We start from the raw sequence: 45,528 nt of genomic DNA on the forward strand, positions 1-45,528 counted from the left end.
TCTCCTGGTTTTGCTGTTATATCTTTTAATTCAATGTTTGTATAGTTATATACAACTTTAGCAACTTCTAAATCTTCCATGTAAAGTGATATATCATCATGTTTAGCAGGAAGTTTACTAATATCAATTACAGCTGTGTAGTTATTTTCAGGTGAAAGAACAATACCTGTTGTATTAATTAAATTATTAGATGAGGTAATTTTAAAAGATTTATTTAAGCCAAGAGAAATATTAGAAAGTGGATGTGCATAGTATTCTTCAAATTTATATAATTGAATTGTAACATTACTATCTTTTTGATTAACTATGTTAAAATTATATTTATCATTAACAGAAACAATAATATCTCTTGTTTTTGAAATACTTGAAGGAATATAACAATTATAACCTAAATAATATGGATCATAACTATAATAATAAATAGATCCTTTTGAGTTAAATACACATCTTTCTAATGAGATATTATTTCTTGAATTATCAACATATATAATTCCACGATTTGCTTCATTATTTATAAATTCACAATTTGTAATGTCTCCAATTACATTTTTTGTTGTACTTAAAGCTCCACCATAACCATAACTACCTATCATAGTGTTATTTTCAAATAATGAATAAGCTATTGTGAAATTATTTTCAAGTTTTATAGCACCACCATAACATCTAGTACTACTTTTACTTGGTATTACTGTATTGTTTATAAATTTAGAATTATTAATACTAGTAACAGCTTTGGAGTATATTGATCCTCCAGTATTGTTATTAAATCCATTAGCAAATGTTATGTTATTAAAGTTTACTTTTAATGTTGTTGTGTTAAGGTTAAAATGTCTTGTTATGTTTTGTCCGTTAAATATTGTTTTATCTGTGTTTTCCCCATTTATTGTTATTGATTTTATGTTTGATGTTGTATTGATTTGTAGTTCTTCTGTGAATTTGTATTCTCCGTTTTTTACATTTATTATGTAGTCTGTTGTGTTGTCGCCTTCATTTTTTATGTTGTTCCATGATTGTTTTAGTGTTTCATAGTCAGTAGCTGTTTGTGTTTTTTCTACTGCTTTTTTTGGTTGTTTTTCTGTTTTTATTTGTTTTTGTGTTTTATTCTTATTTAGTGGATTTTCTTCTTTTATTTTCTCAGAAGTAGTAGTTTTTATTTCTGATTTTTCTTTTATCATATCATGTTGAACATTCATTGTTGCATCATCTGATACTGTTGTGGTTGTCGTTGTATCATTTGTTGCACTTATGCTTCCGACAGATATGAATAATATGAGAAGTGTTAATCCTAAAAATAAGATTTTACTATTTTTATTCATAAAAAAATCATTTTTCCTCCCAATTTTGTTAAAAAAAAAACTATTAAGATTTATAATAGAATTATTTACTAAAATCTTAATTAAACTAAACATAAATTGAATAGTTAATTTAAAATTCTACTTTAAAATAATATATAAAACTAATAAACATTAAAAATCCTTAAAAACAAGTATAACAAATTATATAACATTAATTTACCCCCCCCCCCCCGTTTATGGAGGTCATATCTTAAATAATTAATTTTATGGAAAGTAAATAGTTATATATTATATATATTAGAATTTTTCTAAAAAAAAATATAAAAAATGAGGAAGGAGTAAGTTTTATAGATGATCTTATAGCTTGTATGTTCCATTTAATATTGCATCTTTTTAGTTATTTTGCCATTTGTAGTGCTCATTTTTCATCTGATTATCTGTAAGTTACTAGAATGATTTTTTTGTTTATCATCAACAGTTAGTGCTATTTTATTTCATACCCTATTTTTTCATACTTCTAAAGAAAAAAAATAGTTGTTAATATTATTGTGAAACTTTTATTTTTCTTATACTTAAGTTCTAAAATTTCTTTTCTCATTATTATAAGTAAACTTTAAAAATTAAAATAAAAATAAATATGTATTATATAAAAAACATATTCAAAGGGGAGGAGAGTAATATATCAAAACAACCATCAAAATATATGACCGTCATTTCATTAATAGCATTGTTACCTCTTATTATACTACTTATACTTAACAATATTCCACAATACATCATAATACCACTATTTACACTAGAATTTCTACTTATTGGAATTACAGCAACATGCCTAATATATCCACTACTAACATTTCGTCAAATTATCAGAAAAGCACTACTTATTATAGCATTTGGTATTATTTTCTCATTAATAAGTCTTATAACAACAATTTATCTACTTAAAACAAGAATAGTAAATATAGCACTTGTAATATCTACAATGACAATAGTACTCTCAGCACTAGCAGTATATAGACAAGATAGAGCAATAAGACAAGCACATGGAGAAACACTTGATATTATACAAAGAAGTATTTATACAATTATCATTCTAAGTATTATCTCAATAGTTGGAATATTCATACCACCATTTAACAAATTACCACTATGGGCAGGACTATGTTTACCATTTGTAGTATTCCTACCAGGATACTATGTGATAAACTCAATCATACCACAAATGGATGAATTAACATTCCTAGAACGTGCAGTATGTGCAATAATAATAAGTACAACACTCACATCAATAATTGGAATTATAATAATGCAAGTAGAAGGAACACTAAATACTATCCATTTAACACTTGCAATAATAATACTAACAATAATAATACTAATATACTATGTATCAAAAATTAAAAAAGTTGACGATGATAATAGATTCTACTACAAAAAAGCAAACACAGCACTAATAATAGTAACTATTATAGCATTATTTGGAGTAATAATAAGTGGAGTATATGTACAAGATCAAATAATAAACCAAGGAAACACTACATTTGAAGTAAATGGAATTAACAAAACTGCAGGTGATAATGGATATGTAAACTTCACATCAGATGAAGAAGTAAAAATAACATTAAACCTAACAAACCATCAATATGAAAACAAAAACTACACAGTACAAGTACAAATAATAAATGACACAACAAACCGGACATTTGCACAAGAAAATATAACAATAAAAGATGGAGAATCAAAGATAATTCCAGTAGATCTTACAATGAGTGCAGGTCAAAAGGATATACAATTCATATTATATGAAAATAACAAACCATACATCATACGACACTTATATGCAAATGTAACAGATAACTCAGTAGATGAAACATCAACCTATACAGATGAAACATATACAGAAGAATAAAAAAAAAAGGAGAGGATTAACCTATTTGAAAAAATAGTACTTTTTTTCTAAATAAATTCCTTTTCTATTTTTTTTTTATTTAAAAAAAAATCACCACCAGTATTTATAAAAAAAAATAGCACTACTTTTAATAAAAAAATTTTTAAATTAGAATATTATAGTCTAAAATTAAGTTCTTTTAATTAATTGTGATTATAAATAAATTTTCAATGTTAAAAAGAAAAAGAGAAGTGGAAATTTGGGAGATTAAATTGTAAATTTAATATTTTTTTTTTTATTTTCCTACAGCATGATACTCAAAACCATTTTTTTCAAGGAAGTTTGTATTATACTGATTTCGTCCATCAAATATAAGATTGTTATTTAATAATTCTTTCATGTAGTTGAAGTTTGGACTTCTAAATTCCTTCCATTCTGTTACTAGAACCATTGCATCAGCACCATCTAATGCTTCATACTTATTATCACAATAATTTATATCCATATCTTTAAGATAAAATTCACGTGCTGATGTCATAGCTTTAGGATCATATACATTTACTTTAGCACCTGCATTAAGTAGTTCTCTTATTATTATAATTGATGATGCTTCTCTCATATCATCAGTTTCAGGTTTAAATGCAAGTCCCCATATTGCAAATGTTTTTCCTGATAAATCATCACCTAGTATGTTTTTTATCTTATTTACCAGGTAGTATTTTTGTTCATTATTAACTGCTTCTACACTTTTAAGTAGTTTTGCATCATAGCCATGATCTGTTGCTGTTTTTATTAGTGCTGTAACATCTTTTGGGAAACAACTTCCACCATATCCACATCCAGGATATAAGAAGCTATGTCCTATTCTTGAATCACTACCCATTCCTTTTCGTACTTGATCTACATCAGCTCCTACTTCATCACAGATATTTGCTATTTCATTCATAAATGATATACGATTTGCAAGCATTGAATTTGATGCATACTTGGTCATCTCAGCACTATGTACATCCATTAGTATCATTCTTTCATGATTTTTTGTAAATGGTTCATATAAGTTTTTCATGTATTCTATTGTATCAGCATCATCTGTTCCAACAATTACACGTTCTGGTCTCATAAAGTCCATTACTGCTGTTCCTTCTTTTAAAAATTCTGGATTTGATACTACCACAACTTTATAGTCTTCTCCACGTTTTTTAAGTTCTTCATTGATTATTTTATCAACTTTATCAGCAGTTCCAACAGGTACTGTGGATTTATCCACAACTATCATATCATGTGTTATTGATTCACCAATTTCACATGCTACAGCTTCTACATATTGTAAGTCTGCACTTCCATCTTCACCCATTGGTGTTCCTACTGCAATAAAGCATATTTCTGAGTTATCTAGTGCTTCTTTGAGGTTTGTTGTAAAATGAAGATTTCCATTTTGATAGTTTGTTTTTACTAGTTCTTCAAGTCCTGGTTCATATATTGGTATTATTCCCTGTTTTAATGATTCTATTTTTTCATCAATCACATCTACACAGTATACTTCATTTCCCATTTCAGAGAAGCATGCTCCTGTTACAAGTCCAACGTATCCTGATCCAATTATTGTAATGTTCATTTTGTTTTTATTCCTCCCTCTTTTTCTTTTGATTTCATCTTTTTGTAAATAAAAGTTGGGTTTCAATTTTTTTTATATTATTATTATTTATATAAAAATACTTTAATTATTTTCTATGTTATTTTACATATGATAAATCTATCATTTTCGAAAACTTTCTCTGAGTATGGTAGTTGTATTTCATTGAAATTTTGATTGTTTATTTGTTGTGTGAAGTAGTATGTTGGATAGAAACTTCCATTTACAGCCACTACACTAAGATCATCATATTTTGTTGTATTGTTCATTATAAGTGATTTATCATAAAGAACATATCCTATTTTTTCTTTATCTATGAGTTTTTTTGATGTGTTTTCTGGGTTTGCTATAAATTTGTTGAATTTATAATGTATTGGCATTTCATCTGCACTTGATATTATGGTTGCAAAAAACATGTTGTTTGATAGTATTGAATCATCCTTGTTTTCTACATTTTTAAACCAGTCAATTACTTCTTGTTCACTTGATGTAGGTGGAGCAGTCTGATATGTTGAAACTTCTGTTGTTGAATATGAATGTGTAACAGAAGGATCTTCTAAATTACTAATTCCACTAAAACATGTTACAATTATAATAGCTAATATTAATATTACACTGTATACTTTATTTTTAGTATTGAGTTTTTGAATAATTTTAGAAATACCATATCCACCAATAATAACAGCTGGAATTAAAACATAAATCAACATCCGATAAGTATAAACTGGAATTCCAAACCAGTGAAGATTACTAATAATAAATGCAACTAAAGCCCATGCAGATACAAATAACATCTCCCGATACTTAAATGAATAATATAACCCAATAACACCAAATATTAAAGGGAAAATTCCAAGACATTTAATATAACGTTCAAGACCCATAGCCTTTTGTCCCATAAACAATGACATTGGCTCATTAAAAATTGTTAAAATACCAGATATAATATCAGATGTATGAGTAGGACTAATCATATACAATGCAAATATACTACAAACACCAATAAGAATCAACATCCCAAGCATATAAATATAGCTTTTAAGAGCATTTAAGTTCTTCTGAAGATATAATTGAACAACCATTAAAATTGTAATTAATATCATGAAATAAACAAATGTTGAAAAATGAAGTGCTATAATAAGCATACTTACAATTGCAGTTAAACATGCATATGATTCTTTATCATATAATGTTGCCTCATAAAACAGATATATTCCAATAATAAATAATACAATAGATACAGACTCTGGAATTGGAAGATACATTCTGGTAAAAATAAAACTTGAAATCAGAAGTAATCCTGCCATAAAAGCTGTTAATTCATCATAAAACTTATTTGCAATATACATTATAACCCCAGTAGTACATAGTGGAACTATAATCTGAAACAATTTTGCTGTATCAAAAAGATTTAAAAATGTAATCTTTGAAACAATTATTAAAAGTATATGAAAAAGTGGCACATAACCAATTGCCTTTCCATTAGGTGCATTAAGAAGTGGATCAATAGTTGTAATTCCATGATTCATATATGTTAATGCATAATTAATATGAATATAAACATCCCAGCTAAGAGGCCACTGATAGTTTACATATAATGATAAGGTTAAAACAAAGACCATAATAATTGGAATAAGCCATAAAACCTTCTTATTTATATGTATATTTTCAAATGAAATAATGCTAAATCATCCTCCTTTACATATTTTTTTTAGTATAATAAATTATTTTTTTTTAAAGTATTGAAATTCTATTAATCTTTTTTTTCCTAGTAAGCATTTTTATCAGTTAATAATAATCCTAGTGTTTTAATAAATATTTTAACATCTATCATAACAGACCAGTTTTCAACATAGTAGATATCATGTTGTATTCGTTTAACAATCGATGTATTTCCACGATATCCATGAATTTGAGCCCATCCTGTCATTCCTGGACGTACATGATGTTTTATCATGTATTTTGGTACTGATTCACGGAATTTATTTACAAGATATGGTCGTTCAGGTCTTGGACCAATAAGACTCATATCACCTTTTAGTATATTATAAAACTGTGGAAGTTCATCAATACTGAATTTTCTGATAATACGTCCAATTGGTGTGATACGTGGATCATCTTTACGAGTCCAGTGAATGTTTTCATGAGTAGTCTCCTCATCATTTACATACATACTACGGAATTTATACATCTCAAATACTTCACCATCACGTCCTACACGTTCTTGTTTATAAATTATAGGACCTGGAGATGTAAGTTTTATTCCTACAGCTACAAGTATTAAAATTGGTGATATTATAATTGATACCACAGTTACAAATACAATATCAAATATTCTTTTAATATAATTATTATATGATATATCAAGAGGAAGATATCGTACACTAATAAGTGGAATATTATCTATTAACTCAATACTTGGATGAGATGTAATATACCGGTAATAATCTGGTATTATATCAACTCGAACTCCCATCTTTTCACATATAAATGTAACTTCTCCAAATTTCTTATAATGATGTGGTGCAATACTTACAACTACACGATCAACAATATGAGATTCAAGAATATCCTCTAAATCATTAAGTTTTCCAAGTACTTTTATTTCTGAAACTGTTCCTTCTACATTATCATCTAGAAATCCTATTACTTTATATCCAAGATATGGATTTTTCTTTATAGTTTCAACAAAATGACGTCCATACTGACCTGCTCCTACAACAAGAATATATTTTATATTAAAGTTATGAGAACGCATATAACGTAAAATAAGACGTACTAATGCTCTTTCTATTGTTGCTAGAATACTGTTTATTATTAGAAATAGTATTAGAAAATCTGCTGAAATATCTATTATTCCAAAAGTGCTTAAAACTGATAAAAATAGATATTCTATAAAGTTTACTTCTAAAATCTTTGATGATTCTGAAAAAATACTTTTATTTGTTCGTTGAGGTCTGTAAAGTTTCAATTCATAATATAAAAATAAATAACTTGGTATTAAGTAAATAAAAAACTCTAATGGTATTTTATTTGATAAGTTAAATGAATGAAAACTAAGACTTGGTATTGAAAAAGAACATATAATGGAAACTGAAATTAGCAATACAACAACATCAAATACTATATTTAAAAGATTAAATAATTGCTGATTTTCACGAATCATAAATAAGTCCTCTTCTTTATTATAAAAAAATAACTATATTGAAAAAAATGTTTTAAAAAAGAAAAAAAAGATTTTATTATTAAATTTTTTCCAACTTTTTTTTATATGTTAATATATTTATATGTTTTTTATACTATAATAAATTTAAGCAAAGAAAAAGTAAAATGTTTTAATAAACTAGTTTTTTTTATCTTAGATAGCTTAAAAGCAGTTTAAGATAATATGAAGCATAAATTCCCATGTAGATGAAGTTATTTGTAATGAAGTTATATTCATCTTTGTAATGTTTATCATAAAATATCCTCATTGAATTATGAAACTCATATAACAAACGTCTATTTTTTCCACTTGCACCTTTAAAGTGTGTTATCGTGGTTTTTCCATAGTAAATTATTTTATATCCTTCTTGTTTTATTTTATAACATAAGTCAATATCCTCACCATACATGAAATAATCCTCATCAAGACCGCCTGTAGATTCATATACACATCTAGGCATTAACATATATGCACCAACAAGACAATCAACAGGATATATTTCATGTTCATCCATGTATGATAGATTATATTTGTTAAAACGAGGACTATTTGGAAATATCTTAGATAATCCTGTCATTTTATAAAATGATACAATTGGTGTTGGAAATGATCGTCTGCATGCTTTATCAAGTGATCCATCAGGTAGTCTTACATGAGGACCTACAGCTCCTACATCTTTGTGTGTTTTTAGGTAATTTAATGTTTCATTAATTGTACCTTTATCTACTATTACATCACTATTTAAAAGAAGAATATATTTTCCTTTAGAGTTTTTAAATGCAATATTATTAGCTTTTGCAAATCCATCATTTGCAGAATTATGAATAAATTTTATATTACTATAATCTTTAAAATCATAAATTAATTGTTCTAAACTTCCATCTTCTGAGTTGTTATCAACTATAATTACTTCATAGTCAATATTTTCAACTGTATCTATTACAGATTGTATAGTTTGATGTGTAAGTTCATATGTTTTATAATTTATGATTAAAATTGATAGATCCATCCTCTTTTTAACTCCTTATACTTTTTTTATGATAGATATCTGAATGTGTTTTTTATCATGTCTAATTCAACTTTAAAATAATTTTTAATACTCCTATCTTCGAGTTTTTCTAGTTTTCTACATGTTTTTATTCCCTTAAATACTCCATCTTTATAGTAGTTATGTAAGTTTTTATTGTAGAAAAATATGTATTTTATAATTATTCCAACTGCTATAAATAGACTGTTTATTATTATCATCCATGTTGGCATATTTTTATATATAAGATAAATATTGTTTCGTGCTGATATTTCTACTTTAAATGAGTTATATTGTGATCCTGTTGATGCACTTCCAATGTGATATACAATTGAATGTGCTGCATAATATATTTTATAGCCATATAGATGTGCTCTGAAACTTAAATCCATATCTTCAACATAGCTTCCAAAGTTTTCATCAAAAAATCCTATTTTATCAAATACATCACACCTATAAAGAGCTGCTCCTGCACATGCACTAAATACTTCACCATCCTGTGAGTATCTACTTTGTGGTTTGTTATATCCTCTTTTTTTACTCCATGATAGTATTGTATATTCATCACCTGCATCTTCTATTAGATCATGATTATTAAGTTGTAGCATCTTAGATGATATTGCAAATATCTCATCATCAGATTCCATTATTTTAAGTGGATCAACTAAAAAGTCTGGATCTACTGTTGTATCATTATTAAGTAGATACACATAATCTGTTTTTGCATTTTTTATTCCACGATTTACTGTATATGCAAAACCATGATTTATGTCATTAACAAGTAGTTTTATTTCAGGATAATGTTTTTTTAAGTATTCTACACTATTATCTTCTGATTTATCATCAACAATAATAAGTTCATATGGTATGGTAGTTGCCTTTTTTAGTGATTCTATAAGGTTTATGAGTAATTTTATATTATTATAGTTCGGTATTATTATAGTTATTTTAGCTGTCATGAGGAATTTATACCACCATTTTTTCTTTTAGGAAATAAAAAAAAGTAAATTATTCTTAGTATATGTTTGTTAATTATAAGATAAAAAATAATATTATAATATTTTCCTATTTTAAAAATAAGTATTCTATATAAAAAATATCTTAGGTAGTATAATACTAAAAAAAAGAATAAGAAAAAAAGATAATGTGTAAAAAAAGGGAGGATAAGAAGAGTTCTTTTTATCTAAATCTATTTTCGATGTACAAACTCTAAATATTGATCACAAATTTCGTTAACTTCTCCTGTATTTACAATATTTCCATGATCAAGCCATATTGCTTTATCACAAAGATCACGTACCTGTTCTACTGAGTGTGATACAAATAGTAGTGATGTGTCACCACGCATAATATTACGCATTCTTTCTTTTGATTTTTGTTGGAATGATGCATCTCCTACTGATAATACTTCATCAAGAATAAGTATATCAGGATCTACTGATGTTGCTATTGAAAATGCAAGACGTGATTTCATACCTGATGAATAATTCTTAACAGGCACATCTATAAATTCTCCAATTTCTGAAAATTCAACAATTTCATCAAACTTCTTATTCATGTATGATTTTGAATGTCCTAGTAAAGATCCATTAAGAAAGATATTTTCAGCACCAGTATAGTTTAAATCAAAACCTGCACCAAGTGCAAGAAGTGGTGCAAGACTACCTTTAACTTTAACAGAACCCTTTGTTGGCTTCATAACTTGTGCTATTATTTTAAGTAGTGTACTTTTACCAGCACCATTTAATCCTATGAATCCAATCTTTTCACCTTTCTTAACTTGGAAGGAAATATCTTTTAAAGCCCAGAATGACTGAAAACGTAATTCTTTTTTAATAGCTTTAATAATATATTCTTTTAAATTGTCTGTTTTTTCTTGGTTAAGATTAAACTCCATACCTACATGTTGTACATCAATTACTACCTCATCATCCATAATAAATAATCTCCCAAATTTACTATTTAATTAAATATAATTTCTTCTTTTATTCATTCTTTTTATTTTTCATTCATTCTTTTATACGTATAATACAAATCTATCTTGGTATTTGTAGAGTAATAATATACCAATAATAAGAAGTATAATAGCACTAATAAATCCAAATAGAAGAGTTGATAAGCTATACATTTGTCCATATAAGAAACAATCCCTTAAACATACAATAAGTTGGTATAATGGATTGTACTGTTGAATGAACTGGAATGATGCTGGCACAATATCTGCTGGATAAAATATAGGCATACCATACATTAATATCATCATAAATACATTGTATAAATATTCCATATCACGGAAGAACACATTTAATGTTCCCATAATCAGTCCTGCACCAACTGTCATAATAATAAGTGCAAGAATTGGTAAACTTGCAAATACAATATAAATTGTAAATTGCACATTTAAAATTGCCATTATTACAAATAAAACTACTAATGAAAGTAGATATGTAACAAAGTTTGACAATACCGCTGAGAGTACATATAAAAATTTAGGAACATAAATAGTTTTCCAAATACCCGATGAACCAACAAGGGATCTCATAGCAGTCTTTGAACCATTAGAAAATAGTTGGAAAGCAAGAAGTCCGGTAAGATAGTAAATAGGATAGTTAGGAATACGATGAAACAATGTTGAAAATACTATTGTTAAAACTATCATAGATAATAAAGGATCTAGAAAACTCCAAAAAATTCCAAGAACAGATCTTCGATATTTAATCTTAATATCACGTCTTATTAATTCACTTAATAAGGATCTATAATTCTTCAGATCGTGAATTATCTCTTTTACCATATTCATATTTTACAATTCCTCAATATATCTTAAAAATATTAAATTATTAAAAAAAAGAAAACTTTAATAATTTATTAATATAACATGATTACTATTTTTATTGTTAAAGTTTTATATATTTTATAAGAATAAAAAAATTTTTTTTATTAAATCCATGCTAAAAAAAGATATGAGAATATTAAAAAAAAATAAGGATTACTTAAGAGATTATTCTAAAGATAATAATCCTTAATAATTTTAAATAAACTCTCAGCACGTAAATGGTATGTATGATTTTCTAATACTATTTTTTGAAGTTTTTGAACTAATTTTTCACGTTTTTGAGGATTTTTCATATAATAATTTATTTGATCTGTCAGTTGTTCTTCATTATGATATTCTGGAAGTAGTCCATTAAAAAGTTCCATATTTCCAAGTGTTCCATTTGTTATTATGAGTTTTCCCATTACAATAGCATCAAATACACGACTATTAACAGATCCATATTTTACTGTTACATGATTTGCATCATCTATAACAATACTTGTTGAAGCATATACATCAGGCATTAAATCATATGATATAAAACCTTTATGATATTTCTTAAGTTTATCATTTAATTGCCAGTTTAAACCATACAGGTTAAATTTATAATCTAAATTATCAGGATTAAGACAGTTTATAATTTCACGTTCATAATTCCAGAAACTTCCTGTAAAACAATAATCACATACGTATTCATCTTTTGGTTTTATATTTTTATTAAACATATGTGGATCTGTTGCAAGAGGATAAAATATTGCATTACATCCTGTAGTTTGTTTGATATATTCATATGATTTCATACTACTTGTGAGTATGACATCATAATTTTTGAAATATGGCATTTGAGTCCATCTTTCAAACCAATTTCTAATCCATGCTATTTTAAGATAATTATTATCTGATTGTATTTTTGAAATATCATAACGATCAAGAAGAGATATTATAACATCAACATCCTCACTTACAAAATACCAGTTATTCTGATTATCTGATGGATTTTGTGAAAGATATATTATATTCCATCCAAATTCTTCTAATGAATCTGCAAGAGTTTTTGCTGTGAAAAAATCACCTGCTGTTGTGTTTTTATCACTTTGTGTTACAACAAATGCAATTGTAAGTGGTGTTTTTGAAAATATTTTATCAGCATATATCTTATCATGATAAAACCATTTGTGAAGTTCATTTTTCCATAAATTATTAAAATATGAGTTATCTTGTATTTTGTTTGTTGTATTTTTTATGAATATTTTTATAAATTCAATATTATAGCATGTGAAGTTTTCTTTAAATAATCGTAATGCAAGATCAACAGTAGCAATTTCTAGATTATCATATTTTTCATTAAATAAAAACTTAGATAAGATATCTTTACGAGCTATGAAGCATTTACTTGATGGAGCTATTATTTGAGTAGTAGTCTGGTTTTTGAAGTTTATATCTTTTCTATTATTTGTGTAAACTGGTGTTATTGTATTATCTATTTTTTTAAAGCTTATTCCATTTGAATGAATTTGATAAGTTTCATCATCTATTATACATACACTACTTAGTGCTGTTTTTTCACGTGTTGATATGTTATTTATAAGATTTTCAAGGAAGTACTGATCAAATCTAGTATTACTATCTAAAAATAATATGTATTCACCACAAGCACTACATATTGCCTCATTTAGCATGTTAATAAGTGTATCATCAGTATATTCTACTATTGTATAGTCTGATTCATAGTCAAGATCATTATTTGTTGTATTTAATATTATAAGTTCTATATTCTGATATGTTTGACTTTGAATATGCATTAGTAGATTTTCAATGTTATCTGTTGTATTTATTATTATTGAAATTAGAGGATTTAGTTTCTGGTATGTTGATTCATGGATCTGTTGTGATTGTTGTTGTATTTGTTTTCGTATTTGTTTTTTTGATTTTTCAGATAACTTAGTTTTTTCTGATGTTTGTTTATTTTTTTGTCGTATTTCTTGTTGTATATCTTTATAGTCTTCCAGGGAGTTTTTAAGTATTCGTATTTTGTTAATGTTTTTATTATTTTTTATTTTTTCAGTTATTTTCATAATATTATAAACTCCCTGATTTTTTGATGCTCTGTTAAAAATAGTATAAGTTTATCTTTAAATGTATGTTTATTTTTTTTATCTAATATTATGTTCTTTATTTTTTCTTATTGTATAAAAAATAATTTATTAGCTTACATATTATTTACAAAAAAAGTATTATTTTATTTATAAGTTAAAATATAATCATTACTATATTATAATTAATAAAAAAAAATTTTAAATTGAGGATTAAATAAATGGTTTCAAAAAAGAAAATAGCAGTTCTTGTACTTATTGCAATAATTGTTGTTATTGGAGTTTATTTTCTTCTAACCTACCAGCAAAGTAAAGAATCCTTCTCTGGTGAACATAATATTTTAGTATTATGTACAGATCCATCAGAAAACAGACCAGGAGTTGGTGCTGTGGATATGGCATTTGTTGTTAATGTTAATGATGGTCAAATTGGAAATGTAACACCTGTATATCCAGGTGGTCTTGCTCATCCATCTTTAACGCCAACAGCAGATATGCAAGCTGAAGGTTTACATGAGTGGTATTTACATGACTCTTTATGGAGTGATGATCTTGAAAATGGTACTAAGATAGCTCAGGAAATTGTAGAATATCATACAAATATGTCTACTGACATGGTTGTTGTTGTTACACCAACAGCAATTGATGCAATGCTTAATGCAGTAGGTCCTGTTACATCAAATGGACAGGAAGTATCAAATGTTAGTTCTATAGATTTCTTACGTGAGGATCAATCAAATCATGGTGCTACACGTGGAGATGCTATTGAAAATCTTGCTCAAGGTATTATAGATGCTGCTAATAAGAATGATAAAAAATCAGAATTAATAAAAGTAGGAATTGAACAATATACTCAAGGAAATATTAAAGCTGTACCTAGTGATAAGGTTGCACAATTTATCTCCTATGAAGGTATGAACAGTCTTATAAACTAAGTATTATAAGATTTTTAGTTCTTACTTTAAACTTTTTTTAAATATTAAATTTTTAGACAAACTTTTTCTACAAAAATAAATTTTTACTTCTAATAAATTTTCTTAAAAAAACAACTTATTATTATAAAAAAAGAAAAAATATGAAAAAAAGGGGGGAGTAAAAGGGTATAATAATTTATAATTGTAATGCTGCACTTCGTGCTTCATCAATAATTTCTTGTTCATTTAGTGTTGTAAGCTGTTTATCTTTAAGTAGTATTTTTCCATCACATATTAGAGTATTAACATCACTACCAAGTGCTGCATATACAATGTTGCTTAAAGGATCAATTAGAGGAACCATATGTGCAACATTTGTATCAACAAGTACAATATCAGCAAGTTTACCTTCTTTAAGTTCACCTGTATTTACACCAAGTGCTTTTGCTCCATTTACTGTTGCCATATTAAATGTTTGACGTGTTTTAAGAACTTCAGGATTTAGTGTATTTACTTTCTGCATTAATGCTGTTAGTTTCATTTCACTAAACATGTCAAGATTATTATTTGATGATACACCATCTGTTCCTATTGTAGTATTAACACCATTTTCAAGATAATCTGCTACTGGTGCTATTCCTGATGCTAGTTTCATGTTACTTGATGGATTATGTGATACTGTTACACCACGTTCTGATAAAAGTTTTATTTCATCAGGTGTTGTCCATACACCATGTGCTGCAATTGTATCTTCACTTAATGCTCCTAGTGTATCAAGATATTTAAATGGTGTCATACCATGTTCATTTTTAATAAGATCTACTTCATCTTGTGTTTCTGATACATGAATATGAAGTTTAAGATTATTATCAGATGCGAGTTTTACTGATTCTTGAATTAATTCTGCTGAACATGTATTTGGTGCATGTGGTGTTATTGCAACTTTTATACGTCCATCTGCTGTGTTATGTGATGATTTTATGAGTTCTTTTGCATTTTTAAGTTCTTGTTTTCTTTTTTCATCATCAAATAAATCAATCATTCCATATCCTAGTGTTGCACGTATTCCAGCTTCTTCTACTGCTTTTGCTGTTTGTTGCATATAAAAATACATATCATTAAACATTGTAGTTCCAGTTTTAATCATTTCAACCATAGCAAGACGTGAACCTGCATATACAAGTTCATCTGTAAGATTAGCTTCACGTGGCCAGATATAATCATTAAGCCATGTTTGAAGTGCTTGATCATCACCTACACCACGAAGAAGTGTCATTGCAACGTGTGTGTGAGTATTAACAAGACCTGGCATTGCAATTTTATCATGTGCATCAATTACAACTTCAGCATCATTATCATTTAATTTACTACTAATTTCCTCAATTTTATTATCAACAACTAGTATTGAATTTCTATGTACCTCATCTGCTATTATTATTGGATCTTTTATAAGAATAGATGTTGTTTGTGTCATAATATCTTTAAATCTCCACCATTATATTTCTAAAATTATATTTTTTTTAATAATTTTAATTTTATTTTTTAAAATATAATAACATTTTTTAATAACTTTTTATTAAATTATCAAACTCCCCTCCTTTTTATCTTAATAAGTATTAAATACAGTTACAACAAATATATACTAACATATATATTATAAAGGAGTGAATTAAAACATGAATTACAACCCACCATCAGATGTTATAATTTACGACACCACTCTTAGAGATGGGGAACAAACACCTGGTGTTACGATAACAACTGATGAAAAAATTACAATTGCAGAAAAATTAGATAAACTTGGAGTAGATGTTATCGAATTGGGTTTCCCAGCAGCATCTCCTGGAGAACAGGAAACATTTAAGGAAGTAGCACAACTAGGCTTTACATCCCAAATCAGTGGACTTGCACGAGCATTAAAACCTGATATTGACAAAGCTATAGATGCTGATGCTGACTATATACACACATTCATTGGAACATCACCCCTACACCGGGACTTTAAACTTAAAAAATCCAAAGAAGAAATTATGGATTTAGCAGTAAATGCTGTTGAATATATTAAAGATCATGGAATAACAGCAGAATTCTCATGTGAAGATGCAACACGAACAGAACTTGACTACCTACTTGATATGTATAAGGCAGTAGAAGATGCTGGAGTTGATAAAATCAATGTACCAGATACTGTAGGTGTAACAATACCAATACGTATGAATGAATTAATTGGTAAAATATATGAAAATGTAGGAGTACCTATAAGTGTACATTGTCATAATGACTTTGGACTTGCTGTTGCAAACACATTAGCTGCAATAGAAGCAGGAGCTAAACAAGCACAATGTACCATTAATGGACTTGGTGAACGTGCAGGAAATGCATCACTTGAAGAAATTGTAATGGCACTTAATAAATCATATAATATACACACAAACATAAATCATAAACTTCTTGTAAATACATCAGAAACAGTATCAAGAATAACAGGTGTGAAAATGCCACCAAACAAAGCAATTGTTGGAGAAAATGCATTTGCACATGAAGCTGGAATACATGTACAAGGAATTCTTGAAAATAGTGAAACATATGAAGCATTACAACCTGAAGAAGTAGGACATAAAAGAAGAATTGTTCTAGGAAAACTAACAGGTGCAAATGCTGTACATGCAAAGCTTGATGAATATAATATAAACTTATCTGATGAACAATTTGATCAACTACTTGCAAAAATTAAATCTCTTGGTGATGCAGGAAAAGTAATTACAGACATTGATTTTAGATCAATAGCAGAAGCAATACAAGGAAAACCAACAGAAGAAAGAATAAAACTACTTGGTATAAGTGTAATGACAGGAGATAATACTCTTCCTACTGCAACTGTAAAATTAGATCTTGATGGAACAGTTAAATACCGAGCAGAAACAGGAGTTGGACCAGTTGATGCAGCATTAAAAGCAATACAATCACTAGTAGGTGAAATTGTAAATATTACACTTGAAGAATATCATATTGAAGCAATAACTGGTGGAACAAATGCATTAGGAGAAGTATTTGTAATAGTAGTCGATGAAGATGGAAATAAAGCAACAGGACGTGCAACACATGAAGATATTGTACGTGCAAGTATAGATGCTATCATATCATCAATAAACAAACTTCTAATGCTAAGAAAATAACTCTATAAAAAAAGAGTAATTAATTAGTAAATTATATAAAAAAAATCCTTAAGTATATATAGATAATATTAAATACATTAAAAAATATAACTTAAATTAGAACTATAAGGAAATAAAATTTAATATATTGTAGTTTACATTTACGGAGGAAAATGAAATGGCAGAAGAAAATATCGTATACATTGGAAATAAACCAGTAATGAACTATGTATTAGCTGTAGTAACACAAATGAACAGCGGAGTAACAGAAGTAATATTAAAAGCAAGAGGAAGAGCTATAAGCAGAGCAGTAGATGTAGCTGAAATCGTAAGAAACAGATTCATCTCAGATGTAGATGTTGAAAGTATTAACATAAGCACTGAAGAAATCGTTGGAAATGAAGGAACCTCCTCTAACGTATCCGCTATTGAAATAAAATTAAGCAAATAGATTTAAAACTATAATAAATATTTTTTTTTAGAAATAGAAGAAAAGAGTCTAAACACTAGACAAAATTATAAGATTTTTTTTGGAGAAAAATAATTTTTTAAACTTTTCTTTTATTTTTATTTCAAAATTTTTTAAATAAAAAAATGAACATACATTCCTTATATAATTTGAATTATATAATATACTTAAAAATAAATTAATCCCACACACTATATTTTAACCACCCATATAAACCAGATTAATAAATAATCTCTTTTTTTAAATAATATAATATAAAAATTACCTAATTTTAGAAGTAAAATAATTAATTTCCATACTTAATTTAAAGTAGCTAATTTTAAAATAATAAAAAAGTATTAGTATTTTCTAAAAAATAAAAAAAAAGAGGTAGATAAAAAAAATATTTTCTACCTAAAAAATAACATTAATTAGTTCTTATTTTTTCTGTTTTTTACGACTTTGTATCTTTTTATATATTGCAACTAGTGCAACTATTACTACAATTATTGCAACTAAATATGTTGTATAGATACTCATAGGTGCAATTTGCTCATCAGTATTAAGTGAATATACATTACCATCACTAGATGTCATAAATAATGATCCACCACTTGTCACAGCTGATGATACAGTTCCTGATATATTAGGAATATAACCAGGATTATAACTCCATACTCCATTTCCTGTGAATTTATTATATATATTCATACTTCCTGAATCTGTTCCTACAGCAATATTGTTACCAAATATTGATGGTGTTGAATTTATAGCTGAACCTACTGATATATTCCATTTTTTAAGACCATCACGTAAATCAAGTGCATAAAGATCTCCTTTTTCAGTTCCAACATACACTGTGGATTGTCTAATATCAGCTGATACAGATCCTGTTACTGATGATTCTGCATTATGTTCCCATACTTCTATACCATCATTTGCATTTAATGCATATACTTGGTTATCTTCAGATCCTATGAATACTTTTCCATCACATACTGCAGGTGATGATTTTACATTATCTCCTGTTGCAAATGACCATTTTACTGATCCATCATTAATATTTAATGCATATACTTTATCATCATCAGATCCTATGTAAAGAGTATCACCATCTATGGTAGGTGATGATTGAACTGCATCATCTGTTTTAAATTTCCATATTACAGATCCATCATTCTGATTTAATGCATATACATATCCATCATCTGATCCGAAGAATATTTTACCATCAGCTACTGCTGGTGTTGTTTGTATTGAATCATCAGATTTAAATTTCCAGTTTAATGTACCAGTTTCTGCATTATTTGAGTAAAGATATCCATCATCACATCCTGTGAATACAGTATTTCCTGATATTGATGGTGTTGATTTTATTGCTCCATCCATATCATATGTCCATGTTTCATTTCCATCTTGTGCATCTAGTGCATATAGTTTTCCACTATCTGATCCCACATATAGTATATTACCTGATAATGCTGGTGGTGCTATTATTGATCCATCTAATTTAGTTGTCCATTCCTGAGTTGAGTATGATGTATCTTGTGATATGTATCCTGTATGTCTTGGGTTATCCTGAAACATTGGCCAATCAGTTGCTGTTGTTGATGTAAGTGTTGCTAACATCATACATGTGATAAGTAGTATTACTCCTATCTTTTTATTTAATTTCATAACTTAAACCTCTTTAAAAATTTTTATATGTCCCGATCAAATCTGGATACTCCTATTATGAAGAATATTAATCCAAATACTATTAATATTAATAGATCTATTCCAATATCTCCTAATCCTCCACCTTGAAGCATTACTGATCTAAATGCATTGTTAGAATATGTTAATGGTAGGATATATGATAGTTTTTGTAGGAATAATGGCATTGTTTCAACAGGGAAAAATACTCCACTTACAAACATCATTGGCATTGCTACAGGCATTATCATATGCATATAGTCTTCTTGTGTTTTTGCTGTTGCTGAAAACATCATTCCAAATCCTACAAAACAGAATAATGATATAAGTATCACAAGGAATAATAGAAGATAGCTTCCATTTATTGTAACATTAAATATCAGTACTGCAGATACAATTAGTACAAATGCACTAATTAGTTGTTGTATTATTTGTGATGCTATTTTTCCTGCAATTACTGTTGATACACTTGTTGGTGTCATGAAAAGTCGTGCTAATTCTCCACGTTCACGTTCACCTGCTATGGTATTTCCCATTGTCATCATTGATGACATATACATTGTCATTGCAAGAACACCAGGTAAAAGGTAATCCATGTAGTCAATATCACCAAATATTTTATTTACTTGTAAGTTAATTGCATTTGCTGCTTGTTGTACTATTCCAGGATTTGTATTAGCATTTACTTGTTGTGTTGCTATGTTTTCTGATATTGATGCAAATATTTGCTGTGTTATTGGTACTAGTGTTTGTGTCGTCATTTGTTGTGACGAATCAATGTATAATACCGCGTTTCGAGTCGTGTTTTCTTCATAGTTGGCAGGCAGTATTATGGCCGCCTTATATTTTCCATTATCAACATCTTCTTTGGCTTCATCAGGATCTGATACTATATCTTTTACATCATATGTTTGATCTGATTTTATTGCATTTATTGTTAGATCTGTTATATCCCCACTTGATTGTTTTACAATTACAACAGGTGTATTTTCAACTGATCCACCCATTCCCCATCCACAAAGTGCTACCATGATTATTGGGAAAAATAATATAGAGACGAATTGAACTTTATGTCTCCACATGTAGAGAAGATCTTTTTTTATCATCCATTTTACTTTATTAGCTTCCATCTTTAAGTTCTCCTCGTTTTTTTGCTGTTATAGCTACAAATACATCCTCAAGTGTAGGATCATTTGTTTTTACTGATGCTATGTTTCCACCATTTGATAGAATTGTTGTTATTACATAATTTACTGATGTTTTTGATCGTTTAAGATCTATGTTTAATCGTCCATTTCCAATATCTTCAACTAGTTTTACAACGTCTAGATTTTCTAGTGCTTCTATCATTTCTGGTGTTTTGTTTGATACCATTACTGTGATTTTTTCATCTTCATCTGTTAGTGATGAGCGTAATTGTGCTATTTCTTCCTGGTTTTCTGGATTGTTTTCTAATTCTAGTGTTGTGATCATTTCACGAATGTGTTTGTTATTTTCTTCTCGATTTTTTAGTAGTTGATCTTTTAGTCCTTGTGGTGTATTGTGTGCTACTACTTGACCTGCATCTATAATGTTTATTGTATCACAGATTTTATCTACTTCGTACATGTCATGTGAACATAAAATGATTGAGTTTCCATCTTCATTAAGTTCTACCATTAAATCCCATAGGACACGTTTGGTTGTAGGATCAAGTCCTACTGTTGGTTCATCTAGAAATAGTATTTCAGGATTATGTACAAGACTTGCTACAACTGATGTTTTTTGTTGCATTCCACCTGATAGGTTTTTTACATATTTATTTTGTGCATATTTTATATCAACTAAATCTAGTAGATCATCTATTTTTTGATCTTTTATTTTTGGATCTACATTATAGAAGTCTGCACATAGTTCTACGTTTTCACGTACTGTTAGATCTGAATATAGACTTACCTTTTGTGGTACCATTCCTATTTTAAGTCTTACATCATCAGGTTGTGTTGTTATGTCATATCCTGCTACTTTTGCACTTCCAGATGTTTTTGGTATTAGGCATGTTAGCATTTTTATTGAGGTTGTTTTTCCTGCACCATTTGGTCCTAGGATTCCTCCAATTGTTCCTTTTTCAATGTATAAATTTAAGTTGTTTACTGCTTTAAATCCATCATAATCTTTTACTAGATCATGTGTTTCTATTGCATATTGCATCTTTCATTCACCCCCGAATTTTTTTATTTTATCATTGTCATCTATGAACATGTCTTTGATGAATAATAATGTTAAATCCGGTACTTCTTTGTTGCGTATGAATTTTTTTAGGGAGTTTAAGAAATCTTTTCCTTTTTGTGTTATTTCATATGCTTTTATTTCTTTTTTACCGTTAAGTTCTTTTTCACTTTTTATTAGTCCTTCATCTTCAAGGTTGTGTAGTATTGGATAAATTGTACTTCCATGTACTTTTTTTCCATCATGTATATCCTTGAATTGTTCGTTTATTTCTGCAATTATTGCATAGCCATGTGTTTTTCCTTGTCCTATTAGCCATAGTATGAAGATTTTTCGAACACCACTCATTAGTGAATAGAGAAACTTTTTGCTCATGAATGAGAGATCTTCTTGTTTTTCATCCACAATTTTTGCCTCTAAAATTTTTTTTATTATATGTTTTTTTTATCATAAAAAAAAGAAGAGAATTGTTTTATTTTTTTTTTATCATAATAAAGAAAAAAAATGTTTTTTTTTTCAATGTTTTATTTTTTTAAGTACAAAATAATATATGTATAAAATATTATATATAATTTAAAATTTATATAATAAAAAAGTTATATCACATCTTAGTTTAAAAAATGTATTTAATTATCTTTTTTTTTATAATGAATACTAATATTAGAAAGATAAAATATCTTTTTTTTATAATGAATACTAATATTAGAAAGATAAAATAAACCTATTAAAAGAAAAAAATCAAATAAGATAAACACATAAAAAAATAGGGGATAAAAATAAGATGACATCAAAAGTATACATCACAAAGACTGATAAAATAACACCAGTAAAAATCAAAGAAATACTAAAAAAATCACAATTCATAAAACAATTAAAACCAGATGAAAAAATAGCAATAAAAACCAACCTACTTGATGTAGAAAATAAAGGATTCGTATCACCAAAATATATGGATAAAATCACAGAATTAATAGAATCAAAAAATGCAAAAGCTGAACTAATTGATACAAATCATATCTACCACGTTGAAAATGACACACAATATCACTACTCAAATAATATAAAACAAAAAATAATAGATGATTCTAAAAATACAGATATTAAAATAGATTCAAAACTACTAAAAAAAGTAATTAAATCAACAGAAATAGATGAATATGATAAACTAATTATCCTAACAAAATTTAAACCACACTACCTAATAGGACTAGAAGGTGCAATAAAAACAACTGGTGTAGATTTAAATGTGAAATCAGGAAAAATAGAATTATACAAACAAGCAGCACCATTCATATCAAAAATAGGATGTCTTGCATGTAAACTATGTGCACAAGAATGTCCAACAAAAACCATAACAATAAACTCAATAGCAGAAATAGACTATTCAGGATGCATTGCATGTAACTATTGTATACGAGTATGTCCAACAGATGCAATAAAACCAAACAGAATAAAAACAGATCTCCTAAATCAGGCAATAGCAGAATATATGAAAACAATAACACAAAATAAAGACATAATATACATAAACATACTAAATGATATAAGAGCAGATTATGAACATACACAAATTGGAGATCATAAAATAGTAGATGATATTGGAATACTAATGAGTCAAGATCCAGTAGCATTAGATCAAGCAAGCTATGATATAATAAACCAGAAACCTGGAAATAAAAGTCCTGAACTTAAAACCAACTACCTTCCAGGTGAAGATAAAATAGCAGGACTATGGAGAACAATAGATGCACAACAACAACTAAACATAGCAGAAGAAGAAAAGCTAGGAACTACACAATATGAACTAATACACATATAATAAATTAGCTAAAATTAAATAAATTAACAAAAACATAATAAACAAATAACTATTAAAATTCACACAAAGAGATAAGACAATGAAACAAATAGATGAAATAAATGAAAAACTAGCTCAAAATAATTATATATCAAATGATCATATAAATACCACATTATTTCTAGCAGGAAAACTAAAAAAACCAATCCTAGTTGAAGGACCACCGGGAACAGGAAAAACAGAACTTGCTAAAAAAATAGCAGAAAGTTTTGATCGTGATTTTTTCCGTATACAATGCTATGAAGGAATAACATATGAACAAGTAGTAGGAGAATGGAATTACCAAAAACAACTCTTAAATCTTGAAGCAGCACGAGATAAAGATGAAGATATGACCATATTTTCTGATGAATTTTTCATACAAAGACCACTACTAACAGCATTTAGCAATGATAAACCATCAGTTTTACTAATTGATGAAATAGATAAAGCAGATGAAGAACTAGAAAGCTTTCTTCTACAAGCACTAGGAGAAGGTGAAATTACAGTAAATGATCTGGATACATTTGAACTTAAAAATGATCTTATTGTAGTATTAACTTCAAATGCACAAAGAAATCTACTTGATGAGACAAAAGATCGGTGTCTTTACTTATATATTGACTATCCTGAGTTTGAACGTGAAGTAAGTATTGTAAAAAGAAGAGTGCCTGATGCTAGAGACGATATGGTAGATAATATAGTTGATAAAACACATAAAATACGAAAATTAGATCTTGCTAAAAAACCATCAATACGTGCAACAGTTGACTGGGTAGAATCATTAATTGCACTAGGAGAAGTACAACCAACACGTGAAGCATTAGAAAATACACTTAATGTAGTAGCTAAAAATCAGGAAGATCGAGAAAAAATAATAGAAGAAATACTAAATAAAATATGAAAAAAAGTTGTTTTTTTTTAGTAATTTCAAAATAATTAATTAACCTCCCATAATACTTTTTTAGATTATATCAAGAATTTCAGATAGCTTATTTACTGTGTGATCTACCTTACATAAGAGGTATTCTGGTAGTTCTTCTTTTTGTTCAAGGTTAAGTATTGAAATATCAGCACATTCTAATGCAAGTTCATCATTAAGATTATTTCCTACCATACATACAGTATAACCCATGTTTTGTATTTGTTTTACAATTTCTGATTTTTCTTTTCTGTTTGCTGTATCATATGTATTTGATTTTTTAATTCCTAGTATTGTTGCTATTTTCATGAGTGATTCATGATTATCTCCTGATGCTATGTATACTTCAAAGTTTAAGTCTTTAAGTTTTTTAATTGTAGATTTTGTTGTATCAAAAAATACTCCTCCTGCTGTGAAAACATAGTTAATATTTCCTTTTTGTGTATCTATTATTAGTGCTGATCCACTGCATATTTCTATGTTAAATTTATCTATGAGTGTTGTAGCTGTTTTTGTAATTTGATTTATTGTTGTTGTGTCTTTTTTGAGTTTTTCTAGGAGTTCATCTTTTGTTATTGGTATTTGTGAGTAGCTTATCTCGAATTTGTCTTTGTTTTGTTTCATGTAGTTATATATTCGTGTGTTTGGTTTTTGTGTTTGTATTATTTGTGGTGTTGGTTGTTGAAATACTACTATTATTTGATTTGGATTTTTATTAGCTATACCTATAGTATTAGTTTCAAAAAATATTGTATTATCATGTGTGTTTTTTATTGCTGTTATTCTTTTAAGAATTGTACCTGCATTATCAAAAACTATTGCTTTCATTATATCATCTTTTAATTAAAATTAGTATCATTGTATTAAATTCTATTTTCTAGTAGAATAATATAAAATTTTCAAGTATGTAAAAAAAAAGTAAAAAAAGGAGAATAATATAAGAAAAGTATCTGCTAATTTCTTATAATGTTTTAGTATCAATACCTTCAATGTAAAGAAGTTTATCATAGTCAAATACTTTTCTTGGACAGATTCTTACACATCTAAGACATGCACTACCATCACAAAGATCTGATCTGATTGTTGCTACTTGATTTTCGATTTTAAGTGCTTTTTCTGGACATTCATCAGCACATATTTGACAACTAGTACATCCTTCAAATTCAGCTGTGAGTTTAGTACCTACTTCTTCTATGATTGAAAGACCATTTTCTCCTAGATCTGGTATATCACTATCAAAGAGTCTGTGTATTTCTGGATCTTCTTCTACTTCTGGTATATTACCATATCCATACATTTCAAGCCATTCATCATATTTCCACATTGGCATGTTTTGTTCACATACAGCAAGTTCTAATCCATAAATTTTTTCAAATATTTCAGATGTTGCAAGTGTTATATGGTTTCCACGCATTCCATCTGCTACAACTTGAAGTTCATCAAGTAAGTCAGGATTTTCTACTATATCACGTGCCATTGCAAGTGATGTGTTACCTATCTGGTAAATATCAAATGAACATGCAGGGATTTGTCCAACCATAAGTGATTTATTAGGATCTACATAGAATCCACTTGCTCCTGCCATATATACAGCATCAATATCTTCAAGTTCAATATCAGCTTCTACACAAAGAGTAATGTGAGCTGCACGGAATGCTCCTAGTGCTTTTCCTATTTCTGTCATATCTTTTTCAGATAAGTATATTCCATCTTGTAGATTTATTTTATTATTTTCTGTTTTAATATCAGGTATTGATATAACACCTTGTTCTGTACCTACAGCATATGCTGATATTACACCTGTACCTGTAATACCTTTTGCTTTAGTTTCACTTTCTGATTCTTCAACTATAGTACCATCTGTGATATCTACAAGATCTCCTTGTTGTACTATAAGATCATCATCAAGTACTTCATTTATCCAGTCTTCTTCATCTTCAGCTTTCACATCACATATTGCACCAGGTGATGCAAGCATACCACATTCAATTGCTTGTCCTTCCATTGCAGGTCCTGCTGCTGCTGAACATGAATAGATTTCACCATCAATTACAAGTGCAATTTCTGCATTTGTACCAAAGTCTGATACAAGATATATTCCTTCTTTATTTACAACATCTGATTTTACAAGCATAGCAAGTGCATCTGCTCCAATTTCGTGTTTTATACTTGGTGGAATGTATACTTCTGCATCTTTGTTTATTTCAAGATCAATATCTCCAGGTTTTACAATTTGTGCATTTCTTTTTGGAGGTTCAATTTGAAGTCTTTCCATTGCATTTGTTCCCCAGTATGCTAGGTCACGAATTTCTATGTTTTGGAATAATGATAATTGAATTGGGTTTCCACATACAGCAAATCTTACTATTTTTTCTTTATCAACACCAAGTTGATCCACAACTTTATTTACAGCTTCCATTAAAAGTTCATGTGCTTCTTCACGTCCTACATTTACAGCAAAGTGAAGATGGTCCATTACATTTGCTCCTGGTATTGGATGTCTTAGTGTTACAGTTGTTCCTATTGTACTATTATCTTCTATACGTAATGCTTGTGCACGAATACCACTTGTTCCAATATCCATTGCTATTGCATATTCTTCTGCCATTTTATCACCTATTATAATATCATTTTTCTAGTGTTTATTTAAAAAAAATATTTTATTTTATTAAAGAAATTTGTATTAAAAAAATCTTCTTCGTATTGATATTTTTTTCTTTTATTTACTATAATATATGATATGGTATTTTTTAGAATATAAATATAATTAAAATTTTTTTAATAAAAATAGCACTATTTAACTTATTGTTTATGTAAAATTAGTAATTTTAATAAGTTTAATTTAAGTTAAGAATTGATTTAGAATTTAATTATAAAAATTAGATAAAAAAATTAGTTTTTAATGTTAAGTGATGTTTAAAAAAAAATAAAAGATAAAAGTCTAAATAAATTAAACTTTTACCAGTTTCCTAAAAACAATTGAAATCATTATAGGTAAACAATTTTCTGTGGTTAATCTAGGAGTATGCAGCTACGTATTCTCCAACAATGTCAGAGTATTCGTTTCTGATGTCTTCCCATGTTTTACCATCATCTACAATAGCATCTGCGAGTTTTGGTACGTGGTATGCTTCTACACCGTAGAATGTTTGTGGTGATTCTTCTACGAAGTCACGACGTACAGCTCCTCCTCCACATCCAATAGGTGTGTCGATTCCTGCTTCTTGTAATGCTGCTGCAATTTTTGCAAATTCAGTCATTGTTGTTGTCATTAATGCTGTTGCTGTCATTAATACAGGTTCATTTTCTTGTGCTTGTTTTACTACTTCTGCTGTTGGAACGTCACGACCAAGGTCTACTGCATCGTATCCGTTAGCATTTAAGAACATAACAATTAAGTTTTTACCGATGTCGTGTGGGTCTCCTTCTACAGCAAAGGTCATTACAGGTGCTTTTGTATCGGATTTGTGTCCGAGTTTTTCTTCACAAAGAGCTACTCCACTCATCATTGCATCTCCTGCAAGCATGAGATCAGGTAAGAAGAATTCACCTTTGGTGTAAAGTGCACTTACTCCATCCATACCTTTCATTAAAGCGTTGTTAATGAGGTCGATTGGGTCTTCTCCTGCATCGAGTGCAGCTTGTACTTGTGCATCACATTCTTCTTTGTCACCGTATAGTACGGTTAAAGCGAGGTCTCTTTTTACACCTTCTTCTTGTGGTAAGATTTCTGCTACTTCAGGGTCATCTTCTGGTTTGAGAGCTGGACCTTCGATTTTCACATTGTATCTTATAGCAATATCATCGTATCCGTTATCTGCGAATACTGCTTCATCATATTTTTTTAATGGACTTTCAGACATAATTTTACACTTCCTTATTTAATCTTATAATTCATATTGTGATGGGTCGTGTTCTTTTACTTTTCTTCCGTATCGTTTGATACATGTTTTTACGAATTTATCTTGTTCTTCTGGTAATTGTTCAATTGTTTTTTGAGCAGAGTCTAATGTATCTCTTTCGAATCTTGTTAAGTACATTTTTTTAGCATCTACTGCTTCGTTGATTATATCACATGCTTCAAGTGCTGCTGCACGTGATCTGAGGTAGATGTCTTCTCCGTCTGCAACGATTGATTCACCAATTCTGTAAGCATTATCATATGCAATTACGAGAGCTTGTGGATCTCGGTATTTGTCTGCTAATGTGTACATATCTCTGAGTGTTTCTTCTTCTCCCATTTTGGTTGCGGTGTTCATTAATGCACATTCGTAACCTAATGATTGTAGCCATACACCTGTTGTTGGTCCACCCATTTCTTCTCTGTTGTATACAGATTCGTTACTCCAACAGTCTACTACTGCTGCTGCTAAGTTACCCATTAAGTCTGAGTGAGCACATGTTGCGTTTTTACCTTCAGCACAAATTGGTACTCCACCAATAGCTTTTACGATAGGGTTTTCGTATCCACAGTCTTTTGTAGGTCCGGTTGCACCACATTCAATAGCTACAAGACTTCTTGCTCCTGCAATTGCTCTTGTAATAGCTGCGAGTGTGTGTGATACGTTTTTACTGGTTAATCCTCCACCAAGGAACATTGCAGTGTTAGCTTGTGCACAGTCTGTGTCTCCACCAGGTACACAGTAGTCGTATTTACTTGCAATGTCTACAATTTTTGGCCACATGTAGCCCATATCGATTGATCCTAATACACCGATACCGTATAAGATTGCACGGATATCTCCACGAGCAATACCGTAGTCTGATACTACTTTACCACCAATGGTTTCTACACATAAGATTGATGCTCCATTTTCTGCACATGCTTCGAATGATTCATCCATTTTTACGTCAAAGTCTGATCCTCTTAATCCACCCATATCTTCTTCACGAATATCTGCGATGGTTGACATTAAGGATGCTTTTGTTCCGTATTTGTCGTGTAATTCTTCAAGTTGTTCTACTTGAACTGCTGTTGTTTTTGCAGAAATTTCTGCTGATTTTGTTTGTTGTGCTACGTGTTCTTGTTCAATTTGGAGTGTTGGTAATCCTATTGCTGCTGCACGGTCACATGCTGAAAATGCAATGTTTTTACATGTAGCAACCATACCTTCTACACTTGTTTCTGATCCTTCTGCAGGAGCTACTTTAATGTTAGGTATTACTTCACCTACTCCTAATTTAACATCAAATCCGTATTCTACAGGATTTGCTGCTTGTCCAAATACTAAATCATTTACTGATTTTGTTTCCATTTTTGTAAAACGTTTTAATACCATAAATATTCACCAAATTATATAAATCATATATAAATTGTTTATTATACCCACATAAAATTATTATTAAATTGCTGTATTAATTCTATGAATTCTTTTTCATACATTAATACTTTCACTTATTAATTTTAGTACATGATATATAAAAATGTTTATCATACCCTTTAAAATTGAAAATTGATTAATTATTGTTATTTTTTAGTAATATACTACCCTTTTTTGTTTTAGATAGATAAATAAGTTTAAATTAGTATTTTTTTAAAAAGAAAGTTTAATAAAAAGTAATACCTTTTTTTAAAGAATTTAGTAATAATACAAATTTTTATTAATTTATTACTAGTAAATTGGAAAAAATTTTTTTAAATATTGCAAAATAATATTTTATGAATTAAAAATTAAGTAAATTTTAATTAATTGCAATAAATTCTAAAAAAATAACATTTAACAAAAAAAGTTAGTCTTAATATACGATAAGAAAATTTTAAGTTAATTGCAATAAATTCTAAATAAAAAGTAGAGTCTATAAAAAAAGGGGAGTTTAGAAAAAAGAATAAAAAAAATAAAAGTAAGATCCGAAGATCCTACTTCTACATCATCATACTTAGGAGTATGCTGCTACGTATTCTCCTACGATGTCAGCATATTCGTTTCTGATGTCTTCCCATGTTTTACCGTCATCTACAATAGCATCTGCGAGTTTTGGTACGTGGTATGCTTCTACACCGTAGAATGTTTGTGGTGTTTCTTCTACGAAGTCACGACGTACAGCTCCTCCTCCACATCCTACTGGTGTGTCGATTCCTGCTTCTTGTAGTAATGCTACGATTTTACCGAATGCTGTCATGGTTGTTGTCATTAATGCTGTTGCTGTTACTAATGCTGGTTTGTTTTCTTCTACAGCTTTTACAACATCTGCACTAGGAACGTCACGACCAAGGTCTATTGCATCGTATCCGTTAGCGTTTAAGAACATAAGAATTAAGTTTTTACCGATGTCGTGTGGGTCTCCTTCTACAGCACAACATACTACAGGTGCTTTTGTATCTGCTTTGTGTCCGAGTTTATCTTCACAAAGAGCTACTCCACTCATCATTGCATCTCCTGCAAGCATGAGATCAGGTAAGAAGAATTCACCTTTGGTGTAAAGTGCACTTACTCCGTCCATACCTTTCATGAGACCTTCGTTAATAAGGTTTAATGGGTCTTCTCCAGATTCTAGTGCTTTTGCGGTGTCTTCGTCACATTTATCTTTGTCACCGTATAGTACATCTAAAGCGATTGTTCTTAATGTTCCTTCTTCTTGAGGTAAGATATCAACTACTTCTGGGTCTTCTTCAGGTTTAAGAGCTGGACCTTCGATTTTTACGTTGTATCTTATTGCTATTTTATCATAATCTGTGATTTTATCATATAATTTATCTAAATTACTTGCCATTTCTACACACATCCTTTAATTTTTTTTAATATATAATTTCCTACTTATTCTCCAACCTTTATACTTATAATTCGTATTGTGATGGGTCGTGTTCTTTAACTTTTCTTCCGTATCGTTTAATACATGTTTTTACGAATTTAGCTTGGTCATCAGGTAATTGTTCGTAAGTTTTTTGTGTTGAATCGAGTGTATCTCTTTCAAATCTTGTTAGTAAGATACGTTTTTCTTCTACAGCTTCGTTAATTAATTCACATGCTTTAAGTGCTGCGTTACGTGATCTGAGGTAGATATCTTCTCCGTCTGCTACGATTGCTTCACCGATTTTGTAAGCGTTGTCGTATGCGAGGATAACTCCTTGTGGATCTCGGTATTTGTCAGCTAATGTGTATGTGTCTCTTAATTCTTTGTTTGTTCCGATTTGGGTTGCGGTGTTCATTAATGCACATTCGTAACCTAATGATTGTAACCATACTCCAGGTGTTGGTCCACCCATTTCTTCTCTGTTATATACAGATTCGTTACTCCATACATCACAAACTGCTGCTGCTAAGTTACCCATTAAGTCTGAGTGAGCACATGTTGCGTTTTTACCTTCTGCACAGATAGGTACTGATGCTATTGATTTTACAATAGGGTTTTCGTATCCACAGTCTTTTGTAGGTCCGGTTGCACCACATTCAATAGCTACAAGGCTTCTTGCTCCTGCAATTGCTCTTGCTACTGCTGCGATTGTGTGTGATACGTTTTTACTTGTTAAAGCTCCTGCAAGGAACATTGCAGTGTTAGCTTGTGCACAGTCTGTATCTCCACCTGCAACTATGTTGTTTTTCTTTGCTATGTCTACAATTTTTGGCCACATGTATGCCATATCAATTGAACCGAGTACTCCGATACCGTATAAGATAGCTCTTACGTCTCCTCTTGATATACCGTAATCTGATACTACTTTACCACCAACGGTTTCTACACATAACATTGATGCTCCGTTTTCTGCACATGCTTCGAAAGATGCATCCATTGCTTGGTCTAATTCTGATCCTCTTAGACCGTTTTCTTCTTCTCTCATATCAGCTACTGTTGACATTAAAGATACAGCTGTTCCGTATTTTTCGTGTAACTCTTCGAGTTGTTCCCATTGTACAGCTGTTGTTCTTGCTGATGCTTCTTCACTAATGGATTGTTGTTGTACGTGTTCTTGTTCTATTTGTATTGCTGGTAATCCTATACCTGCTGCACGTTCACATGCTGCAAATGCAATGTTTTTACATGTTGCTACTAATCCATCTATACTTGTTTCGGATCCTTCTGCTGGTGCTACTTTAATGTTAGGAATTACTTCCCCGTCACCAACAACTTGGTCTAATCCCATTTTAACTGGATTTTTAGTTTGTCCGAATACCATATCGTCTACGTCTTCTGTTTCCATTTTTGTATAATATTTTCTTGACATATAATTTCACCACTTAAATTTAGTTTTTTTGATAAATCTTATACCCACATAGTTATTACTTTAGCCCTTTTAGTATTTAATATATAGCCCATATTTTGTGAATATTATTTGATTTTCGATAAAGTAATTTTTATTTTTAATAAAAATTTAAGTTTTTTTAACAATTTTTAAACTAAATTATAATAAATAATTTATTCAAAATAGTATAAATAATTTAATTTAAAAGTTAATATTGATTAATTTTTATTATTTTTATAAAATAAGTTAAAATAAGCATTTATTTTTAAATTAAAGTGATTTTAATAAATACTACTATATTTTCATTGAAAGTATTTTTTAGAAAATATTACATAATTTCACATAGTCTAATTTTAAAAATAATCCAAAAAGAAATCAGAAAAAGTTAAGTGAAAAATTTCAAAAAAATATCATAAAAAAAGTAAAATAAACAACAATAATATATAAAACATAAATGCTTATTATTATATGTAAAAATTAAAAAATATACAAAGGAGGACACAATATGACCAAAAATCCTGAAGACGTACTTCAAGAAGTATTAGACACCATAAATCCTCTACGTGGAGTATTACATGTGGGAGTAATTAACGATGAATTACGTAAAGGAATAACAAAATTCGAAATGGACAAAGCCGGTCAATTAATACCAGTAATTAACATGGGTGTTCATGAATCATTAAATCGTGATTTTACAGTAGTAATAATAAAAAATGCATCATTTAGACCACCTCCAACTGCAACAGTACAACTTGTAGATAACAAAGGAAACATCCTTGGAGAAGAAATAGTTAACACAAACCAAAAAGAAAAATACGAAAAAGACGAAAAAGCTGAATTCATAAATCCAGACTTCGTACTAATAGAAGATAAAAAAGATATTGAAGAAGCTTTAAAACAAGAAAATCTAGAAGAAAACCCTACAAAACAAGCATTTGTTCTTCCACCAGTACAATTTATAGAAGTTGAAGAACTAGATGACACATGCGATGTAGTATCAAGTAGTCCAGATCCACTTGCAGATGTATATCTTAAAAACTATTTTGGTTTTGAAGATGATCCAAAACTAGCATCAATACTAGTAGGATTTAACATAAAAGATGAATGAACAAAAAAAATAACACAAATCACCTCCTAAAACCCTTTTTATTTTTTTTAAAAATATACATTTACAATTAAATTTTATACAAATTCTATTTTTCACATTAATTTCAAAAAAATATAATGATTCTGTAAAATTTTAATACTTAACGTATTACTTCTGAAAGTTATATAGGTTATATGATAAGCTACAAACTTACATAAATATTCTATAATAAATTATCATAATCTAATTTTAATTATTCTAAAAATATCTATTTAAAAAAAAGTTTTAATGATAAAAGTAATTCAATTTAAAAATAAGATCTATTTTTCTTGGGAGTTTAAGATAAGTTATAGAAAAAAAAATGAATAGAATAGGTAGAGTTAATCTACTTATTCGTAGTATTCATTTCTTGCTTCAACAAATGCTTGTAAGTTTGCTAAAGGTGATTTAGGTGCAATACCACAACTTGGTGCAAGTACGTTTGTACCTTTTTCAAGTGCTACTTTTACTTCAGCTTTTACTTCATCTGTTGGTTTACTGAATAATGTTTGGCTTGTTGAGATGTTTCCTACCATAACTGTGTCAGTTCCCATTTGTGCTCTTAGTTCTTGTGCTTCTGTCATGTCAACTGCTTCTTCTACTGAAGCTCCGTTGAAACCACTGTCGAGCATACCTTCAAGAATAGGTTTTGAGTTACCACAAATGTGGAGAACACTTTGTACATCCATTTCTGATGCTAAATCTTCAAGTGCAGGTTGTGCAAATTCATTGAAGTCGTTAGGGTCTAATAATTCTGGGGAAGATGTTGGATCTGCTACACAAATTACATCTACACCACTGTCGTTGAATGCTTCAACTAATTCGATTTGTGCTTCTAATGCTACATCTACTGCATCTTCAACTATGAAACTGTCGGTTTTTAACATTTTAACTAAGTCTTCTACACCTAAAAGGTGACCTGTTAATGTGAAAGGACCAGCCATACCTACAATTACAGGTACTTCTGGGTATTCGTTTTTGAGTATTTCGATTGCTTCTAAGATTACAGGAAGTCTTCCTTGATCTACAAAGTCATCAGGTACTTCTAAATCTTCTGGGTCATCGATAGGTGCGTTTGATTTGAGTGTAGGTGTGTTATCCATGTCACCTAAATCTACTTTACAACCGAATGCTTCTGCTTCTGCTGTTAAATCGAAAGGAATTCTTGCACATTCGAGACCTGCTTGTTCGTGTAAAGCAATTCCTAATTTTGCCATTTGTTCAGGGTCTTTGTGTGCTTCAGGCCAGGATACTCCTGCTGCAGGGAAGGTTTCTTCTACTGCTGCTGCGGTTACACTTACTGCTGGTACGATATCTACTTCTTCATTGTTTAATGCATTTTTTAAGTTTTCTATAAGATCCATTTGTTCACCTTTTATAATAATAATATTATATATTATAAGCTATGATTTCATCATAACTTAAAAAGTTTTTTTAATGTTTATTATATTTAACATTATTGTTATTTTTTAAAATGTTTCTTTAAGCTAAGATAATACTTAGTTTATTTTAACAAATTTGCATACTAATTTTAATTCTATTATAATTATTATGATAAAAATTAAAAATTGACACATTTAATTGTTAAGAAAAAATAGTTTTATTTTTGTGAGTATAAGACTATTTTAAATTTACTATGTAAATGTTAAGCAATATTTGTTATTAAATATTAATATGTTATCATTATTATTTAAAAGTTTATCATAATCTTTTTTATTATCCAAAAAACATTATTATAAGACAATTAGATAATATGTTAAAATTAATATTATCATAAGATATGATAAATTATCATGGTCTTTAATTTCTATTCATGAATCATTATAAATAATCATAATTATTAATTATTATAATTTATATTGTTAAAATATTAACTCCTTTAAATTAATTCAAAATAAAAATAAATTATTAACATACTCTTTTTTTATTTAATATAAATTTATTTATCTAATTAAAGATTATACCCTTTAAATAGTAATTAAAATAAACTACTAATTACAAGTTTAACAGGATAATTAAAATAAAACTAATATCACTATGTGTAAAAAAAATTAAAGAATTTAAAAGGGTTTTTATATTCAATATTTTGATTATTCTGATAAATTTCAAAAAAAAGAATATTATAGGAGTAATCAAAAATGAACCTTATAGATAATTTAGAAGATGCATTCAAAGGAAAAGAAGTAGAAAAAGTTCCAGCTGCAAGTATAGTATCAGTAGCATTAATTGAAGGAATGGAAAAAGCAAACAGCGGATTTCCAGAATCACACATTAATGCTGAAAAAATGGTAGCATTAGGTGAAAGTGCACATAAATATGCAGGACTTGAAAGTATAAACATACCATTTGACCTTGCAATAGAAGCAGAAGCAATGGGATGTGAAGTAGACCTACGTGATGCAAATGAACATATTCCTGAAATAACATCATCACCATACTTTGATGATCTAGAATCTGTAGAAGTAAACGATGACTTCCTAGAAAGTGGAAGAATACCAGTAGTAGCAGAAGCATGTCAAATAGCACGTGAAAAATACACAGAAGTACCACTAATAGCTGGACAAATAGGTCCATTCACACTACTTGGACAAATTGTAGGAATAGAATATCTTATGAAATGTCTTGCAACAAATCCTGAAGAAGTAAAACGTGGAGTAGACAAATGTGCAGATGCAGTAATCGAAGTAGTAAAAGCATACAACACACTAGATATTCAAGGAGACTGTATGTATGAACCATCAGTAGCAGCAGATTTACTACCACCAGAAATGTTTGATGATATAGTAGCAAAACCACTAGAAAGAGTTGCAAAAGCAGCTGACTTTAACATAGTACTACACGTATGTGGAGATACAACACCAATACTTAAAAACTCACTTAACTTAGGATACAATGGATTCTCATTTGAAGATTCAGTAAATGCAAAACATGCAAACAAAGTAAAATATGAACTTAAAAGTAACACACAACTAGTAGGAAATGTAGCAACAGACACACTCTTTAAAGGAGACTTAGAAGGAGTACGTCAAGAATCTTTCAAAGCATTAGATCGTGGAATAGACATACTAGGATCTTCCTGTTGTGTACCACCAGGCACACCACTAAAAGCAATAGAAGCAATGGTAAAAGCTCGTGATGAATACTATGAAAAAGGACTAGATAAAACACGTCAAATAAATGAAGATAACCTCTCATGGACACCAGACTACATAGATATACCACTACCAGTTGCAAATATCTGCGAGATGCAAACACTCAAAACATATAAAACCATATAAATTTAGTTTAAAAAAAAATGATAAAATCAATACCAAAAAATAGAATTAATTAAGGAAAAAAAAGAGAAAGAACTTAAAAAAAAGGGAAACATATAACCACCAACACTTATCTCCTCCACTTCTTTTCTCATTTTTTTTTATATTAAAGAGAGTTGAAAAGTCAAACTTTTTGATTTACTAAAAAATTTATCATATACGCATATATTATTTAAACCAAAAAAAAGGGAGTATGAATTTTCTTTTAATCACGGAAGAATAAATCCAATTTCCCATATTAAAATTCTTTTTTTATATTTCATCTAAATTTTCTATATACTTAAAATTACGAGTATAACAATCAAATATGTTATTTATCTTCTTAAAATGTTTATTATCAGTTGAAATTAGAAGATTTGAATCATCATAAGCTTCATCAAGATAGAATAATGATAATGAATAAAACTTATTTGTAGCAGTTAAAAAAAGATTAATTTCATTTGAATAATCAATCCATAATCTAATATAACCATCATCTACTGCTTGTTTAAATCTATCAGATACTTCACTTTCACATATTGCATCATATACAAGTTTTGATGTTATAAGATCCATAAGACCATCATTATCATATATAGCATCAATAAATGTTTCAATATGAAATACTGAAAATATTGGAAGTACAACTCTAAACCTTTTTGCAGTTGCACTTTGTCTGAGTAATGTATTCATTGGCTTATTATATACAAGTCCTGTTGATTGTATTAATGATGCATTTTTCCATATATTAAGATTTCGAATAAATCGATATGGTATATTTTCAAGTGAATGATTTTCCCAAAAATCCTCAAATACGAATTCTGAATACATATTTTCAAGGAAATGATTTACATTTAATATAATAAGATATCCTATAGATGTAAGTGTATACTTTTTAGATTTTTTAATGATAAACTCCTTTTTTTCAAGTTCTTTAAGTGTACGAAGCAAGTTTGTATTTTGAACTTTTAATTTTTCATTAATTTCATTTGATGTTTTATCACCATCTAGTAATTCATTAAGTATTTCAAGTCTTTGTTCTGATCTTAAAATATAATTTATACTCTCATAATCATTTGAAATCAGATTATTAATATTATCAAATGACATATTACATTCTCCCCCACATTTTTTTTTGATATAATATTTCTTATATTATCTTAGTTTTCGATTGTATCTTCTGTAGTTATTTTTATATCTTTATCTGAATTTTCTAATTTATCTAGTATTAATTGTTTCATTGAAATGTATTCTTGTTTACTTTCTGATTCAAATTCCTTAAATAAGCTATATGCCCAGTTTATTGCTGCTCGATCCTTTGATATTAGGCATGCATTTTTATCTATTACTCCTTCGATTCTATGAAGACTTATCACCATTTCTTCATCTGATATTACCATTGCTATTTTTGGTTCATATTCAAGGTATTTTATATCAAAGTACTGATTTTTAATATCATTTTTTTGTGTGTAATTCATAGCACAGTTTGTTATATATTTTGCTACATCTTTATGTACCATTAAATTTAGACCAGTTTCTTGTTCCATTACTGATGATATGATTCTTTTACACTCAGGATGCAAATATGAACATATTGCATTCACATGCCCTAGTCGTGTCATGCTTTTCCGATATGTATCTGTTGCTTTAAATGGATTGATTTTATCAGCTTTTATGAGTTCTACATTATTAAATACTGGAAGTTCTTCAAATGCTTCCTCGGAAAATGATTTTACATCATGTTCATTAAAGAAATCTTCATATTCTTCAAGGAAATTTATATTTGAATTTAATGCTAGGATATTTACAAGTTTTATTCTTGTTGAGCTTTTAAGATGATATTTTTCCTGTTTTTTAATTACATATCCTTTTAATTCTAGTTTATTTATGTTGGATAATACTGATGGATAGTTAAGATCTATTTCTTCTTGAAGTTCTTTGACTGTTGCTGGTTTGTTAAATAAGGATATTAGTATTCGTATTCTGAAGAATGATTTTGTTAAAAATACTATGTCATCTTTTATAGAATCATATTCTTGTCGTTTTAAACTCATATCACATCACATCCCATTTTTTTTGATTAATTTTCATTTTTTTATGTATACATATATTGTTTTAAATGTATAAAAAATAGTATTAGAATTTAGACTTAAACAACTGTTAAAAGCCATGTAAATTCCATAAATATTAATAAATGGTAAAATTATATGAATTAAGAAAATGATTTTTTATTAAAGTAAAATATAAAAAATAATTAAAATTATAATATTTAATTTAAATAAAAATATTCAAATTTTTACTGTCTAATTATTAAAATATGTTTTATTTTTTTTATTATATTAAAATATATTAATTGTTTTAAACAGATATTATACCATATAAAACATATTAAATAAAAAAAAATAATATAAAAAAAAACTTAAAGGATTTCATTTTAAACAAATAATACTTTTTTTTACTAAAAGGTGAACATATGAAAATAATAGAAAAAGTTGAAGCAATAAAACAACAAGAACTTAGTGCAACAGAAAATCTTGAAACAATGTATGAAACAATTCAAGAAAAAAACGATGATATAAACGCATTTGTAGAAATAGACCTGCCAAGAGCACAAAGAACAGCAGAAAATATAGACCGTAGAATAAAAACTGGTGAAAAAACAGGAAAACTAGCAGGACTTGTTATAGGAATAAAATGTAATATCAATGTAATGGACTCAACAATATCAGCAGCATCACCAACACTAAAAGAATACCTGGGAAGCTACAATGCAACAGTAATCGAACGTATAATGAAAGAAGATGGAATAATCATAGGTCTAACAAACATGGATGAATTTGCAGCAGGAAGCTCAACTGAAACATCAATGTATGGACCAACTAAAAATCCAAGTGCAGAAGGAAGAATCCCAGGAGGATCAAGTGGAGGATCAGCAGCAGCAATAGCAGCAGACATGTGTGATATAGCACTAGGATCAGACACAGGAGGATCTATCAGAAACCCAGCATCACACTGTGGAGTAATGGGATTTAAACCAACTTATGGATATGTATCACGTCAAGGACTACTAGATCTTGCAATGAGTCTTGATCAAATAGGACCATTTGCAAAAGATACAACAGGACTAGCATTAATGCTTGATACAATAACAGGATACGACCAATATGATCCTACAACATTTGAAGGAAAACCAGATGACTTCATGCCAGAAACAAGTAACACTTCATTAAATGGAATGACAGTAGGAATAGTAGATGAATTCATGGACGTAACTGATGATAAAATAAATGCACAAGTAAACAAAAAAATCGATGATATGATATCACTAGGAGCTCAAGTAAAAGAACTATCATTTGATGACATATCACTAGGACTACCAACATACTATCTAATTAACTATGTAGAATTCTTCTCAGCAACAAGAAAATACGATGGACGAGAATATGGAGAAAGAATAGAAGAAGTATGTGGACCTGAAGTAGCACGTCGTCTTGAAATTGGATCATACATAAGCCAAAAAGAATTCAGTGGAAAATACTACAAAAAAGCACTTCAAGCAAGATCACTCATACTAAATGACTTCCAAAAACTACTAAATGATGTAGACATAATAGCAGGACCAACAGTACCAAAACTACCACACAAAATAGGTGAAGAAATAAGCACAATGGATATGTACTCATACGATGTACTAACAGTAATAGCAAACATTACAGGAATACCAGCAAGTAGCATGAATGCAGGAAAAGTAGATGGAATACCAGTAGGACTACAACTCCAAGCAAAACCAAAAGATGACCACAAAATACTAAGCACAATGAGTGCACTCGAAAATCAATAAAAAAAAAAGTGTTTACACAAAAAAAATCTTTTAGTAAAAAAGACAAAAAAAGAGAATAAAATCAGTTAAAAAAAAAAAGATGATCTAATCCCTAAAAAAAAGAGATATCAGATCATTTACCCTTTTTTTTTAGCTAAAAAAATTATAACCTCCCTATATCTACATATTTTTTTCAAAAAATTATTTTATAATTCCAAAAAAAAGAGATTGCTAATTTTTATTTATAAAAAAAAAGTTTTTAAAAGAAAAAAAAGAAGAGGGAGTTTAAGTTTAAATAATTCCTAATTTCTTTTAGCTTATTTTTTCTTTAATATTAATTAATCATCAAATAATCCACGTTTTATTGTTTTAAATTCAGGATCATCTTTATTTAATATAAAGCTTTTAAGAAATTCCATATCATTTTTATCTGGATAATCTAAACGATAGTGTGCTCCACGACTTTCTTTACGTAGTGATGCTGATTTTACAATAAGTCGTGATAGATTTATCATATTTTTAAGTTCTAATGCTATGATTAACTCTTCATTAAATTCATCAAATGATGGTACTTTCATATCTTTTGTTTTTTCATCTAATTCATCAAGACATTCCTGTGCTTTTAGTAGTCCTTCTTCACTTCGTATTATTGCAACGTATTTCCACATGATTTCTTCAAGTTCTTTTTTTATGTCTGATGGTCTGTATATTCCATCACAGCGAAGATCTTTAATTCTTTTTATTTCATCTTCTACTTGTTTTTCATCAGGCATTAAAAGAGTTGTATTTTTAGCACATTTTGCTGCTGATTCCCCTGCTATGTTTCCAAATACTTGAGTGTCTGCTAGTGCATTTCCACCAAGTCTGTTTGCTCCATGTACTCCTGATGTTGCTTCTCCTGCTGCAAAAAGATTTGGTATATTGGTTTTACATTCTGTATCTATTTTTATTCCACCCATGAAGTGATGAGCTGTAGGTGCTACAACCATTGGTTCTTTTGTTATATCTACACCTATGTCTTTAAATTGTTGAACCATTGTATGAAGTTTTGTATGTACTTGTTCATCTGGTAAGTGTGTTACAGATAGGTATACTCCTCCTTCTGGTGTTCCTCGTCCTTCTTGAATTTCTGTATATATTGCACGAGCTACTATGTCACGTGTTGCTAGTTCTCCTCGTGGATCATAGTTTGTCATGAAGCGTTCACCTTCACTGTTTATTAGGTGTCCTCCTTCACCTCTTACTGCTTCTGTAATTAGTACTCCTCTACGGGATTTTGGTGATAGCATTCCAGTTGGATGGAATTGTACCATTTCCATGTCCATTACATTTGCACCGGCATCATATGCTATCATTATTCCATCACCAGTTTTTTGCATTGCATTTGATGTTACAGGATATAGCCATCCACATCCTCCAGTTGCTATTACTGTTGCTTTTGCATGGTATATTATGATGCTACTATCTTGTAGTGATATTCCCATTGCTCCTACTATTTTTGTATGATCTGTATCATATAGTAGTTTAGTTATCATTACTTCATCTTGTATTTGGATGTTTTCACGAATTACTTCCTGTTTTAATCCTAGCATCATTTCATGTCCTGTTTCATCTCCTTTAAAACAGGTTCTACGATAGCTTTGTCCTCCAAATGGTCTTTGTGCTAGTCTTCCATCTTCTTGTCTGTCAAATAGTGATCCGTATGCTTCTAGTTTTATTAGTTCATCAGGTGAGTGTGTTACAAGAGTATGTACAAGCATTAAATCATTTAGAAATGCTCCACCTTTTAGTGTGTCTTGGATGTGTAGTTGTAGTGAGTCTTCATCATCCACATATCCAAATACTGCATTGTATCCTCCTTCTGCTAGTACTGTACATCCAGATTTAAAACTTAGTCCTTTTGATACTATTATTACATCTTCACCTTTTTTACTTGCAATAATTCCACATTTACATCCGGCTCCTCCAGATCCTATTACTAGTACATCAGTTGTATATTCTTTAATTTGCATAAAATAAATCCCTCATATTTTTTCTTTTTTTATTTTTTTTTATAATTCATTATTTTTTTTTATTTAAAATTGAAAAAACCCACAAATTAACTTTTTATTATTTTTTTTACTGTGTTTTCTAGTGTTCCAATATCTTCTATTGTTACAGATACCTTATCACCTACATGTAGTTGTCCTACACCTGGTGGTGTTCCCGTTGCTATGATATCACCAGGATTTAATGTCATGATTTTTGATACATATTCAACCAGTTTTCGTGGTGAGAAGATCATATTTGATGTGTTTGATGCTTGTTTAATTTCACCATTAACACTTGTTGTAATATTAAGTGTCATTGGATCAATATCTGTTGATATAACAGGTCCTATTGGTGCAAATGTATCAAATGATTTTGCCCTAGTCCATTGTCCATCTTTTTGTTGTAAATCTCGTGCTGTTACATCATTTACAACTGTGTATCCTGCAATATGAGAAGTTGCATCATCAGTATCTTTGGTTTTATCTAGTATTACAACTCCCAGTTCTCCTTCATAGTCTAGTTGTTTTGATGAATCTGGATATATTATTGTATCATGATCACCAATCACAGCAGTTGATGGTTTAATAAATAATAATGGTTCATCAGGCAAATTCATATTTAATTCTTCTGCATGATCTGTATAATTTAGTCCTACACATACAACTTTTGATGGTGTACATACAGGTAGTATTTTAACATCACTGAGTTTTACTATGTCATAGTCATGTAGTGATTCTATTTTTGCTTTTACATCAGACTCATTTTCTATTGCATCAAATATTGTATCATATTCTAGTGGTGTTATTGTTGTATTTCCTGGATTTATTACTCCAATATGTATCTTGTCATCTTTCTGATATCTTATGTATTTCATTTCTAATCACTGTATATCTTCAAGTATTCGTTCTATTGGTATAACAAGTAAGTCTCTTGCTCCAACTTTTCGTAGTTTATTTATTGTCTTAAAAACTTCTTTTTCTGATATTACTGAATGTACTGCAACAACATTTGGATTTCCATATACTTCTGATACTGTAGGTCCACTCATACCTGGCATTGCATCTTTTACATCTTCAAGATCATTTTTATTTACATTTGCCATTATTAGTTTTTTACCATCAGCATGTAGTACTCCAATTATTCCTGTTTCTATTTCTTCAATTTTTTCATATTTTTCTTTCATACTGTCTTTATTTGCAATTAATCGTACACTACTTGATATGATTGTATCAATTTCTCGTAGATGATTCATTTTTAGTGTTGTTCCTGTACTTGTAAGATCTGATATTACATCAGCAACGCCAATTAGTGGTGCTACTTCTGTAGCTCCGCTTAGTGATAGAATTTTTGCATCAATATCATTATCTTTGAGGTATTTTCTAGTTATTGTTGGAAATTCTGTTGCTATTGTTTTTATTTCTTTTAGATCTTCTTTTGTTTTTATTGGTGAATCTTCTGGTGCTGCTATTACAAGGCGTGTTGTTCCAAAGTTTAGATCTTCTAGTATTTCTACATCTACATCTTTTTCAAGTACTAGATCATACCCTGTTATTCCCATGTCTGCTGCTCCATCTGCCACATATTCTGGTATGTCTGCAGCTCGTGTGAACATTACACTTATTTCTGGGTCAAATGTGTTTGAAAATAGTTTTCGATTAGAGTTGTCTGTTAGTCCTATTCCTGCTTTTTCAAGTAATTCTACTGCAGGTCCACTTATACGTCCTTTTGAAGGAAGAGCTATTCTTATGTTCATTCTTTTGGTTTCCTCCTCATCTTTTCTTTTCATGGCTATTATTATTAATGAAAGTAATTTAATTATTTTTAAGTAAAAATGTTTAGTTCTTTTCTTTTTTTGTAAATTTTTTTTGTAAACTAAAATATTATGATTTATAAAAAATATATTTTATTAATTTTTTATATTAGATTATAATTATAATATAT

The 45,528-nt window shown here is 28.9% G+C and carries 34 protein-coding genes and 1 pseudogene; 9 read left to right on the forward strand and 26 right to left on the reverse strand.

Translation table 11 applies throughout. The features are described from left to right. Positions 1 to 1,316 (reverse strand): annotated as a pseudogene (locus MSCUN_RS00505) (hypothetical protein); the annotation flags it as partial. Positions 1,317 to 1,932: 616 nt separating this feature from the next. On the opposite strand from MSCUN_RS00505, the gene MSCUN_RS00510 reads away from it, so the two are divergent. After that, on the forward strand, positions 1,933 to 3,204 hold the full coding sequence (locus tag MSCUN_RS00510; protein WP_095608636.1) for a DUF1616 domain-containing protein: 1,272 nt from the start codon (positions 1,933 to 1,935) through the stop codon (positions 3,202 to 3,204). 274 nt (positions 3,205 to 3,478) lie between these two features. Here the strand turns inward: MSCUN_RS00510 and MSCUN_RS00515 are convergent, their stop codons facing one another. From MSCUN_RS00515 to MSCUN_RS00550, 8 genes are all read right to left on the reverse strand, one after another. Then, positions 3,479 to 4,798 carry a UDP-glucose dehydrogenase family protein gene (locus MSCUN_RS00515; RefSeq protein ID WP_095608637.1) on the reverse strand — a complete coding sequence of 440 codons (1,320 nt, stop codon included), beginning with the start codon at positions 4,796 to 4,798 and terminating at the stop codon, positions 3,479 to 3,481. 113 nt (positions 4,799 to 4,911) lie between these two features. Further along, positions 4,912 to 6,438: a hypothetical protein gene (locus MSCUN_RS00520; RefSeq protein WP_095608638.1), complete on the reverse strand. Its 1,527-nt coding sequence runs from the start codon at positions 6,436 to 6,438 to the stop codon at positions 4,912 to 4,914. A 146-nt stretch (positions 6,439 to 6,584) separates the two neighbouring features. Further along, the gene (locus MSCUN_RS00525) at positions 6,585 to 7,982 is read right to left on the reverse strand and encodes an undecaprenyl-phosphate glucose phosphotransferase (protein ID WP_095608639.1); all 1,398 of its coding nucleotides are present in this window, start codon (positions 7,980 to 7,982) and stop codon (positions 6,585 to 6,587) included. Positions 7,983 to 8,169: 187 nt separating this feature from the next. After that, positions 8,170 to 9,030 (reverse strand): glycosyltransferase family 2 protein, encoded by an 861-nt coding sequence (locus MSCUN_RS00530; RefSeq protein ID WP_095608640.1) that lies wholly within the window; start codon positions 9,028 to 9,030, stop codon positions 8,170 to 8,172. A gap of 26 nt (positions 9,031 to 9,056) precedes the next feature. Then, positions 9,057 to 10,007, reverse strand: a complete 951-nt coding sequence (locus tag MSCUN_RS00535; protein ID WP_095608641.1) for a glycosyltransferase family 2 protein — start codon at positions 10,005 to 10,007, stop codon at positions 9,057 to 9,059. 230 nt (positions 10,008 to 10,237) lie between these two features. After that, entirely contained in the window at positions 10,238 to 10,984 is a 747-nt protein-coding gene (locus MSCUN_RS00540) for an ABC transporter ATP-binding protein (RefSeq protein WP_095608642.1), read from the reverse strand. A gap of 81 nt (positions 10,985 to 11,065) precedes the next feature. Next, a complete protein-coding gene (locus tag MSCUN_RS00545; protein WP_338041730.1) occupies positions 11,066 to 11,848 on the reverse strand; it encodes an ABC transporter permease in 783 nt (260 codons plus the stop codon). A 206-nt stretch (positions 11,849 to 12,054) separates the two neighbouring features. Beyond that, on the reverse strand, positions 12,055 to 13,941 hold the full coding sequence (locus tag MSCUN_RS00550) for a glycosyltransferase family protein (RefSeq protein ID WP_095608643.1): 1,887 nt from the start codon (positions 13,939 to 13,941) through the stop codon (positions 12,055 to 12,057). 239 nt (positions 13,942 to 14,180) lie between these two features. Here MSCUN_RS00550 and MSCUN_RS00555 point away from each other — a divergent pair, with 239 nt between their 5' ends. Next, positions 14,181 to 14,894: a DUF4012 domain-containing protein gene (locus MSCUN_RS00555; protein WP_095608644.1), complete on the forward strand. Its 714-nt coding sequence runs from the start codon at positions 14,181 to 14,183 to the stop codon at positions 14,892 to 14,894. Positions 14,895 to 15,069: 175 nt separating this feature from the next. Here the strand turns inward: MSCUN_RS00555 and MSCUN_RS00560 are convergent, their stop codons facing one another. Continuing rightward, on the reverse strand, positions 15,070 to 16,347 hold the full coding sequence (locus MSCUN_RS00560) for an amidohydrolase family protein (protein WP_095608645.1): 1,278 nt from the start codon (positions 16,345 to 16,347) through the stop codon (positions 15,070 to 15,072). A 202-nt stretch (positions 16,348 to 16,549) separates the two neighbouring features. Here MSCUN_RS00560 and MSCUN_RS00565 point away from each other — a divergent pair, with 202 nt between their 5' ends. Together MSCUN_RS00565 and albA are read left to right on the forward strand one after the other, a co-directional pair. Further along, complete coding sequence (locus MSCUN_RS00565) at positions 16,550 to 18,049, forward strand: 2-isopropylmalate synthase (RefSeq protein ID WP_095608646.1); 1,500 nt, start codon at positions 16,550 to 16,552, stop codon at positions 18,047 to 18,049. Positions 18,050 to 18,206: 157 nt separating this feature from the next. Continuing rightward, on the forward strand, positions 18,207 to 18,479 hold the full coding sequence (albA, locus tag MSCUN_RS00570) for a DNA-binding protein Alba (RefSeq protein WP_095608647.1): 273 nt from the start codon (positions 18,207 to 18,209) through the stop codon (positions 18,477 to 18,479). A 435-nt stretch (positions 18,480 to 18,914) separates the two neighbouring features. On the opposite strand, the gene MSCUN_RS00575 is transcribed toward albA, so the two are convergent. The 4 genes from MSCUN_RS00575 to MSCUN_RS00590 are packed head-to-tail and all read right to left on the reverse strand — an operon-like array spanning position 18,915 to position 22,784. Then, positions 18,915 to 20,153, reverse strand: coding sequence for a beta-alanine-activating enzyme beta-propeller domain-containing protein (locus MSCUN_RS00575; RefSeq protein WP_095608648.1), 1,239 nt, complete (start codon positions 20,151 to 20,153; stop codon positions 18,915 to 18,917). Positions 20,154 to 20,176: 23 nt separating this feature from the next. Continuing rightward, positions 20,177 to 21,301 carry an ABC transporter permease gene (locus tag MSCUN_RS00580; protein WP_095608649.1) on the reverse strand — a complete coding sequence of 375 codons (1,125 nt, stop codon included), beginning with the start codon at positions 21,299 to 21,301 and terminating at the stop codon, positions 20,177 to 20,179. Then, positions 21,291 to 22,361, reverse strand: coding sequence for an ATP-binding cassette domain-containing protein (locus MSCUN_RS00585; RefSeq protein WP_095608650.1), 1,071 nt, complete (start codon positions 22,359 to 22,361; stop codon positions 21,291 to 21,293). Before MSCUN_RS00585 ends, MSCUN_RS00580 begins: the two co-directional genes overlap by 11 nt. Before the next feature lie 3 nt (positions 22,362 to 22,364). Beyond that, positions 22,365 to 22,784, reverse strand: a complete 420-nt coding sequence (locus MSCUN_RS00590; RefSeq protein ID WP_095608651.1) for a PadR family transcriptional regulator — start codon at positions 22,782 to 22,784, stop codon at positions 22,365 to 22,367. Between the two features lie 376 nt (positions 22,785 to 23,160). Between MSCUN_RS00590 and MSCUN_RS00595 the strand changes: the two genes are divergently transcribed. Both MSCUN_RS00595 and MSCUN_RS00600 read left to right on the forward strand, forming a co-directional pair. Next, positions 23,161 to 24,198, forward strand: a complete 1,038-nt coding sequence (locus MSCUN_RS00595) for a DUF362 domain-containing protein (protein WP_095608652.1) — start codon at positions 23,161 to 23,163, stop codon at positions 24,196 to 24,198. A gap of 79 nt (positions 24,199 to 24,277) precedes the next feature. Then, positions 24,278 to 25,120, forward strand: a complete 843-nt coding sequence (locus MSCUN_RS00600) for an AAA family ATPase (RefSeq protein ID WP_095608653.1) — start codon at positions 24,278 to 24,280, stop codon at positions 25,118 to 25,120. 60 nt (positions 25,121 to 25,180) lie between these two features. On the opposite strand, the gene MSCUN_RS00605 is transcribed toward MSCUN_RS00600, so the two are convergent. The 6 genes from MSCUN_RS00605 to mtaB (MSCUN_RS00630) form a co-directional block, all read right to left on the reverse strand. Then, complete coding sequence (locus MSCUN_RS00605; protein ID WP_095608654.1) at positions 25,181 to 25,966, reverse strand: HAD family hydrolase; 786 nt, start codon at positions 25,964 to 25,966, stop codon at positions 25,181 to 25,183. Positions 25,967 to 26,099: 133 nt separating this feature from the next. Continuing rightward, positions 26,100 to 27,746: a methylamine methyltransferase corrinoid protein reductive activase gene (locus tag MSCUN_RS00610; protein WP_095608655.1), complete on the reverse strand. Its 1,647-nt coding sequence runs from the start codon at positions 27,744 to 27,746 to the stop codon at positions 26,100 to 26,102. 409 nt (positions 27,747 to 28,155) lie between these two features. Next, positions 28,156 to 29,001 carry a methanol--corrinoid protein MtaC gene (mtaC, locus tag MSCUN_RS00615; protein ID WP_095608656.1) on the reverse strand — a complete coding sequence of 282 codons (846 nt, stop codon included), beginning with the start codon at positions 28,999 to 29,001 and terminating at the stop codon, positions 28,156 to 28,158. Positions 29,002 to 29,025: 24 nt separating this feature from the next. Beyond that, positions 29,026 to 30,417 (reverse strand): methanol--corrinoid protein co-methyltransferase MtaB, encoded by a 1,392-nt coding sequence (mtaB, locus tag MSCUN_RS00620; protein WP_095608657.1) that lies wholly within the window; start codon positions 30,415 to 30,417, stop codon positions 29,026 to 29,028. 598 nt (positions 30,418 to 31,015) lie between these two features. After that, the gene (gene mtaC / locus MSCUN_RS00625) at positions 31,016 to 31,849 is read right to left on the reverse strand and encodes a methanol--corrinoid protein MtaC (protein ID WP_095608658.1); all 834 of its coding nucleotides are present in this window, start codon (positions 31,847 to 31,849) and stop codon (positions 31,016 to 31,018) included. Positions 31,850 to 31,913: 64 nt separating this feature from the next. Continuing rightward, positions 31,914 to 33,299, reverse strand: a complete 1,386-nt coding sequence (mtaB, locus tag MSCUN_RS00630; protein WP_095608659.1) for a methanol--corrinoid protein co-methyltransferase MtaB — start codon at positions 33,297 to 33,299, stop codon at positions 31,914 to 31,916. A gap of 523 nt (positions 33,300 to 33,822) precedes the next feature. Here mtaB (MSCUN_RS00630) and MSCUN_RS00635 point away from each other — a divergent pair. After that, positions 33,823 to 34,425, forward strand: coding sequence for a hypothetical protein (locus MSCUN_RS00635; RefSeq protein WP_095608660.1), 603 nt, complete (start codon positions 33,823 to 33,825; stop codon positions 34,423 to 34,425). A 368-nt stretch (positions 34,426 to 34,793) separates the two neighbouring features. Here the strand turns inward: MSCUN_RS00635 and mtaA are convergent, their stop codons facing one another. Next, positions 34,794 to 35,807: a methylcobamide:CoM methyltransferase MtaA gene (gene mtaA, locus MSCUN_RS00640; RefSeq protein ID WP_095608661.1), complete on the reverse strand. Its 1,014-nt coding sequence runs from the start codon at positions 35,805 to 35,807 to the stop codon at positions 34,794 to 34,796. 774 nt (positions 35,808 to 36,581) lie between these two features. Here mtaA and MSCUN_RS00645 point away from each other — a divergent pair. After that, a complete protein-coding gene (locus MSCUN_RS00645) occupies positions 36,582 to 37,721 on the forward strand; it encodes an MtaA/CmuA family methyltransferase (RefSeq protein WP_095608662.1) in 1,140 nt (379 codons plus the stop codon). 288 nt (positions 37,722 to 38,009) lie between these two features. Here the strand turns inward: MSCUN_RS00645 and MSCUN_RS00650 are convergent, their stop codons facing one another. Both MSCUN_RS00650 and MSCUN_RS00655 read right to left on the reverse strand, forming a co-directional pair. Next, positions 38,010 to 38,846 carry a helix-turn-helix transcriptional regulator gene (locus tag MSCUN_RS00650; protein ID WP_095608663.1) on the reverse strand — a complete coding sequence of 279 codons (837 nt, stop codon included), beginning with the start codon at positions 38,844 to 38,846 and terminating at the stop codon, positions 38,010 to 38,012. A gap of 50 nt (positions 38,847 to 38,896) precedes the next feature. After that, a complete protein-coding gene (locus MSCUN_RS00655) occupies positions 38,897 to 39,790 on the reverse strand; it encodes a helix-turn-helix transcriptional regulator (protein ID WP_095608664.1) in 894 nt (297 codons plus the stop codon). A gap of 419 nt (positions 39,791 to 40,209) precedes the next feature. Here MSCUN_RS00655 and gatA point away from each other — a divergent pair, with 419 nt between their 5' ends. Continuing rightward, positions 40,210 to 41,577: an Asp-tRNA(Asn)/Glu-tRNA(Gln) amidotransferase subunit GatA gene (gene gatA / locus MSCUN_RS00660; protein ID WP_095608665.1), complete on the forward strand. Its 1,368-nt coding sequence runs from the start codon at positions 40,210 to 40,212 to the stop codon at positions 41,575 to 41,577. A gap of 317 nt (positions 41,578 to 41,894) precedes the next feature. Here gatA and tfrA read toward each other — a convergent pair whose 3' ends face one another. The 3 genes from tfrA to hisG all read right to left on the reverse strand — a co-directional run bounded on the left by tfrA (position 41,895) and on the right by hisG (position 45,340). Further along, entirely contained in the window at positions 41,895 to 43,568 is a 1,674-nt protein-coding gene (gene tfrA, locus MSCUN_RS00665) for a fumarate reductase (CoM/CoB) subunit TfrA (protein WP_095608666.1), read from the reverse strand. 86 nt (positions 43,569 to 43,654) lie between these two features. Continuing rightward, entirely contained in the window at positions 43,655 to 44,461 is an 807-nt protein-coding gene (locus MSCUN_RS00670) for a fumarylacetoacetate hydrolase family protein (RefSeq protein ID WP_095608667.1), read from the reverse strand. 6 nt (positions 44,462 to 44,467) lie between these two features. Beyond that, on the reverse strand, positions 44,468 to 45,340 hold the full coding sequence (hisG, locus tag MSCUN_RS00675; RefSeq protein WP_095608668.1) for an ATP phosphoribosyltransferase: 873 nt from the start codon (positions 45,338 to 45,340) through the stop codon (positions 44,468 to 44,470). Positions 45,341 to 45,528 lie beyond the last annotated feature (188 nt).

Source organism: Methanosphaera cuniculi, assembly GCF_003149675.1.
GTDB lineage: Archaea > Methanobacteriota > Methanobacteria > Methanobacteriales > Methanobacteriaceae > Methanosphaera > Methanosphaera cuniculi.

Excerpts from the sequence above, each read along its gene's own strand:
- MSCUN_RS00545 (WP_338041730.1), bottom strand. The coding sequence starts at position 11,848 with ATGAATATGGTAAAAGAGATAATTCACGATCTGAAGAATTATAGATCC.
- MSCUN_RS00580 (WP_095608649.1), bottom strand. The coding sequence starts at position 21,301 with ATGGAAGCTAATAAAGTAAAATGGATGATAAAAAAAGATCTTCTCTAC.
- MSCUN_RS00595 (WP_095608652.1), top strand. The coding sequence starts at position 23,161 with ATGACATCAAAAGTATACATCACAAAGACTGATAAAATAACACCAGTA.
- mtaC (WP_095608656.1), bottom strand. The coding sequence starts at position 29,001 with ATGTCTGAAAGTCCATTAAAAAAATATGATGAAGCAGTATTCGCAGAT.
- MSCUN_RS00525 (WP_095608639.1), bottom strand. The coding sequence starts at position 7,982 with ATGATTCGTGAAAATCAGCAATTATTTAATCTTTTAAATATAGTATTT.
- MSCUN_RS00585 (WP_095608650.1), bottom strand. The coding sequence starts at position 22,361 with ATGCAATATGCAATAGAAACACATGATCTAGTAAAAGATTATGATGGA.
- mtaC (WP_095608658.1), bottom strand. The coding sequence starts at position 31,849 with ATGGCAAGTAATTTAGATAAATTATATGATAAAATCACAGATTATGAT.
- MSCUN_RS00555 (WP_095608644.1), top strand. The coding sequence starts at position 14,181 with ATGGTTTCAAAAAAGAAAATAGCAGTTCTTGTACTTATTGCAATAATT.
- MSCUN_RS00655 (WP_095608664.1), bottom strand. The coding sequence starts at position 39,790 with ATGAGTTTAAAACGACAAGAATATGATTCTATAAAAGATGACATAGTA.
- MSCUN_RS00600 (WP_095608653.1), top strand. The coding sequence starts at position 24,278 with ATGAAACAAATAGATGAAATAAATGAAAAACTAGCTCAAAATAATTAT.
- hisG (WP_095608668.1), bottom strand. The coding sequence starts at position 45,340 with ATGAACATAAGAATAGCTCTTCCTTCAAAAGGACGTATAAGTGGACCT.
- MSCUN_RS00610 (WP_095608655.1), bottom strand. The coding sequence starts at position 27,746 with ATGGCAGAAGAATATGCAATAGCAATGGATATTGGAACAAGTGGTATT.
- MSCUN_RS00550 (WP_095608643.1), bottom strand. The coding sequence starts at position 13,941 with ATGAAAATAACTGAAAAAATAAAAAATAATAAAAACATTAACAAAATA.
- MSCUN_RS00515 (WP_095608637.1), bottom strand. The coding sequence starts at position 4,798 with ATGAACATTACAATAATTGGATCAGGATACGTTGGACTTGTAACAGGA.
- MSCUN_RS00530 (WP_095608640.1), bottom strand. The coding sequence starts at position 9,030 with ATGGATCTATCAATTTTAATCATAAATTATAAAACATATGAACTTACA.
- MSCUN_RS00650 (WP_095608663.1), bottom strand. The coding sequence starts at position 38,846 with ATGTCATTTGATAATATTAATAATCTGATTTCAAATGATTATGAGAGT.
- MSCUN_RS00510 (WP_095608636.1), top strand. The coding sequence starts at position 1,933 with ATGTATTATATAAAAAACATATTCAAAGGGGAGGAGAGTAATATATCA.
- MSCUN_RS00520 (WP_095608638.1), bottom strand. The coding sequence starts at position 6,438 with ATGGTCTTTGTTTTAACCTTATCATTATATGTAAACTATCAGTGGCCT.
- MSCUN_RS00645 (WP_095608662.1), top strand. The coding sequence starts at position 36,582 with ATGAACCTTATAGATAATTTAGAAGATGCATTCAAAGGAAAAGAAGTA.
- tfrA (WP_095608666.1), bottom strand. The coding sequence starts at position 43,568 with ATGCAAATTAAAGAATATACAACTGATGTACTAGTAATAGGATCTGGA.
- MSCUN_RS00565 (WP_095608646.1), top strand. The coding sequence starts at position 16,550 with ATGAATTACAACCCACCATCAGATGTTATAATTTACGACACCACTCTT.
- mtaB (WP_095608657.1), bottom strand. The coding sequence starts at position 30,417 with ATGGTATTAAAACGTTTTACAAAAATGGAAACAAAATCAGTAAATGAT.
- MSCUN_RS00635 (WP_095608660.1), top strand. The coding sequence starts at position 33,823 with ATGACCAAAAATCCTGAAGACGTACTTCAAGAAGTATTAGACACCATA.
- MSCUN_RS00575 (WP_095608648.1), bottom strand. The coding sequence starts at position 20,153 with ATGAAATTAAATAAAAAGATAGGAGTAATACTACTTATCACATGTATG.
- mtaA (WP_095608661.1), bottom strand. The coding sequence starts at position 35,807 with ATGGATCTTATAGAAAACTTAAAAAATGCATTAAACAATGAAGAAGTA.
- mtaB (WP_095608659.1), bottom strand. The coding sequence starts at position 33,299 with ATGTCAAGAAAATATTATACAAAAATGGAAACAGAAGACGTAGACGAT.
- gatA (WP_095608665.1), top strand. The coding sequence starts at position 40,210 with ATGAAAATAATAGAAAAAGTTGAAGCAATAAAACAACAAGAACTTAGT.
- albA (WP_095608647.1), top strand. The coding sequence starts at position 18,207 with ATGGCAGAAGAAAATATCGTATACATTGGAAATAAACCAGTAATGAAC.
- MSCUN_RS00670 (WP_095608667.1), bottom strand. The coding sequence starts at position 44,461 with ATGAAATACATAAGATATCAGAAAGATGACAAGATACATATTGGAGTA.
- MSCUN_RS00605 (WP_095608654.1), bottom strand. The coding sequence starts at position 25,966 with ATGAAAGCAATAGTTTTTGATAATGCAGGTACAATTCTTAAAAGAATA.
- MSCUN_RS00535 (WP_095608641.1), bottom strand. The coding sequence starts at position 10,007 with ATGACAGCTAAAATAACTATAATAATACCGAACTATAATAATATAAAA.
- MSCUN_RS00540 (WP_095608642.1), bottom strand. The coding sequence starts at position 10,984 with ATGGATGATGAGGTAGTAATTGATGTACAACATGTAGGTATGGAGTTT.
- MSCUN_RS00560 (WP_095608645.1), bottom strand. The coding sequence starts at position 16,347 with ATGACACAAACAACATCTATTCTTATAAAAGATCCAATAATAATAGCA.